This is a genomic window from Phocaeicola oris, from assembly GCF_021295095.1.
Classification (GTDB): Bacteria; Bacteroidota; Bacteroidia; order Bacteroidales; family Bacteroidaceae; genus Phocaeicola; species Phocaeicola oris.
Map to the genome: position 1 here is coordinate 115,343 of NZ_JAJLQX010000003.1, position 57,671 is coordinate 173,013.

41 protein-coding genes and 1 tRNA gene (2 of these 42 running past the window's edge) are annotated in these 57,671 nt (G+C 39.1%); 21 read left to right on the top strand and 21 right to left on the bottom strand.

The annotated features are described in order from the left end of the window. Window positions 1–203: the 5' end (the start) of a UDP-N-acetylmuramoyl-tripeptide--D-alanyl-D-alanine ligase gene (locus LO761_RS03025; protein WP_272816845.1), read on the bottom strand. 1,096 nt of this gene lie to the left of the window's left edge; only the first 203 of its 1,299 coding nucleotides appear in the window; its start codon is at window positions 201–203; its stop codon lies beyond the left edge, outside the window. A gap of 126 nt (window positions 204–329) precedes the next feature. On the opposite strand from LO761_RS03025, the gene folP reads away from it, so the two are divergent. Further along, a complete protein-coding gene (gene folP / locus LO761_RS03030; RefSeq protein ID WP_272816846.1) occupies window positions 330–1,169 on the top strand; it encodes a dihydropteroate synthase in 840 nt (279 codons plus the stop codon). Window positions 1,170–1,174: 5 nt separating this feature from the next. Continuing rightward, window positions 1,175–1,936, top strand: coding sequence for a diadenylate cyclase CdaA (gene cdaA, locus LO761_RS03035; RefSeq protein WP_272816847.1), 762 nt, complete (start codon window positions 1,175–1,177; stop codon window positions 1,934–1,936). Here cdaA and LO761_RS03040 read toward each other — a convergent pair. After that, window positions 1,933–2,961 (bottom strand): GNAT family N-acetyltransferase, encoded by a 1,029-nt coding sequence (locus LO761_RS03040; protein WP_272816848.1) that lies wholly within the window; start codon window positions 2,959–2,961, stop codon window positions 1,933–1,935. The genes cdaA and LO761_RS03040 overlap by 4 nt on opposite strands. Next, window positions 2,945–3,847, bottom strand: a complete 903-nt coding sequence (locus LO761_RS03045; RefSeq protein WP_272816849.1) for a DUF2156 domain-containing protein — start codon at window positions 3,845–3,847, stop codon at window positions 2,945–2,947. Before LO761_RS03045 ends, LO761_RS03040 begins: the two co-directional genes overlap by 17 nt. A 162-nt stretch (window positions 3,848–4,009) precedes the next feature. Between LO761_RS03045 and pta the strand changes: the two genes are divergently transcribed. Next, the gene (gene pta, locus LO761_RS03050) at window positions 4,010–5,023 is read left to right on the top strand and encodes a phosphate acetyltransferase (protein WP_272816850.1); all 1,014 of its coding nucleotides are present in this window, start codon (window positions 4,010–4,012) and stop codon (window positions 5,021–5,023) included. 62 nt (window positions 5,024–5,085) lie between these two features. After that, a complete protein-coding gene (locus tag LO761_RS03055; RefSeq protein WP_272816851.1) occupies window positions 5,086–6,297 on the top strand; it encodes an acetate kinase in 1,212 nt (403 codons plus the stop codon). A 1,047-nt stretch (window positions 6,298–7,344) separates the two neighbouring features. On the opposite strand, the gene LO761_RS03060 is transcribed toward LO761_RS03055, so the two are convergent. Continuing rightward, window positions 7,345–7,851, bottom strand: a complete 507-nt coding sequence (locus tag LO761_RS03060; protein ID WP_272816852.1) for a flavodoxin — start codon at window positions 7,849–7,851, stop codon at window positions 7,345–7,347. Window positions 7,852–8,016: 165 nt separating this feature from the next. Further along, window positions 8,017–10,809, bottom strand: a complete 2,793-nt coding sequence (locus tag LO761_RS03065) for a family 78 glycoside hydrolase catalytic domain (protein WP_272816853.1) — start codon at window positions 10,807–10,809, stop codon at window positions 8,017–8,019. A 485-nt stretch (window positions 10,810–11,294) separates the two neighbouring features. Here LO761_RS03065 and LO761_RS03070 point away from each other — a divergent pair, with 485 nt between their 5' ends. From LO761_RS03070 to LO761_RS03095, 6 genes are read left to right on the top strand one after another with little or no spacing between them, the layout of a single operon-like run. Continuing rightward, window positions 11,295–11,945, top strand: coding sequence for an HmuY family protein (locus LO761_RS03070; protein WP_272816854.1), 651 nt, complete (start codon window positions 11,295–11,297; stop codon window positions 11,943–11,945). Between the two features lie 11 nt (window positions 11,946–11,956). After that, the gene (locus LO761_RS03075; protein WP_272816855.1) at window positions 11,957–14,170 is read left to right on the top strand and encodes a TonB-dependent receptor; all 2,214 of its coding nucleotides are present in this window, start codon (window positions 11,957–11,959) and stop codon (window positions 14,168–14,170) included. A gap of 20 nt (window positions 14,171–14,190) precedes the next feature. Further along, window positions 14,191–18,522: a cobaltochelatase subunit CobN gene (locus LO761_RS03080; RefSeq protein WP_272816856.1), complete on the top strand. Its 4,332-nt coding sequence runs from the start codon at window positions 14,191–14,193 to the stop codon at window positions 18,520–18,522. Continuing rightward, window positions 18,522–19,223, top strand: a complete 702-nt coding sequence (locus LO761_RS03085) for a hypothetical protein (protein WP_272816857.1) — start codon at window positions 18,522–18,524, stop codon at window positions 19,221–19,223. The genes LO761_RS03080 and LO761_RS03085 overlap by 1 nt, the downstream gene beginning before the upstream one ends. After that, window positions 19,220–19,837, top strand: coding sequence for a MotA/TolQ/ExbB proton channel family protein (locus LO761_RS03090; RefSeq protein WP_272816858.1), 618 nt, complete (start codon window positions 19,220–19,222; stop codon window positions 19,835–19,837). The genes LO761_RS03085 and LO761_RS03090 overlap by 4 nt, the downstream gene beginning before the upstream one ends. After that, window positions 19,815–20,141: a DUF2149 domain-containing protein gene (locus LO761_RS03095; protein ID WP_272816859.1), complete on the top strand. Its 327-nt coding sequence runs from the start codon at window positions 19,815–19,817 to the stop codon at window positions 20,139–20,141. Before LO761_RS03090 ends, LO761_RS03095 begins: the two co-directional genes overlap by 23 nt. Window positions 20,142–20,464: 323 nt before the next feature. Here LO761_RS03095 and LO761_RS03100 read toward each other — a convergent pair whose 3' ends face one another. The 7 genes from LO761_RS03100 to LO761_RS03130 form a co-directional block, all read right to left on the bottom strand. Further along, window positions 20,465–21,565, bottom strand: coding sequence for an Mrp/NBP35 family ATP-binding protein (locus LO761_RS03100; RefSeq protein WP_272816860.1), 1,101 nt, complete (start codon window positions 21,563–21,565; stop codon window positions 20,465–20,467). A 10-nt stretch (window positions 21,566–21,575) separates the two neighbouring features. After that, complete coding sequence (locus tag LO761_RS03105; RefSeq protein ID WP_272816861.1) at window positions 21,576–23,279, bottom strand: leucine-rich repeat domain-containing protein; 1,704 nt, start codon at window positions 23,277–23,279, stop codon at window positions 21,576–21,578. A 20-nt stretch (window positions 23,280–23,299) separates the two neighbouring features. After that, window positions 23,300–24,058, bottom strand: coding sequence for a tRNA (guanosine(46)-N7)-methyltransferase TrmB (trmB, locus tag LO761_RS03110; protein WP_272816862.1), 759 nt, complete (start codon window positions 24,056–24,058; stop codon window positions 23,300–23,302). A 156-nt stretch (window positions 24,059–24,214) separates the two neighbouring features. Further along, complete coding sequence (locus LO761_RS03115) at window positions 24,215–25,279, bottom strand: branched-chain amino acid aminotransferase (RefSeq protein WP_272816895.1); 1,065 nt, start codon at window positions 25,277–25,279, stop codon at window positions 24,215–24,217. 37 nt (window positions 25,280–25,316) lie between these two features. Then, window positions 25,317–25,529 carry an exodeoxyribonuclease VII small subunit gene (gene xseB / locus LO761_RS03120; RefSeq protein ID WP_272816863.1) on the bottom strand — a complete coding sequence of 71 codons (213 nt, stop codon included), beginning with the start codon at window positions 25,527–25,529 and terminating at the stop codon, window positions 25,317–25,319. Beyond that, window positions 25,507–26,823 carry an exodeoxyribonuclease VII large subunit gene (xseA, locus tag LO761_RS03125; RefSeq protein WP_272816864.1) on the bottom strand — a complete coding sequence of 439 codons (1,317 nt, stop codon included), beginning with the start codon at window positions 26,821–26,823 and terminating at the stop codon, window positions 25,507–25,509. The genes xseB and xseA overlap by 23 nt, the downstream gene beginning before the upstream one ends. A 1-nt stretch (window position 26,824) precedes the next feature. Continuing rightward, window positions 26,825–28,186: a S8 family peptidase gene (locus tag LO761_RS03130; RefSeq protein WP_407951537.1), complete on the bottom strand. Its 1,362-nt coding sequence runs from the start codon at window positions 28,184–28,186 to the stop codon at window positions 26,825–26,827. Window positions 28,187–28,286: 100 nt separating this feature from the next. Between LO761_RS03130 and LO761_RS03135 the strand changes: the two genes are divergently transcribed. The 5 genes from LO761_RS03135 to LO761_RS03155 all read left to right on the top strand — a co-directional run bounded on the left by LO761_RS03135 (window position 28,287) and on the right by LO761_RS03155 (window position 35,319). Next, a complete protein-coding gene (locus LO761_RS03135) occupies window positions 28,287–29,663 on the top strand; it encodes an MATE family efflux transporter (protein ID WP_272816865.1) in 1,377 nt (458 codons plus the stop codon). A gap of 738 nt (window positions 29,664–30,401) precedes the next feature. Then, a complete protein-coding gene (locus LO761_RS03140) occupies window positions 30,402–30,806 on the top strand; it encodes a DUF2141 domain-containing protein (RefSeq protein ID WP_272816866.1) in 405 nt (134 codons plus the stop codon). Between the two features lie 9 nt (window positions 30,807–30,815). Continuing rightward, entirely contained in the window at window positions 30,816–33,209 is a 2,394-nt protein-coding gene (locus LO761_RS03145; protein ID WP_272816867.1) for an outer membrane beta-barrel family protein, read from the top strand. 85 nt (window positions 33,210–33,294) lie between these two features. Then, a complete protein-coding gene (locus LO761_RS03150) occupies window positions 33,295–33,930 on the top strand; it encodes a cytidylate kinase-like family protein (protein ID WP_272816868.1) in 636 nt (211 codons plus the stop codon). Window positions 33,931–33,942: 12 nt separating this feature from the next. Continuing rightward, entirely contained in the window at window positions 33,943–35,319 is a 1,377-nt protein-coding gene (locus LO761_RS03155) for an aminopeptidase P family protein (protein WP_272816869.1), read from the top strand. A gap of 181 nt (window positions 35,320–35,500) precedes the next feature. Here LO761_RS03155 and LO761_RS03160 read toward each other — a convergent pair whose 3' ends face one another. Beyond that, a complete protein-coding gene (locus LO761_RS03160; protein WP_272816870.1) occupies window positions 35,501–38,341 on the bottom strand; it encodes a bifunctional fucokinase/fucose-1-phosphate guanylyltransferase in 2,841 nt (946 codons plus the stop codon). Between the two features lie 155 nt (window positions 38,342–38,496). Here LO761_RS03160 and sppA point away from each other — a divergent pair, with 155 nt between their 5' ends. Genes sppA through thiL form a run of 4 tightly spaced genes read left to right on the top strand, consistent with a single transcriptional unit; the run spans window position 38,497 to window position 43,193 of the window. Continuing rightward, entirely contained in the window at window positions 38,497–40,272 is a 1,776-nt protein-coding gene (gene sppA, locus LO761_RS03165) for a signal peptide peptidase SppA (RefSeq protein WP_272816871.1), read from the top strand. Window positions 40,273–40,275: 3 nt separating this feature from the next. Next, window positions 40,276–41,391, top strand: a complete 1,116-nt coding sequence (lpxK, locus tag LO761_RS03170) for a tetraacyldisaccharide 4'-kinase (protein WP_272816872.1) — start codon at window positions 40,276–40,278, stop codon at window positions 41,389–41,391. After that, a complete protein-coding gene (locus tag LO761_RS03175) occupies window positions 41,336–42,145 on the top strand; it encodes a purine-nucleoside phosphorylase (RefSeq protein ID WP_272816873.1) in 810 nt (269 codons plus the stop codon). The genes lpxK and LO761_RS03175 overlap by 56 nt, the downstream gene beginning before the upstream one ends. A 1-nt stretch (window position 42,146) precedes the next feature. Beyond that, a complete protein-coding gene (thiL, locus tag LO761_RS03180; protein ID WP_272816874.1) occupies window positions 42,147–43,193 on the top strand; it encodes a thiamine-phosphate kinase in 1,047 nt (348 codons plus the stop codon). A gap of 314 nt (window positions 43,194–43,507) precedes the next feature. On the opposite strand, the gene LO761_RS03185 is transcribed toward thiL, so the two are convergent. The 8 genes from LO761_RS03185 to LO761_RS03220 form a co-directional block, all read right to left on the bottom strand. Then, complete coding sequence (locus LO761_RS03185; RefSeq protein WP_272816875.1) at window positions 43,508–45,484, bottom strand: hypothetical protein; 1,977 nt, start codon at window positions 45,482–45,484, stop codon at window positions 43,508–43,510. Between the two features lie 397 nt (window positions 45,485–45,881). Then, window positions 45,882–47,150, bottom strand: coding sequence for a 3-keto-disaccharide hydrolase (locus LO761_RS03190; protein ID WP_407951538.1), 1,269 nt, complete (start codon window positions 47,148–47,150; stop codon window positions 45,882–45,884). A 61-nt stretch (window positions 47,151–47,211) separates the two neighbouring features. Continuing rightward, window positions 47,212–48,132 carry a sugar phosphate isomerase/epimerase family protein gene (locus LO761_RS03195; RefSeq protein WP_272816876.1) on the bottom strand — a complete coding sequence of 307 codons (921 nt, stop codon included), beginning with the start codon at window positions 48,130–48,132 and terminating at the stop codon, window positions 47,212–47,214. Window positions 48,133–48,139: 7 nt separating this feature from the next. Then, window positions 48,140–49,459 carry a Gfo/Idh/MocA family protein gene (locus tag LO761_RS03200; RefSeq protein ID WP_272816877.1) on the bottom strand — a complete coding sequence of 440 codons (1,320 nt, stop codon included), beginning with the start codon at window positions 49,457–49,459 and terminating at the stop codon, window positions 48,140–48,142. A 79-nt stretch (window positions 49,460–49,538) separates the two neighbouring features. Then, a complete protein-coding gene (locus tag LO761_RS03205; protein WP_272816878.1) occupies window positions 49,539–51,458 on the bottom strand; it encodes a RagB/SusD family nutrient uptake outer membrane protein in 1,920 nt (639 codons plus the stop codon). Window positions 51,459–51,486: 28 nt separating this feature from the next. Then, on the bottom strand, window positions 51,487–54,834 hold the full coding sequence (locus LO761_RS03210) for a TonB-dependent receptor (protein ID WP_272816879.1): 3,348 nt from the start codon (window positions 54,832–54,834) through the stop codon (window positions 51,487–51,489). Window positions 54,835–55,021: 187 nt separating this feature from the next. Further along, window positions 55,022–55,984 (bottom strand): FecR family protein, encoded by a 963-nt coding sequence (locus tag LO761_RS03215; protein ID WP_272816880.1) that lies wholly within the window; start codon window positions 55,982–55,984, stop codon window positions 55,022–55,024. Window positions 55,985–56,058: 74 nt separating this feature from the next. After that, entirely contained in the window at window positions 56,059–56,631 is a 573-nt protein-coding gene (locus tag LO761_RS03220; RefSeq protein WP_272816898.1) for an RNA polymerase sigma-70 factor, read from the bottom strand. 469 nt (window positions 56,632–57,100) lie between these two features. Between LO761_RS03220 and LO761_RS03225 the strand changes: the two genes are divergently transcribed. Together LO761_RS03225 and menA are read left to right on the top strand one after the other, a co-directional pair. Next, a tRNA-Phe gene (locus LO761_RS03225) sits at window positions 57,101–57,173 on the top strand. Between the two features lie 64 nt (window positions 57,174–57,237). Beyond that, on the top strand, window positions 57,238–57,671 hold the 5' end (the start) of the coding sequence (menA, locus tag LO761_RS03230; RefSeq protein ID WP_272816881.1) for a 1,4-dihydroxy-2-naphthoate octaprenyltransferase. The gene runs 472 nt beyond the window's last position; 434 of the gene's 906 nt are visible here — the first part of the coding sequence; it begins with the start codon at window positions 57,238–57,240; its stop codon lies beyond the right edge, outside the window.

Consider the following 57,671-nt stretch of genomic DNA (forward strand, 5'->3'; position numbering starts at 1 on the left):
CGAGGATTACCACCTTCCGCGTATTTAACCTCATCAACCACTGCATATTGGCAGCCCTTCTCCAGAGCCAGATCCGCGAATTCATTGCCATTAAAGGTACTTCCTTTTAAAGCGAAGAACATAGATCCATACGGACAGTTGCGTGTATCAGTCGTAACTCGTCTGCATTCTTCAAAGCACTTGTATAACGCTGAAATATCCATAATTAACTTTTATATTCTTTTAAAAAGAGAATTCTATGACAAATATACTCCAAACTATTAAAATTGAGTCGAGAAATAAAAGAAAAAACAATTATTATCGTAATTTTGCGCTATAATAAAAAGATTATGGAAAAATACATCAATGTAAACGGCAAACTAATGGACATGAATACCCCACAGGTAATGGGTATTCTGAATGTGACACCTGACTCTTTCTACGCGGAAAGCCGTAAACAAACTGAAGAAGGAATTATAAATCGGGTAAATCAAATTATATCTGAAGGTGCTTCTATTATTGACATTGGGGCTTATTCATCCCGTCCGTTTGCCGATGATGTATCACCGGAAGAAGAGATGTCCCGTCTGCGAAAAGGGCTGAATATTATCCGTAAAGAAGTGCCGGAAGCAATCGTTTCGGTCGATACCTTCCGTAGTGATATTGCAAAAATGTGTGTTGAAGAATATGGAGTAGCGATCATCAATGATATCTCGGCCGGCGAACTGGATAAAGGAATGTTTCCTACGGTTGCCAAACTTGGCGTTCCTTATATACTAATGCACATGAAAGGGACTCCACAGGATATGCAAACAAATCCTCTGTATGACAATCTTTTAAAAGAAGTTTTCTATTATTTTTCAGAAAAGTTGGCTGCATTGCGCGACTTAGGGACAAAGGATATTATACTTGATCCCGGGTTTGGATTTGGAAAAACAATAGAAGATAATTATAAGTTGCTGAATAATTTACAGGAATTTAGTATCTTTGACTTGCCCATTTTAGTTGGGGTATCACGCAAGTCGATGATTTATAAGTTGCTCGGCACTACTCCACAAGAGGCTTTAAACGGAACAACAGTAATCGACACCATCTCACTTATGAAAGGGGCGAATATCTTACGAGTCCACGATGTACGTGAGGCTGTAGAGTCCGTAAATATATTCCGCGAAATGAAAGAACAAAATTAAAAAAGATGTTTGAATTTGGCATAAAAGACCTCATTGATATTTTGCTGGTAGCCTATATTCTGTACCAGACCTACCGATTAATGAAAGATTCCGGTTCTATCAATATCTTTACCGGTATTATGATATTGCTTGGAGTGTGGGTCATTGTGTCGCAAGTTCTGAACATGCGTCTGGTGGGTGCTATTTTAGACAAAGTAATCAGCGTCGGTGCTTTGGCACTTATTGTTCTCTTTCAGGAAGATATACGTCGGTTTCTTGTTCATTTGGGTTCTCATAAACGTATGGGCAGTCTGTTCCGCTATTTTTCCGGTAACAAAGGAGACAAAACCGACCGCTCAGCCATCATGCCTATTGTCATGGCCTGTCTGAGTATGAGCAAAGGTAAAGTAGGTGCCCTGATAGTTATAGAAAAAACGATGCCTTTGAATGACATTATCCGTACCGGCGATATTATCAATGCCAATATTAACCAACGTCTGATAGAGAACATCTTTTTTAAGAACAGTCCGTTGCATGATGGAGCCATGATTATCCGAAATAAACGAATAGAAGCTGCCGGCTGTATTCTACCGGTATCACACGATATGGACATTCCAAAAGAGTTAGGCTTGCGTCATCGTGCTGCAATGGGAATTTCTCAAGAGACAGACGCATTGGCTGTCATCGTTTCGGAAGAAACAGGTGGTATATCAGTAGCATACAAAGGACAATTCCATTTACGCCTCACCGCAGAGGAATTAGAACGTATGCTGACTAAAGAGAATTAATCCATCATCAAACTCATATAAGGCATATTCTTTCGGAACAGATATGCTGTCGCTTTTTCTATGGTAAACGGGAAACCAATCGGTTTATCCTGATGGCTATGCTTTACTTCCCCCGCACTTATTATATATATACCTTCATTCACAGGAATATCTTTATCCTCCGTAATATAAAACGAAAAGTTTTCTTTCGGATTGGCTTTCGCGTAAATTGCATAGGCTTTCTCTACATCAAGCAGCCGAGCCATTCCATACACTCCATCCGCATTTGCACTTGGTCTAATCCATAAGGCATTGAATATACGGAAGTGCATTGCAACACCTGCCAATAATGTGATCTTCACTTCTTCATTATCAAAAAGTAATTCTTTTATTAGTAAATCATTACCTTTATACACAGTCATAACCAATCCAACCGTTTCACTCTGTTGTTTTACTGTCAGAAGTAAACCTTTATCTAAAAATAAATCGGATATAATATCTTGAAAATCATTATATGAGTGTTGGATACAGCAAGGCCTACTCCGAAGAGCCCTATTCAAATAATTAAAAACATCCGGATTACATTTCGAACAAATCAAATGATATTTTTTGTTCCATTGATTCCGTTCATAATCAAACAGAAAAGAATCTAAACTCAATTTTTCTGTAGCAAACTTGAACACAGAAGCATACCCCGAAACCTGATAATAATGAAAAAGCCAGTCTTCTGCAGGAATCAATGTGGAGAAAAGCGCGTCATTCGCTCTTATCTTCCGGTGAGCCTCTGTAAGCAACCGACGCATGAACCCTTGCTTTCGATAATCCGGATGAGTACAAGCTCCGGAGACATAAGCTACTTTTATGGTCGCATTAAAAAAAGTCATATCATAAGGTATCATCTGCAAAGCGGAAACTACTCTCCCGTCCTTACGTATATCCACATTGATATCATCGGAATAACGACGACTGAAATACAAATCAATGAATTCCTCAGGATCGTTAAAGCACGTCTTCCAGAGCTCCCTTATTTCACTTTTTGTGGTCATTATACTCAGCAATAAATTTCTCTAAAAGAATAGTTGGTTGATACGATAGTTTAGCTTTTCGCAAACCATCTATTCCTAAATCCTCTTCCCTATTAATATAGGTATACTGTTCGGCTATATGATTAGCATATTCATAATTAATCATCGCATAAGAACCTTCTATATCGGTATCCGCCTTTTCAACACATGTATCCCATGTATTATAATTAATAGCTGCCCCATAAGTGAAAGCGCAAATTTTGCCACCCACATGAAGTACTCCGCCCGTAATATCCAACTCTTTAATATGCTTCAAGGCATAAGTCATGGAACATCGTTCTTCTAATAACGCGTCCCGTTCTTTTCCAGAGCTTTCAGTATACCACTCCGATTCTAAACGGAGACATTCAGGAACCAGTTCCGGAGTCAGTTCTATATACTCATAATCCGGATACGTCCGTTTAAACTTATTCACATGATTACGTTTAGGCTGATATTTCTTCCCTTTCAGAGTCGCCAGATCTTCTCGTAAATATATATAATCAAAGAAATCTCTATCTTCTGTGAAAGTAAACTTATCCGGCATAGCTTCTTCCAAATCAGTTCTCATATTCTCACAAACACCATGTAAACGTAATGGAGCACCCAACGACTCGGAATCAGCAACCATTGCCTCTAATACAGGACGCAGATTACCATTACCTACCGGAAGCATATAAACAAGACGCTTTCCCGAATAGAAACGAAACAGGAGATAATCATTCATCACAGCATACTGAGTCTTATAAACAAAAATCCAACTGCAAAGATTCGCGAACAGAAGATCGCAGTTCCTACGTGTACTGTTTAAAGTAAAATGTTGGATTATATCTTTATCCGCAAGCGTTACAGCTTTAAAGTTTAACATGATACAAAGAGTTAAATATGGGCACAAAATTAATAAAAGTTTTTCGCTGTATCGAATACTCACATAAATAAAAAATAATATTCATTTTGCAAGGTCTATATGACAATTTTGACTATTTTTGTAGTCAATAAAAACGATTACATCAGTAAATATAATATTATCATGGATTTATTTACAAGACTTATTGATCGCGCAAAAGCAAACAAACAGCGCATTGTTCTTCCGGAAGGTACTGAAGAACGTACTTTGAAAGCAGCCGACCGTGCATTGGCTGATGGTATAGCAGACCTGATCATTATTGGTAATGAAGCTGAGATTAAAGGTTTGGCAAATGAATGGGGATTAAAAAACATTGATAAAGCAATCGTCCTTGATCCCGCTACCAATCCTAAGAAAGAAGAATACGCTCAACTGTTAGCCGAACTTCGTAAGAAAAAAGGTATGACCATGGAAGAAGCTCGCGAGAAGATGCTTGACCCGCTCTACTTAGGATGTATGATTATTAAAACCGGTGGTGCCGATGGACAATTGGCAGGTGCACGTAACACAACCGGTAATGTGCTTCGTCCTGCATTACAAATTATTAAGACTGCTCCCTGCATCACATGCGTTTCCGGAGGCATGATTTTGGTTACAGAAGCTACAGAATACGGTGATAATGGCGTCGTTGTTATAGGTGACGTAGCTGTTACCCCTGTTCCTGAAACAAACCAATTGGCTCAAATCGCTATATGTACAGCTCAAACGGCAAAGAATATCGCCGGTATTGAACCACGCGTAGCTATGTTGAGCTTCTCAACAAAAGGTTCTGCCAAACATGAAGTTGTAGATAAAGTGGTTGAAGCTTTAAGTATGGCCAAACAAATGGACCCTAATTTACTTATTGACGGTGAATTACAGGCCGACGCAGCTTTAGTTCCAAAAGTAGGCGCGACAAAAGCTCCGAATTCTCCTGTAGCCGGTAAAGCAAATGTTTTAATTGCGCCATGTCTGGAAGTTGGAAACATAGCTTATAAGCTGGTTGAACGTTTAGGTCATGCAACTGCCGTTGGTCCTATCCTTCAGGGTATTGCGCGTCCGGTAAACGACCTGTCTCGTGGTTGCTCTGTAGACGATATATATAAAATGATTGCCATTACAGCCAATCAAGCAATTGCTGCTAAAGAAAACAAATAATAACCATATAGATGAAAGAGCCGGATGTATCCGATTCCTATCATCTTTTTATAAAAAAGCGTATGAAAATTTTAGTTCTAAACTGCGGAAGCTCTTCTATCAAATATAAATTGTTTGATATGCCCGCAGGAAATGTAATTGCAAGTGGTGGCGTAGAAAAGCTTGGACTTCCGGGATCTTTCTTACAATTCAAGCTATCCAATGGAGAGAAGAAAACATTAGAGAAAGAGATGGCTGAACATACCGCCGGTATTGAATTCATTCTTGAAACTTTGGTCAATCCGGAATATGGCGCAATCAAATCATTAAATGAGATTGACGCTGTCGGTCATCGCATTGTCCATGGTGGCGAACATTTCAATCAATCTGTTTTGCTGACAGATGAGATATTGAAAGTCATTGAGTCGTGTAACGACTTAGCCCCGCTCCATAATCCGGCTAATCTGAAAGGTGTTGCCGCTGTAACGAAAGCATTACCAAAAGTTCCACAAGTAGGAGTCTTCGATACTGCATTCCATCAAACCATGCCTGATTATGCCTATCTCTATGCCATTCCTTATGATTTATATAAAAAGTATAGTATTCGCCGTTATGGATTCCATGGAACATCGCATCGTTACGTTTCACAACGTGCCTGTGAGTTCCTCGGTATCAAACCGGAAGGCACACGCATAATTACATGTCATATCGGTAATGGCGCTTCTATCGCTGCTATTAAGGATGGTAAATGTATAGATACTTCTATGGGACTTACCCCTTTGGAAGGTTGCGTGATGGGTACTCGTAGTGGAGACATCGACCCGGGAGCCGTTATTTATATGATGGAGAAACTTGGATTGGACGCAAAAGGCATCTCAAACTTACTGAACAAAGAATCCGGAATGTTGGGCATCACCGGCATCTCTTCTGATATGCGTGAAATTGAAGACGCTATTGCACAAGGCAATCAACGAGCTGTCTTAGCAGAACAAATCTATTTCTACCGTATACGTAAATACATTGGCGCGTATGCTGCTGCGTTAGGTGGTGTAGATGTCCTTGCTTTTGCCGGTGGTGTTGGTGAAAACCAGTGGGATTCTCGTGAATACAGTTGCGAAGGCATGGAATTCTTAGGCATTAAACTTGACAAAGAATTCAACCGGACCATTCATCGGGGAACTTTGAAAGAATGTATTGTTTCAACTCCCGATTCAAAAACCAAGATTGTTGTTATCCCTACCGACGAGGAACTGATGATTGCAACAGACACAAAGAATATCTTAGAGAACAAATAATTGTTCCTTAACAAAATAAGATGAGGGTGTATCTATGATGATATGCTCTCATTTTATTTTCGTCAAAAGATACGTCGCGACATATTTGAACGGTGCTTTATTATTTCCAGACAAGTTCTCAGGTCCATGAGTGTCTTTTTAGAATCCACTGCTTTCAGGACAGTATAATAATCAGTCTTTTTGTTGTTGACTATCTATCCTTTTCTATCTATTTTAACGTGAGTTCGACGAATTCAAAATAATGTAAGCCGCATATCTCCGCAGCTTCTTAAACAGACACGCAAATCTTTGAAGAAATCAATGGTACGCGGCTACTACCCCGATACGTAGGAACAAAGAAAGTGGCCATATATGTTGCCGTATTCATCAAAAGAATTTTTCGTTTCACAGATGTGATACATTCGTTTCACAGATGTGATACATTCGTTTCACAGATGTGATACACTTGTTTCACTGATGTGAGTCACTTGTTTCACCTATGTGAAACAAGTAGATTATACGTATGAGTTGAGTGATTCATACGGTTCTCTTTTACTAATCTCTTTATGACAATTTTAAAGAACCTGATAAAAAGAGAAAAACATCGTTTTAAACATACTATAAGGTCGTATTCCATCTTTGTAGATTTCTACATAGGCTTCCTGTTATTTCATCGAATTCACGTAATTTTAAAATGCCACAACGCAATTTGCTCCTTTTACTCCCTATCATAGCTTGGGATTTATCATATTGCTACAATAATTTACTGTTGACATGATTCTAAATACAGAAATCTGTCGGGTAATATAATATTATGAAATAATGTACATAGTACCATGAGTCAATATTTTATATCAGACACATCGAAAAGACCGCTTTGGAAAGAAGCCATAGTGAACCTCTCACATTTATTTAATTTACCATCAAGAGATAAAAAAAGTGACGCGCACGAATCGATTGACTCATACGCATCACCGGATAAATACTTCTGATATATTTTCATAAATTCATGGGCATCATCCTGTCATTTAGTTTTGACACCTTCTATTTTGTGTTTAAATAACGAACTTATGATAATTGAGACTTAATTGTATTTAACCAAGCGTCTATTCGAGCACCTGTTTTATCCGGCTCATTCACTTCATCCAGTGCCAAACCGACAAACATATCATCAACTACAGCTTCAGAATCATCGTATGTATATCCGGCAGTCGGGACTTGACCAATAACTTTTGCTCCACTCTCCTTTATTATATTATAAAGCTCACCCATTCCGCCACAGAAAGTGTCAGAATAATCACTTGAATCCCCACAACCAAAAAGAGCTACGGTTTTATCTTTCAAATCAGCAGACGCTAATATTTTAACTCCATCATACCAATCATCCTGTAGTTCCCCAACACCCCATGTGGAAGTACCGAGAAGTAAATTCTGATAACCATTTAGTTGTTCAGCGTTAAGTTTGGCTACATCAATTATATCAGAAGAATCCAAACCCAACTCTTTACCAATCCGAGCAGCAAGTTCCTGACAAGTACCCGTTGAAGAACCATAAATAATACATGTTTTATTCATACTTTCTATTCCTTTAATATTAGTCTGTTTATTGATTACAAAATTAGATGAAAACCGAAAGCCACTCAATACCTAAAAATAATGATTTAAATAAAACGTATTGCTCTCTAATGAAAACAAGGAACTACGCCGGTTACATTAGCAATATTTTTACATAACCAATTATTAATAGGCAGCATCTGATGAATAATCCTTAACTACAAATCGGTAGGTGCCTGAACCAACAGTCAATCGTAGTTTTGAATCGAATTGATCTACATTTATATCTTTCTTTTGAGAAACAGGCTCACCAAAATCAGTAACATTTGTTATATCTTTCGTTGGAAGAACAATCTTTGCGTTAGAATTTGCAGGGATTGTTACATCCAAAATATAATCAGCCCCTTTCAACTCCCATTTACACAAAATTGTTCCATAGGATGATTCGTATGATGTTGTAACAGTTGTGACATCTCCTACTACTGACGGATTAATTAACACTTCGCTAAATGCCACCGACTCATCCGACTGTTTGATACCACCTAATCCGCTAAACAGCCATTCCATTAAATGCCCTAACATAAAGTGGTTATTGGATACAAATCCATAAGCCTGCCACGATTCTGTCAATGCCGTAGCTCCATGTGCCAACTGCCAACCATATCCCGGAACATCGTATTTGCAGTTCATATCATAGATAACATCCGATCGACCATATTTTTGCAATATTTGAAGAACATAGCGATAACCTACATCCCCTGCGGTCAGTGCGTTGTTTCTTCCTTGAATATCCTCAACCAGATTATGAAGTATATTACCGGCATATTCTTTATCCACAAGTCCGACAAATAAAGGCATCGCATTAGCGGTCTGACTATTTCGATCTATTTTCTTTGTTTGTTGATCAAAATAATGATTATTGAACGACTGCTTAATTTTTACAGCCAAAGCAGCATACTCAGAAGCATCGCTTGCATTACCCAGTACTGTTGCTATCTTCTGCATGATAGTTACATCATAATAATATACTGCCGTAGCTGTAACACCATTCGATGTCAACTGAGAATATCCCGGGTCTTTCGGTCCAATATCAAACCAATCACCTAATCCATAAGCAATGATATGATCATTTGCTTTTGAGGAAAGATAATCTATATAACGCTTCATTGAAGGATAAAAATTCTCAAAATTACTTTTATCCCCGTAGAACTTATAGGCATACCATGCAGAAATAATAAACGCGCTGCCCCATTCCGGAGTATCCTCGAATCCATTGGCAAAACGAACATACTCGGGAGCAATGGTAGGAATACAACCATCTGCACGCTGTGATGTATTCATATCGTTCTCCAACTTCTCATATAAACGAGACATATTATACCTATATAATAAGGAATACATCATTAAATGATCTTGCTCCAGCCAACCCAATTTCTCTCTATGAGGGCAATCAGTCAGAACACTTGACATGTTACTTCGCATCGCCCAATCAATTAAAGTATAAATCCGGTTGAACAAAGGCTTGGAACAATAGAATGAACCCGCTTCCGGAGCAGAATTACAAGTATGCAAACTTGCTAAAGCTATTATCTCCGGCTGGTTACATGTATTTTCTTTTCCTACGGGAACAGCACCCTCCACCTGAACATACCTAAATCCATAATACGTAAACTGAGGTTGCCAAGTCTCTTCTTTTCCACCCTTCGTCTTATAAAGGAAATAGTACGGCTGTCCTGTTGCGCTCTGATTAACGGTACTATCCGGATTCAGAAGTTCGGCCGGACGAAGCAATATGTTTTTTGAATCAGCCGACTTTACTGTCAATCTCACAATTCCTGACAGGTTCTGACCAAAATCATAAACCCAGCCTTTTGTATTCTTGAATACTCTCACCGGTTGAAGAACAGAATGAATAGTAATAGGATTATCTTTTTCTGATTGCATCTTCGGATTATAATCTGTAATAACAACCGACTGCCACTTACTATCATCATAATTCACATCTTTCCAACCGGCTAACTCTTTCGTCGCGTCATAATCTTCACCTCCATAAATACTGGAGAAAGTAATCGGACTGTCGGTAGCTTTCCAAGACTTATCTGTTACAATATATGCAGTCGTACCATCGGAATATTCCAAGCGAAGCATCATCTTTAACTTAGGAGCTCCATAAGAAGTAATCAACTTATAATAACGATCGTTGGGTATGTTATAAAATCCATTACCCAACATCACTCCTAAAACATTCTCTCCATCCTTTAAGTTCTCAGTTACATTAAAAGGAACATATAAGACTTCCTTGTCAAACTTTGTCCATCCCGGATCCAAGAAATGATTTCCTACTTTCTTGCCATTGATAAAGAAATCAAACTGGCCTACTCCCGATACATAAGCAATGGCCTTAGCTAAAGACTTCTTCAAAGAGAACGTCCTCCGGAACTGAGGCAACTTATAATTCCCAAACTGTTGGCCGCCAAAACGCTTTTGGGCTTCACCGTTATCGTTTACCGGCGGAAGGAACTCGAAAGCCTTATTATCTTTCTGCAATGCAATCCATTTTGCATTTTGCCAGTCCGACTCTGAAAGGACACCCATTGAGAAAGAATAGATCTCACTCCAATTTGAAACCTTTCCGTTCTTATCCCATGTCCTAACCCTCCAATAATAAGTAATCATAGCATTCAACTTGTTTCCGGAATAAGGAACCAAAACAGACTGACGGCTAATCACCTTTCCACTATCCCACATATTAGCCATATCTATTTTCGAAGCATCATCAGCAACTTCTATCTGATAGGCTGACTGTACAAAGTTCCGCTCTTCAGAGAAATGTTTCCAACTAAAACGAGGATTCGAAGTTTCAACTCCAAGCGGAGCTTTATCTAATTCGCATGTCAAATCGTACACAGAAAATGACGACAAAACAAAAAACAAAAGTAAACAACAAGGAATACTCAAAAGGTAGTTCAATTTTATCATATAGTATTATATTTAATTGTATTCATCCAAAGATTACGTTTTAGCAAACTGCCAACCACCAACTTTCATTTGCAGTAACAGAAAACTCTCTTTCGTTGATTGAATTGCAAATTTAAAATAAGTCACGGGAAATACAAACACTCTCTTCGTCGATTTAATCTACTTGAACCATCTTCTTTTGCTTGTTTATTATATGAAGACTCTTCCCTGCACAACAGGAAACTACCTAAAAGTTGGTACAGTGCTCCTACACACAAGAAATAGGTACTTAAAAAACAAAAGAATACCTTTTCAAACGATATTCCATAAACAGATACCTATAAATCTGTATTCTCTATAATAGCACATTACTCCTTTTAGGTTAAATTATCAAATTACTTTAGGCTTTTTACTGCTGTTTTTACTTGTTTTTAGGTATTGATGCTATTTCTATTTCACCATACTTTTGCAATCGAAAATATAAACTATAAAAACAACAAAAAATTATGAATGCAAAGAAATACATGTCTATACTCGCTGTCGCACTGTGTTTGACAGCATGTAGTAAAAAAGATGATCCGGTTATCCCTGTAAAAAACAGCACAACAATTGATGCTTCTAAGTATGACCAGTGGACTTATATTAATCTTGAAACCGGTCAGACACAAACGTTACGCGATTTCAATAAATGGAATTACCTGACTAAAGGAAATGTTGTAGAAACAGCCGAGGCACAAGGTAGTGAATCGGATATTAAAATAAAATGGCACATTGCCATTCACCGTTACGATATAAAGACCAATAACGGACAAGCCGTTGCGACTACAGAGACAGAGATGGATAAAGTAACAACTATTCCTACAAGCGGGTATAAAGGTGATGAAACTTTTGAGAATAAGATAATCACTGATAGGTCAGGAATGTTCCAAGGGAAAATGGGCTATGCCGCTACTACCAAATTAAACGCCGTACTTTGTAGTTGGTTAACTGCAACTCCTACCCACACCATGCCTCCTTATACCTATTCGCCAACAAACTTAATCTATATTGTTAAGTTTATGGACGGCAGTTACGCCAAACTTAAATTTACCAATTACCAAAATGCGGAAGGAAAAGACGGACACGTTACATTCACTTCTGTTTATATGAGTAAGTAAGGAGGATTCAGATGAGAAAAATTCTTCGCATTCTATTTCTCATGCTGACAGTTGCTTCTACCTCTTTGTATGCCGTAGAAGACGATGGATATATAAAATATCAGCTTAAAGGTACGATTACAGATAACGAAGGTAATCCACTGCCGGGAGCATCTGTAGTTGTCGTCGGGACAACTATCGGCGCAGGAACAAATTCCTCCGGGGAATTCTCTATTCTATTGAAAGAGATCAAGAGTGTTGTATTGCGTATCTCGTTTATGGGATATGAGCCCGTTACACTCTCTGCCACCCCGGGAAATCCTGTTACCGTAAATATGGTTCCTGCCGAAAATCAGCTGAACGATGTTGTAGTCACAGGTAGCCGGATAGAGAAACCATTAAAAGAAGTCCCGGTACTGACTCGAGTCATCTCCCAAACCGATATTGAAGCATTGAATCCTCTAAATATTGAATCACTACTACAATATGAACTGCCAGGCTTGCAAATTGTTTATAACTCCATGAGTCAACTCCCTGAGATTAAATATCAGGGAGTTGATGGAGAATATATGCTGTTCCTTGTTGACGGAGAACGAGTTAGTGGTGAAGGAGCAGACCATAACGTTGATTTCTCCCGTTTCAACATTGATGACATCGAACGCATAGAAGTTATCAAAGGAGCACAATCAACGGTATATGGTTCAAATGCTTTGGGCGGAGTAATCAATATCATTACGAAAAGCGCCAAACGCCCGTTCACGGGAAACATCAGTACCCGATACGCAGGCAATAACGGGCAGAAGTATTCTGTATCAGCCGGTACAAAACAGAATAGATTCAGTTCTTTGTCAAGTATCACATACCGAATGAAAGATACCTATACGATTGGTGACAAAAAAGGAAAGACAATGAAAACGGTTTCTCCTGATGGCACAAAAGAAACCATAACAGACCCTTCCTCTACAACCATTTATGGATATCATATCTGGGATGCTTCACAGAAATTAGGATACGCTTTTACCGATAAGTTGAGCGGTGAAATAAAAGGAACATACTATCACAATAAACGAGATATCAGGGTAGGGAAAGTATTCCAAGATTACTTCATTGACTATACGCTAAACGGGAAATTGAAATATCTGATTGGAGAAAAACAGGTATTGACCGGTTCGTATGTCTTCGATAATTATAAAAAAGATAAAAACTATTTTGAAGCAGGTTTTACTCGCACCGACTACCGAAACAGACAACACATAGCCCGTTTAGATTATTCCGGAACCTTTGGGAAGCATACCATCAGTGCCGGTGGCGAAGGTAATTGGGAATACTTGAAACATTATATGCTAAAAGATAGTGCAAATGCCAGCATAAATACCTATGCCATGTATTTGCAAGAAGATTGGAAGATAACAGATCAGTTAAATCTGATTGCCGGTATCCGTTCCGATTATCACGAAAAGTATCATTGGCATGTAACTCCTAAAGTCTCTATGATGTATCGTCCTATTGAGATTCTGACATTACGTGCCGGCTACTCTCAGGGATTCCGTTCTCCTACCATCAAAGAGCTCTATGAGTATTATGATATGGGCGGAATGGGCTATTTCATGATTTATGGAAACAAAGATTTAAAACCGGAAACAAGTAATCAGTACTCTTTATCAGCCGAGGCAACTATTGGAGGATTCAATTTCTCTGTATCTGCCTCACATAACCGCTTTAAGAATAAAATCACCTTGGAAAATGTTGGTGACGGAACAAATGATTTACGATATATCAACGCAGATAATGCTAAAGCCACCTCTTTAGAAACTATTATTCGATATAAAATACCTATGGGATTGATTTTTACCGGTTCTTATGCTTATGTGGATGATCATGAAGAAGTTAATGGTAAAAATACATCATCTGTCCGGCCACATACCATCACATTTAATGCGATGTATTCACATAAATATGGGAAAATCGGTGCCAATTGCTCCTTGAACGGACAATGGGCTTCAGCATTAGACCACTACACTTTTACGAATAACCAAACATATCGTATGGTGCATTATAATGCAAGAACGATGTGCACCTTGAATATAGGCGCAACTTTCCCTCGTGGCATTGCTCTGAATGTTGGAGTTGATAACTTGTTCAATTACAAAGACAAAGCATCCGATAGTTCGCTGCAGTTGCCACAGAAAGGAATCAGTTTTATAGGAACTCTAAATATCAATATAGCAGATTTTTTAGGAATTTAATTTTTTATTGATTTAAAAAGATGAAGAAGAAACAAATCATCATCGGGAGCACCATATTAGTGCTCCTATTTGTACTTTTAGGAATATGGCATTTCTTTCTGAGCCCCACAAAAATAGCTTTTATGAATTTTCAAGTTATCAATCTTGAAGAAATATATAAGGCTAATAACAATTCATTTATAAAAGTTACCGAACTAAGTACGGATGAACTAAATAAGCTGACAAACTACGACATGGTGTTCATTAATGCCATGGGCATGCGTATCACTGCAGACCAGAGAGAAAAAATAAAAAAGGCAGGGGAAAAGATCCCAATCCTATCATCATTCGCAACCAATCCTGAGAACAGAATTGTTACGATTGATTCTATTCAAGGTGATACTATCAGAAAATATTTGGTTAATGGCGGACGAAAGAATTATAAGAACATGCTGAATTATGTTCGCAAGTATGTAGATAAGAAATTAATTTATGCTCCTACTCCCGAAGCCGTTATAGCAAAAGCAAATGATATGATTTACCATAAGGATCCTAAAAAGCCTGATGATGAAGAATTAGGATTCAACAGCATAAAAGAGTATAACAAGTTTCTTCAGAAGAACAATTTATTAAAAGAAGATGCTCCACAAATTGTACTAACCGGCATGATGGGCGAACCAACCGAATTGATTAAGAAGTTAGAAGAATTGGGAAACGTTGTCTACCCTGTCAGATTAGCAAAGAAATTTATTGAGAATCATCACATAGACTCTATTCACCCATCAGCAATCATTAATATGGCACACGGGCGTATGGGGGACTATATAGTTAATTATTTAAGTCAACAGAATATTCCACTGTTTGCTCCTCTGAATATCAATAGGTTGGTTGAAGATTGGGAGAGCGATAAGATGGGTATGAGTGGTGGATTTTTATCACAAAGCGTAGTTACTCCGGAGATAGACGGTTCCATCCGCCCTTACGTTCTATTTGGTCAATACTTAGATAAAGAAGGCATGCATCATGCTTTTGCTATTCCGGAAAGATTAGAAACTTTTGTTGAAACAATCAATCATTATATTCAATTACAACACAAGCCAAATAGCGAGAAGCGTATAGCAATCTATTATTATAAAGGTCCAGGACAAAATGCCATGACCGCTGCAGGAATGGAAGTTACTCCTTCGCTATATAATTTATTAGTCCGACTGAAGAATAATGGATATAATGTCAGTGGTTTGCCGGCATCAGCAAAAGAATTAGAAAAAATGATTCAAGAGCAGGGAGCCGTATTTGGTACTTATGCAGAAGGAGCAATGGACAAATTCATGAAGAATGCACATCCGGAATTGATTAACAAGGAACAATATAAAGGATGGGTGAAGAAAGTACTACGCCCCGATAAATACGCTGAAGTTGTCGCCACCTATGGAGAATTCCCCGGAGAATCAATGACTACTGACAATGGAGAATTAGGCATTGCGCGTTTGCAATTCGGCAATGTGGTATTACTTCCTCAAAATGCAGCAGCTAAAGGAGATAACGAATTTAAAGTAGTACATGGCGTTGACGCCGCATCACCTCATAATTATATAGCATCTTACTTATGGACACAATTTGGTTTCAAAGCAGACGCGCTGATTCACTTCGGTACCCATGGAAGTTTAGAATTTACTCCGAGGAAACAAGTTGCGTTAAGCAATGAAGACTGGCCTGACAGACTTGTTGGAACCATTCCTCATTATTATATTTACACAATTAGTAATGTTGGTGAGGGAATGATTGCCAAACGACGTTCTTATGCCGGATTACAATCATATCTCACTCCTCCATTCTTAGAGAGCAGTGTCAGAGGTATCTATCGGGAACTGATGGAAAAAATCAAGATCTATAATCATCTGATTGGTGTGAAGGCCGCAGATGAGGTTGACAACAAAGGGGCTAAAAAAGAAAAGATTGAAAACGATCTGAACAAAGCTTCTTTAGAAGTTAAAACTTACACTGTAAAATTAGGTATACATCGTGAATTGGAATTAGACAGTGTCATGTCAAAGCCGTACACGGAAGACGAAATCCTCAGAATAGAAAACTTTGCAGAAGAGCTGGCAACAGAGAAAATCACAGGTCAACTTTATACAATGGGTGTTCCGTACGAAGATATTCGCATTACAAGCAGTGTATACGCAATGGCTACGGAACCAATTGCATACAGTTTGATGGCACTGGATAAGATGCGCCACCGTGCAGATGAACAGACATTGAAACATAAAGCCGTATTCACACAGAAATATTTGAATCCGGCCCATGACTTAGTAACAAAGCTATTAACTAATCCGGCTTTAGGAAATGATGAGTTTATTTGTAAAGTTGCCGACATATCAATAGAAGAATTGGTAAAAGCCCATAAAGTTGAAAAAGCTCATAATATGACTCAAAATATGATGTCAGGAGGTATTATGAACGAAATGATGACAGGCAGTACAAAAATGCCGGATTCCATTAAACGAAAAATGAGCACTGCGCAAACTGAAAACAAACAGATGCCAAGTTCAATGAAGAAAATGGACGTCAATCAACAGAAGGGGAACATGCCTATAGATTCTTCCAAACAAATGCCTGACAATGCAAAAAGCAAAGGCATGGAAAGAATGATGGGAGATATGCCAAAGAAAAAGAAATATACTAAAGAAGAAACAGATCTTGCGTTAGCCATTGTTGAAATTGATCGTACCATTAAGAATGTTGGTAATTACAAAAGATTACTTCAAGAAAGTCCGGAAGATGAATTAGCATCTATGATCAATGCTTTAAATGGCGGATACACAAAACCTTCTCCAGGCGGCGATCCGATAGTCAATCCGAATACGCTTCCTACAGGAAGAAACTTATATGGCATAAACGCCGAAGCTACTCCAAGCGAATCGGCTTGGGAGAAAGGGAAACAATTAGCTGACAATACCATAGAGATATATAAGCGGAGACATAACGATAGTATCCCTCGTAAAGTAAGTTATACCCTTTGGAGTGGAGAATTCATAGAAACCGAAGGAGCAACAATTGCTCAAATACTCTATATGTTAGGTGTTGAACCTATTCGTGATGCTTTTGGGAGAGTAACTGATTTAAAACTCATTCCTTCAAAAGAATTAGGACGTCCACGTATTGATGTTGTCGTTCAAACAAGCGGGCAGTTGAGAGATTTAGCCGCATCTCGTTTATTTCTCATTAACCGAGCTGTGGAAATGGCAGCCAACGCAAAAGAAGATATATTCACCAACCAAGTTGCCGAAGGTGTTGTTGAATCAGAAAAGAAACTGATAGAGAATGGATTGACACCCAAAGATGCCCGCGAAATTTCAACTTATCGAGTATTCGGAGCTGCTAATGGTGGCTACGGAACGGGTATACAGGGTATGGTGATGAGCGGAGACCGTTGGGAAAATGAAAAAGAAATTGCCGATACCTATATTAATAATATGGGAGCATACTACGGGAGTGAAAAAAACTGGGAAGTATTCAGGAAATTTGCTTTCGAAGCGGCTCTTACCAGAACGGATGCTGTTATTCAACCGCGTCAAAGTAATACTTGGGGAGCTCTTAGTCTGGATCATGTTTATGAATTCATGGGAGGAATAAACTTAGCTGTCAGAAATGTGACAGGCAAAGATCCGGATGCCTACTTAAGTGACTATCGAAACAGAAATAACTTCAGAATGCAAGAAGTAAAAGAAGCTATTGGAGTAGAAAGTAGAACAACCATCTTCAACCCAACTTATATCAAAGAAAAGATGAAAGGCGATGCCGGTGGAGCAAGCACATTTGCGGAAATTATCCAAAACACTTATGGATGGAATGTGATGAAGCCAAAAGCAATTGATAAGGAAATGTGGGATGAAATTTATAATGTCTATGTAAAAGATAAATTTAATCTTGACGTTCAAAAATATTTCGAAGAAAAGAATCCGGCCGCATTAGAAGAAATGACAGCAGTAATGATGGAAACAATCAGAAAAGGCATGTGGAAAGCCAATGACCAACAAATAGCAGACATTGCAAAACTACATACCGACTTAGTTAACAAATATAAACCATCATGCTCAGGCTTTGTATGCGATAATGCAAAACTAAGAGAGTTCATCGCTTCAAAAACAAACGAGAATGTTGCTTCGGAATATAAAAAGAATATCCATGACATTCGTCAAGCGACAGCTAATGACAAAAAAGGTGTCGTAATGAAAAAAGAAGAACTTGCCGCATCATCCGACGAACAGGCAAACAATATCAATAGTACAATAGTCAGCATAGCTTTCATCGTTGTTGTCATCGGATTGATACTATTCGTTAAATATCGCCGTAGAAAAATGATGAAATAATGGAGACACTTGTGCTCATATTAATGACTATCGTTTGTTTCAACTTTTTGTTGAAACAAACTTATCGAAAGAAAAGGTCGGTCATAACAATCTCAATAGTTTCTGCCTTATTTGTCGGACTGATGTGGCCTTATGCCATTGAACAATCTAAGACACAAATTGCCGATTGGCTGGCCAACCAGTCTCTTATGCTTGATATCTCGGTCATACTTTGCATAGAAGTCATACTGCAAATATCGTTCTGCATACTGGCAATTCAGGTTCTGACAACCTATCCGATAAAGAAACGCATCTTCAACATTTATAGGTTTTTAAGATGGTTCCCGGGAATACTCATTTTCCCAATACTATTTAGCATACTTGTTGCTCTGATTTTCTCTTTCCCGGGAACTTCTTTCTCGCTTATTGCTTGGGGCTTAGCGGGTGTGATTTTAATACTCATACCGGTTGGAACATTATTTTTGAGATGGCTGCTTCCGGAAAAAGAAGTCCGATTAGAATTATTTTTCCTAACCAATACCCTGATAGCTATCTTAGGAATTGTAGCCACTGTTAATGGAAGAACAGCAGCAAAAGGTGTTAGTGAAATCAACTGGAAAGCATTCATCGGAATAATAATCATTTTAATCGTAGGAGCTCTACTGGGAATAATCTTTCGAAAAATAAAAATAAAGAAACTTTTAAATAAAGAAAAAATATGAACTATATTTCTAACGTATTATACTGGATTTCGACAGGCTTACTCGTTCCGGTTGTGGTGTTACTTATCATCTTTTTCATCCGGTCTATCCTATTGATAGGCAGTTTCTTTGGCCAATATATAACAGTCAAGAGAACAAATTCTATATTGAAAACGGCAATCAATAACATCAACGCAGACAATATTGAAAACCTAAAAGAACAGTTACCACAGAAAAATTCTTCTTTAGTAATTGAATACATTTCCAGAATATTAGAAGCGAAAAACAGCCGGACACACATCAACCGTTTATTATCAGAATATGAAATAGCGGCTGATAAGGACTTGTCTACTTCTAAAACCCTAATAAAGATGGGGCCTATGTTAGGACTTATGGGAACTTTAATCCCGATGGGACCTGCTTTGGTCGGATTGTCTACAGGTGATATTTCTTCTATGGCCTATAACATGCAGGTGGCATTTGCCACAACAGTCGTCGGATTGTTCTCCAGCGGTATAGGTTTTATGACCCAACAAGTAAAACAACGTTGGTATGTTCAAGATTTGTCAAATTTAGAATTCATTTCTGAACTTTTAAAAGAAAGGAATAACAATGAGAAAACACCTGTTGAATAAAGAAGAGGATAATGATCCGATGAGTGTGGTTAGCAATCTGTTTGATGTTGCCATGGTCTTTGCCGTTGCCTTAATGGTTGCGTTAGTCAGCCGGTACAATATGACTGAAATGTTCAGTAAAGAAGACTTTACTATGATTAAGAACCCGGGGAAAGAGAATATGGAGATTATCACCAAAGAAGGACAAAAAATCAATAAGTATACTCCATCTGAAGATCAAAACTCAAAAGAGGGAAAAAGAGGGAAAAAAATTGGTATTGCCTACGAACTGGATAACGGAGAAATCATCTATATCCCTGAATAAAAAACACTTTTCAGGTTTCTACGCATTACTATAAAAAGTCATACGCATGAACTGTTCAACTCATGCGGATGAATCAACCAACTCATGCGGATGACTTGAGCAATTGATGCGGATGAACCGAGCAACTCATACGCATGAACCATTCAACTCATACACATGAACTGATTTAATGCTTCTGATGATTAAAGAAACTCATACATATACCATCGCCGGATAATACACTTCAATTATAAAACTCATCAAATATCCTTTTCCTTCTGACATCATAAAAAGAGCGAGGATCAGCATTTCTGTTCCCCGCTTTCTATTCTGAAATAAATAAATCACTTGTTTATCTCTACAATGTGTGTCGGAGGCTCCGTCGCATTACGGATTTCTGTCTGCCTGACCACATTCTTAGCTAAATCGAAGAAAGCCATTCCCGTAATGCTATTCTCTTCGAGCGTGGCCGGAATACCTTCATCACCGCTCTCACATATACTTTGAACAATAGGAATCTGCCCCAACAAAGGAACATTCATCTGTTCGGCCAACTTCTTAACTCCTTCTTTTCCAAAGATATAATACTTATTCTGTGGTAATTCTGCCGGAGTAAACCATGCCATATTCTCTACCAAACCAAGTATAGGCACATTCACCTTATCTGTGGTGTACATGTGAATACCTTTCCGAGCATCGGCCAAAGCAACCTCTTGAGGGGTACTTACTATGACGGCTCCGGTTATGGCAAGTGTCTGAACTAATGTCAGATGAATATCACTTGTACCCGGAGGCGTGTCGATAACAAAGTAATCCAAATCACCCCAATCAGCATCACCAATGAGTTGTTTCAACGCATTACTTGCCATTCCGCCACGCCAGAGCGTAGGCTGATCTGGATCAACAAAGAACCCAATGGAAAGCATCTTTAGTCCATATTTCTCGATAGGAATAATCAAATCTCTACCGTCAATTTTCTCGGCATAAGGACGAGCATCCTCTACCTGAAACATCTTCGGCATAGAAGGACCGAAGATATCAGCGTCAAGCAAGCCAACTTTATAGCCCAACTTAGACAAAGCAACGGCCAAGTTAGCTGCGACAGTCGACTTTCCTACTCCGCCTTTACCGGAAGAAACTGCAATGATATTCTTTACTTGAGGAAGCATTTTACCGGGCTCCGGACGAGCAGCCTGCTTACTCTCAACGGTAATATCCACTTTTACGTCAGGCGAGATATAAGTATGAATAGCTGTCTCGGCAGACTTCAACATGGAAGCTTTAAAGGGATCTGTCATCTTCTCAAAAACCAAGGAGAAACTGACAGACATTCCATCAATACGCATATTATCAGCTATCATCTCGTTTTCCACCAACGTTTTACCATTGCCCGGATAACGGACGGTATTCAACGCGTCAAGAATTAATTTCGGATATAATGTCATTATATAAGTATTAATAAATAGATTCAACTAATGTGTATTCTACAATAACAGGAAATGATTTCCAAACCTTCTCCATGCTATAAACCGGTTTACAAGCAGTAGGAACAGTCAGTTTGCATGAATATAGAGGAACATCTTTAAAAACATTATCGCCGGCACACTTAGGAGGAAGAGCAGCATGTAAACGAATATTCGTGAGAGCAATACACTTGGAGAATGCTCTCCCCCCAATCTTCTTTAAAGAAGTAGGTAATTCAACTGTCTGCAAAGAAGAACAATCTCTGAAAGCCGAGCTGCCAATCTCTTTTACCGTAACGGGCAATGTAATAGAAGTTAGTGCTTTACACCCTTGAAAAGCATTATCTTGTACTTCCTCCAACGTATTGGGCAATGTAACTTGATTCAGACTGACGCAATCCTCGAAAGTGGAATCCCCCAATTTCTTAATAAAGGCACTCACTTTAGCCGTTGTCAAAGCTGCGCATTTCTCGAACACATGGCTCCCCATCTTCTTAACGGTGATAGGAATCTCTACTGAAATCAGCGCACTGCAATCCTTAAATGCATAGCTCGCAATATCATTTAAGGTATTAGGCAACGTAAACGAACTCAAACTCTTGCATCCTTCAAATGCACTTGTCCCTATAGATTGCAAAGAAGCCGACATTTCTATGGAAGCCATATTCTTACAGTTTTCGAATACACGATTTCCAATCTTTTTCACTCCCTTAGGAAGAGCGATGGCTTTCAAACTGGTACATCCCTTGAATGTAGAATTCTCCAATTCAGATAATGATGAGTTCAATGAAATCCCTTCTAAGCTGACACAATCGGAGAAAGCCTGACTGCCCAACTTCTTAACACCTGTAGGTAACTCAACAGCTTTCAAATTCTGACACTTATCGAACGCATGATTGCCAATCTCAGTCAAATTTTTAGGCAAATAGATGAATGGCAAACTTTTGCAACCTTCGAAAGCACTCTTATCAATCACTTTTGTAGCATCATGAAGTGTAACACTGCTTAGCTGCTCACAATCTTTGAACGCAGAGCTTTCGATAGTAGCCACCGGGCCATCAACCACTACGTGCTCTAATCTCTTACAGCCTTCGAACGCGCTTCTTCCAACTTTCGTTACCGAACTTGGAAGAAATACTTCTTTCAACTCTTCGCAATCATTAAAAGCATGGTCACCCACCATTAAGAATCCGTCAGGGAAAGTAACTTGTTCCAGTGCTCCACAATTGTTGAACGCACGTACACGAACCTCCTTAACGTTACTTGGTAAACTGACAGTCTTCAGTTGCTTGCAGCCATCGAACGCAGCCTCACCTATGGCGGTAATAGTATTAGGCAATACCACTGACTCCAGATTCTTAGCTCCGGAGAACAACTTATCAGGAAGAACATTCCGTTCTGTTTTGATAGCTTTATTTATCTTACTCTCAACAATAGACGCATCGGACAAATCAATATGACTCAACAGTACCTCTCCGGGATTCTTAGCCTTACCGCGAGTTGCAATATCTTTAATCAATGCTAAATCCACGCCATTTAACTCGCCGGAGATCTTCAAAGAAGAATAATGATACTTCGTGCTATCAGTTAAAGTTTTCGACAATATTCCAACAGAATCGACTTTAACAGCCAATTCCTGAGCAAATCCATAGAATGGCATCAAAGTCAAAAGCATAAATAAAAAACTCTTTCCCATAACTTGAATTAATTAAAATACTACTTACTTGTTCCCAAACTGCTTCTTTTATTTCTATTGTAACTACGATACTCATCCAATGGAATCTCCACATCCGGCTCTTTCAACACTCCCTCTTTCGGAAGGTGGAACTTAATATACTTGATATTCAATCCACGGTCAAGCCATTGTTGTTCATAATAAGTCCGAATACCCAAAATCTCATCCACCAAACCGGAGTGATACAAATCATCCGTGCAGACATCCACCTTCAGTTTATTCACCTCCATCATATATTTAGTATAGGTAAACATAAAGTTACTGTCTGTCTTCAAATGAATAATTCCATCGGGAACAAGAAATTTCCTATACCGTTCCATGAAATACGTAGAAGTGAGCCTTTTGGTCGCTCGTTTCATCTGTGGGTCAGAAAAGGTCAGCCACACCTCGCTAACCTCGTTCTCCCCGAAAAAGCGATCGATAATCTCAATATTTGTTCGGAGAAAAGCCACATTCTTCAATCCATCTTTCAGAGAATCCGTTGCTCCCGTCCACATACGAGCACCTTTTATATCCACACCTATGAAATTCTTATCGGGATACATTTCGGCCAAGCCTACCGAATACTCCCCCCTTCCACATCCCAGCTCTAACACAATAGGATGATCATTATGAAAGAACAAATCATTCCATTTTCCTTTCATCCGGAACGGCACATCATCCATTACGGAATAGGGGTATTCGAAGACGTGGGGATACGTCTTCATATCAGCAAATTTGGCAAGTTTTCCTTTTCCCATGTCGTGAATACAAAGTTATCAGAGCAAAGGTAAAGAATTTATTATAATAAGGACAAAAAATACACGGATTTTACACCTGACTTACGGCACATGTGATAAAGCAGTAGTGCCATCCGGTATGTAAAATCCGTGTAAACGGTCAATTATATATCCTAATTACTCCACAAAAGTTACCCAATGATGTATATCAGGTTCATCACCATACTGAATGCCACGCAACATATTATAAAGTTTCGTGCAGATAGGTCCCGGTTTACCATCCTTAGAGATTACAAACGATTGCTTCGTTTCCAAATCATCAATCTTACTGATTGGACTGATGACAGCTGCTGTACCACAAGCACCGGCTTCCTCGAATGTAGCCAACTCCTCTTCCGGAATCTGACGACGCTCAACTTTCATGCCTAAATCTTCAGCCAACTGCATTAAACTCTTATTCGTAATAGAAGGAAGAATAGACGTTGACTTTGGAGTAACATACGTATTGTTCTTAATACCGAAGAAGTTAGCCGCGCCGCACTCATCCATATATTTCTTCTCCTTTGCATCCAAATAGAACTCACAACTGTAGCCCAGCTCATGAGCAATGCTGTTGGCTTTCAAACTGGCAGCATAGTTACCACCGACTTTATAAATACCTGTTCCTAAAGGAGCAGAACGATCATAGTCACGAATAATGACATAAGGATTGGTTGCAAAACCACCCTTGAAATATGGACCTACCGGAGTAACAAAGATAACAAACATATAATCTGTTGACGGATGCACGCCAACCTGCGGACTGATACCAATCAGCAACGGACGAATATATAATGTAGCGCCACTCTCGTATGGAGGGATGAAACGTTCATTTGCCTTAACTACCATCTTGACTGCATCGACAAACATCTCTGTAGGAACCTCAGGCATTAATATGCCGCGACATGTACTCTGCAGACGAGCTGCATTCTCTTCCGGACGAAAGACACGAATCTTACCGTCTTTGCCACGATAAGCTTTTAATCCTTCGAAAGCTTCCTGACCATAGTGTAAACAAACGGCAGCCATGTGCAAATTAATGGTTTCTTCTGAACAGATTTCCAATTTGCCCCACTGCCCATTACGATAATAACAACGAACATTATAATCCGTTCTCATGTAACCAAAAGACAGATTTTTCCAATCAATTTCTTCCATTTTATTTATTATATTGTTTTTGTTTCGTCTTACTACAAAAGTAATGCTTTTATTTCTAAAACAAACATTCTGCTATTATTTTTTAATCTTTACTTTCTATTATCTCGTTTTCTTTCAACATCTTTTTTATTTCGTCATCAGTCTTATAGAGTCTGTCGCGACAAAACTTAATCAATTCCTGTGCTTCTTTCAAGTTAGTACTCAAATTGTCAATATCCAACTCACCATTATCAATTCTCGAAACGATCTCTTCCAACCGTTTCATCGCCTGTTCATAAGTTTGTTTCTTCTCCATATACTTTACTTTTTATTTTTCCATTCATAACAAGGGTTTCCAGTATATCTCCATCTTTCACTTCCGATGCATCTTTTACAACCTTCCCGTTCAATAAAGTAATACTATATCCCCGCTTCAGCATATATTCGGGTGATGCTGCCCTGATTTGTTGTTCTATCAGTTTTAACCGATGATCTTCCTTCTCCATGCAAGAATAGACGGACAATATCAACCGTTGTTTCAACAAATCCAACATATTCTTCTCTTTCATGAAACGTAACCGTACCACACCTTGCATCTGCTGAATCAATTCCTTCTGACGGAAAAGTTCATGCTCCAACCGTTTTGATATCTGATAAGGGATACGCTCAACCAGTCTGTTAAGCCGTTCTTTCTCATTACTCATCCTTTCAGCAACTAATTCTGTCAAAGATTGAACTTTGCTTTCCAGCTCTTCTGCCGTATCATGCAAATGATTGATAAGAAACTCAGCTGCTGCTGTCGGAGTTTTCACACGAGTATGCGACACACTGTCAAGCACTGTATCGTCACGTTCATGCCCGATACCGGTAATAATAGGCAAAGGGAACTGTGCCACATTCGCAGCCAAATCATAGGTATCGAATCCACTCAAGTCGGATGTAGCCCCTCCTCCACGAATAATGACCACTGCATCCCATTTCTCCATCTCATGATAGACTGCATTCAACGCAGCTATAATGGAACTTTCTACCTTATTACCCTGCATTACCGCCGGAAATAATTCGGGATAAAAGACATACCCGTAAGAGTTATTTTTTAACTGATTACAGAAATCTTCATATCCGGCTGCCGTAGCCGATGAGATAACTGCAATACGCTGAGCGAATAGTGGCAATTCCAATTCCTTATTCAAATTCAAAACCCCTTCTTCCTCCAGTTTCTTGAGAATCTCTCTTCGTCGTCGGGCCATGTCACCCAACGTATAAGTTGGATCAATATTCAATACCGTCAGCGAATAACCATATAATTCATGGAACTCCACCTGAACCTGAACAAGCACTTTTATTCCGGCACAAAACTTCTGCCCTGTCTCTTCTTCAAAATACGGCTTAAGCATATTATAGGTGTTCTTCCATATATTCCCTCGAGCCTTAGCCACTAACGCGGAACTCTTTTCATCCTTTTGAACGAATTCAACATAGCAGTGCCCCGTGTAATTGACACGCGCCTCACTCAGCTCCGCCTGAACCCAATAAGCATTCGGCAGACTTAACTCCAACGTCTGCTTTACCAAATTGTTCAATTCAAAGAGAGAGAGAACCTGTTCCATGTTATTTCTTATTCTTCAAATAGGCTTTCCAAATATCAGGAACGCCGTACCCGTAAATATTATCCGGAAAATCCACTCTGTCACTACACTGACGGACAGCCTCAATTACCTGCTTGGCTGTAAGATGAGGACAGGCTTGCCAGAAACAAGCAACCAACCCGCAGAAAGTCGGAGACGCAAATGAGGTACCATTCCCATGAGAAGGCTGACCATCTGTACCTAACACGCTTGAGAACACACCTATCGCCATCACGTCCGGTTTAACACGCCCGTCAGCTGTATTTCCAACAGAAGAAAAGTTGGCATTCACGCCATCACGATCAATAGCTCCTACCGTTATCACATCTTCAGCGTCACCCGGAGGTGTAATCTTTTTCCAATGTTGCGACCCTGAATTACCGGCACTGCAAACCAAAATCATTCCTTTCTTCGCGACCAGTGAAGCTGAGTTGGACATCAACGAATAATGTCCGTCCAACTGTTTATATTCATATCCCCCGAAAGGTTCGTCAAATGAGTCATATCCCAAAGATGTATTAATCACATCCACGCCTACACTATCGGCAAACTCAACAGCTGCTGCCCAATAATCCTCTTCCACCGGCTGTTCCGTATCATAGTCCTCACTGCGAAGCAACCAGTACGATGCTTCAGGAGCTGTTCCCACCATCACCTTCGGAGTATTGGCAGCCATACACGAAAGAACCATCATGCCATGATAATGCTCTGCGTAGATGTCCGACCGCGGATTAACAAAATCCTTCGTACCAAGCAGATTCAAATGTTTCAATACCGGTATGGCATCGGCATTAAAGAAACCGGCATCTATCACACCAATAGTCATACCTTCCCCTTTAAATCCGGCCAGATGCAAACTATCACCATGATGCACTGCAATCTGAATAGACGCGTCACCATAGTAACTGTCCGTCTTTTCCAAATGTTTCTTTATTTGATCCTTACGCGTCTTATCACGTTCCGGAACACTATCCGGAGCTATCCAAACCTTTTTTATATGAGAAACAAATGGCAATTGAACAATACGGTTAATCAAAACAGAATCAGTGGTCTGAATCAATACGGTATTATTCCACTTACTCTGTGAGACCAGCTGCACTCCAACCTGTTGAATCCGATCTATATACTGTCTGCTAACAGGCAAGTCTGTACTATCTATCGGTAAATCCTGCTTCACCCTACGCTCCAATGCTTTTGGCGAAAGATACTCCTCCGGTTTGTCAAAGGTATATAGGGTTCCAAGCTTATCTTTTAAATAGATACGGTATTTAGTTGCTTTCTGGGCTTGTATAGAACAAATACCCATCAACAATGTAACAACGAAAATAAACTTTTTTAAACTCATCGTTTTTTAAATTAATTTGGCAAAGATAGCTAAAAGATATTCTATTCTCCTTTTTAATTACATAAATTATGTAACTTTGCGGACTATTTTAATGAAATTCATGGAAAAAACAGGATTAAGCAGAGCACAGGAATTGGGCACTAAACCGATTGGCAAATTATTATTGCAATACGCTCTTCCTTCCATTGTTGCTATGACTGCCTCATCGCTTTACAATACAGTCGACAGCATTTTTATTGGACATGGGGTGGGTTCTTTGGCTATTTCAGCCATCGCCGTCTGCTTTCCGTTCATGAATCTTTCTACTGCTTTTGGAACATTGGTAGGAGTAGGTGCCGCCGCTCTTATTTCTGTTCAGCTCGGACAGAAGAACTACGATTTGGCAAAACATGTCTTTGGAAATGTCTTTACATTAAATATCATCATCGGTGTGGTATTCACCATCCTTTCACTTGTATTCCTCGATCCTATCCTTTATTTCTTCGGAGCCAGTGAAGATACGTTGCCGTACGCACATCAATATATGTCTATCAACCTTTATGGTAACTTAATAACTCACATGTACTTCGGTATGAATGGAGTGCTTCGTGCGTCAGGTCACCCCAAAGAAGCAATGATAGCCACTATCAATACGGTAGTTATCAATACTATTCTTGATCCGATATTTATATTTTTATTCGACTGGGGTATTCAGGGAGCTGCTTGTGCCACCGTTCTGGCACAAATCATCTCGCTTTGTTGGCAGATTAAGATTTTTACAAATAAGAATGAAATATTGCACTTCGCTCATGGCATTTACAAACTCAACGCTCACATTATCAAACGAATCTTTGCCATTGGCATGTCCCCATTCTTAATGAATCTGGCCAGCTGTCTCATCGTTATCTTTATTAATAAAGGATTAAAACTGTATGGTGGCGACTTAGCTATTGGGGCATACGGCATCGTTAATCGCATCGCGTTCATCTTCGCCATGTTTGTTATGGGAATGAATCAAGGTATGCAACCTATTGCCGGATATAACTTCGGATCCCAACAGTACCAACGGGTAACTCAAGTATTGAAACTCACCATATACTATGCCACGGCAATCATGATTATAGGATTTACGGTAGGTGAACTAATACCGGAACTGGCTTCACGTATGTTCACCAGCGACGAAGAACTGATAAGTAAATCGATTAAGGGAATGCGCATCACCTTTATTTTCTTCCCTGTTATCGGATTCCAAATGGTAACAGCCAACTTTTTCCAAAGCATAGGTATGGCAGGCAAAGCCATCTTCCTTTCTCTCACTCGTCAACTAATCTTTCTGCTGCCATGTCTTATCATTCTTCCTATATTCTTGAATGGTGACGGCATCTGGTGGAGTATGCCTGTATCAGATTTATTTGCCAGCATTATTGCGGCTGTAATGCTCTATCGTCAATTTATGTCATTCAAGAAACAGCAGCATAACGAAGAACATACACGTTAATTTGGCATACTGTTAACCTAAAATATATATAATAAGGCTTATTATGTAGTAATATATAGTAATTCCTCAAGACTAACAATATTTTAAGCTCTATTAACAGAGACGAGGTTCAGAACTTGTTTTCCTGATAAAACGGCCTTACAACCTATTTAATAGTTGTTTTTATTTTTTCGTCAGGCATATTCAGTACACCATAAAGAAATTACAAAAAATGATACACATAATTTTCCATCTTCATCAAAAGATTTATTCGTTTCACATAAGTGAAACAAGTGAATCACATGAGTGAAACAAGCGAATCACATGAGTGAAACAAGCGAATCACATGAGTGAAACAAGCGAATCACATAAGTGAAACAAGCGAATCACATAAGTGAAACAAGTAAATGATACACATGAGTTTTGTAGATGATACGTATGAACAAACAAATACTTCTGATGAATACGGAAGCTCATCCACATTACTTTTCACATTCCTATACATCGAAACAAAAACTAAACTTTATTGCTTTCAAAAAAGCTGTATACCTATTTAAAAAGGAATGGGATACACAACACACATTACTTTAAGTAACATCTGACACACATTAAATAGTCATCCGCAATTTATTTTACGATTTGCATAAAATATTTTATTGAATAATTTTATTTATATTATAAACTAATTTATATTTGCAGAAAATATTAAGTAATGACAAGAAAGAATTATAAAAACGAACAATTAAAAAACAAAACATTATGAAAAAATTAATTCGTTTATTCACCGTAGTTTTATTATCAGCTTGCACCCATACGATGGCTCAAACTACAGATGTAAAGGTTTGCGTCAAGGGAATAAAAGAAGCAAAAGGTAAAGTATTAGTTGCCATCGTTACCTCAGATGAACCCGCAAAGACTTTCACCGGATTTGCGGAGGTTACTGACATCAATGATGTATCGTGTATCATTAAAGATGTCCCTACGAACAAAAAAATTACAATCAGCGCATTCCAAGACATGAACGATGATTTTAAATTAAATCTGAACGAAAACAACATTCCTATCGAGCCTTGCAACAAGCAAGAGACAAAGATAAAAGAAGGACAAACCAATTTGAATATCAAACTGCTGAATATCCTATCTATGATGTCCAACCAAAACTAACTATGTGTCATGAAAAAGATGGCAATGCTATTTGTCGCGTCACTGATAATGGGGCACATTCAAGCCCAACAGAGACAAGGAATTGTTGCCAATAGCAAAGGTGAGCCTGTTGAGTTTGCCACTATAGCATTGGTATCCGATTCCATTTATATAAACACTGCCGTTTCTGACTCCTGTGGAATATTTCGTTTAAACATCGCTGACGGTACATACCATGTTATCATCCGGCATATCGCATATCAGCCAATAAGGGAAAAAGTCACGTTAATCAAAGGAAACCAAGACATGGGAAAGTTCATTATAAATGAATCGAAGGTCAGTCTTGATGATGTAGTTGTCACTGCACAGCCCATCACTCGGGAAACCGACCGATTTATCATGCACATGAACACGCCATCGCTCTTTCTTAACAAAAACGCATCGGAAATCTTGCCACTCGCTCCGGGAGTATTTGTTAATGATAACGGTATATCTATTAACGGAGCACAAGGAGCAAAAGTATATATCAATGAGAAAGAAGTAAAACTAAAAGGCAGTGAACTGATAAACTACCTGAAGAATTTTAAGTCAAGTGATATAGCAAGGGTAGAGATTATTCCCATTGCAGGAGCCGAATACAGCGCAGAATCCAATTCCGGCGTTATAAAAATCATTCTGAAGAAACAACAAGAGAAAGGTATCAGCGGAAACATACAGTCTAATACCTCACAAGGAGAATATATAAACAACTACTCCGCTTCTGTTTCCATGAATATCCATTCAGGAAGATGGTCGTTCAATATTTTAAGCACCGGACTCATTACCGCGAAAGGTAAAGAAGTAATGACCGGTTACCGCGATTACGCTGATAACGACAATTGGAATTTTTCTTCTGACTCGCGCACAGACAGCAAACCTAATTCCTTGTTTGGACAAGCAGGCGCTATCTACGACCTCGACAGTCGGAATAGTATAGGATTAGAATTGGAAATGACAAAAAACAATCATAAAAAGTCTTCCAAAGGTATAGCGGATATTATTAATAACAGTTTAAACATCCATTCTGTCGGCAACTACTATCAGAAAGAGAATAATAGAAATATCTCCGCGACATTCAATTATATTCATAAGATTGACAGCGCAGGCTCTATACTGAAGTTCATTGCTGACTATACCCATCAAGAGGTAAAGGGAAACAACGATTACCACTCTATCTTTGAATTAAAGCATACGGGTAGCATAGACTCTATTTATCAAAGCAAGTCTTTATCTGCTTATAAGATTTTTACTGCTGATATCGCTTTCAACAAAAGTGCAAAAAAGAGTCTGAAATATACATTAGGAATGAAATATACAAGAAATAAAATGGACGATTGGGTAAACTATCAGAGTTATTATCAAAAGGAATGGATACCCATACCGCAATATCACTATACACAGAATTACAACGAAAATATTCATGCCATATACGGAACTGCATCGATGAGGCTCAAGCGAATAGATTTTGCTATAGGCATGAGAGGAGAATATACATATACCAAAGGTCAACAAAAAGAAATACAAAAATCATACTTCGACTTATTTCCGAACGCAAGCCTCACCTACTCTTTCAATGAGATGAAAACCATGATGCTGATTGCACAATTCTCAAGAAGTATACAACGTCCTAACTTTTGGTATCTGAACCCTAACAGGGTGCAATACAACGATTACTCCTATTATGTGGGCAATCCTAATCTGAAACCTACTTACATCAACAAGATAGGCTTAACAGCTGTCTATCACTATCGTTATATACTGTCTATAGGCGGGAACTTACATCACAACTTAATAAGAGAATTGGGAAAAACAGACAATGAGAACCCTACCGTATCATATATTACACCGGTGAATAACGATAAGGAGAACCACTGGTATATGGTAGTATCGGCTCCCATACAGGTTACTAACCGGTGGACATTGCACATCAATGCCATTGGAGTAAAACAAAACATCACCAGTTTGGATACAAATAGCAGCCTGTCGCATTATCTGTATTTCGTCAATGCAAATACGGGATTCACGCTGCCTCACAAATTTTATATCGAACTTGCATATCAAGGCACCAGCAGACTCTACTCCGCAAATGCCGGTATAAACTCTTTACATCTGTTTCACGTGAATGTCAAAAAACAGTTGATGAAAGATAAACTCAGCATGACAATAGGAATGAAGAACATATTCAACGCCAAGACATCTTACTTCACAAATATGAGTAACTATACTGCTTATTCAACATTCTGTGGAAGCAATTCTTCGAGATTTATCCATATCAGCCTGCAATACAACTTCAACTCCGGAAAATCCTTCAAAAAGAATCAAGTGGAGAGTGCTATGGAAATAGAAAAGCAACGCTTAAACAACAGCATTAGCAACAGAAATTAAGCAATGTCTCTTTAACAAATAAGATTTTTAAACCATAATCAATTGATTTTTTTTATCTTTGTTCCAAGAATAAAAAGAAATGACTATGAATGAACATTTTGTCATCAATTTAGGACGTCAGTTAGGCAGTGGAGGACGTGAAATCGGGCAGAAGCTGTCAAAGCGTTTCAATATAGCTTACTACGACAGGGAACTGATTCTGTTGGCTTCGAAAGAAAGCGGACTATGTAAAGAATTCTTCGAGAAAGCAGACGAAAAAGCTCAGCAACACGTTTTAGGAGGTATGCTTGGCACACGTTTCCCATTCATCGGCGAAACAACAGCTTCATTCAACAATTATTTAAGCAATGACTCGCTGTTTAAGATTCAAAGTGATGTGATTCGTAAGCTGGCCGACGAAAAATCTTGTCTCTTTGTCGGGCGTTGTGCCGACTATGTGTTACGCGATTATCCTCAATGTGTAAATGTGTTCGTATCGGCATCAAAAGAAGCTCGTATAGAAAGGCTACGAAATATTCATAACATTACGGAAGAAGAAGAAGCCGTAAAACTGATAGAAGAAGCAGACAAAAAGCGTTCGTCCTTCTACAATTATTATAGTAATAAAATATGGGGAGCTGCTGCCACCTATCATCTGTGTATTGACTCATCGGTTTTGGGTATTGACAAGACGGTAGACTTTATCGCGGCGTTTGTGGAAGCGAAATTAACTTTACAATAAAATCATCATACCATGTTTTCAAAAGAGACTTATATCAATCGCCGTGCACAGTTGAAAAAGACTGTTGGGAACGGCTTATTACTTTTCTTGGGGAATGAAGAGAGTGGGATGAACTACACGGATAACACATACCGTTTCCGTCAAGACTCTTCTTTTTTATATTATTTCGGCTTAAGTTTTGTCAATCTGTACGCGGTTATCGACATTGACGAGGATAAAGAAATCATCTTCGGCAACGAGCTGACTATTGACGACATTGTTTGGATGGGAACAGAGCCAACCTTGAGTGAGAGAGCCTCGACAGTAGGTATTACAGAAGTCCGTCCCGTATCCTCCCTAAAGAAATATCTGAGTCAAGCAACAGCTAAAGGACAACAGATACATTATCTGCCTTCATACCGTCCGGAACATCAAGTGAAACTATTCCATTTGTTGGGCATTGCTCCGGGGGCAGAAGAGCCTTCTATTCCTATGATACGTACCATTGTGGATATGCGTAACCATAAAACCGAAGAGGAGATAATGGAAATTGACAAGGCTTGCACGGTTACTGCCAAGATGCACATTGCCGCCATGAAAGAACTTCGCGTAGGAATGAAGGAATATGAAGTAGCTGCCATCATTGAAGCCACAGCCAAGTCGAACGGATGTCCGTTGTCGTTCCCCACTATTGCCACTGTATGTGGGCAGACACTACACAACCACATCCACACGAATGTGGTAAAAGAAGGAGATATGCTGTTGGTTGACGCCGGTTGTGAAACTCAGATGGGTTATGCCGGTGATATGTCATCAACGATTCCTGCAGGAAAGAAATTCTCATCACGTCAGAAAGAGATTTATGATATTCAAGTAGCCGCTCATATAAATGCCGTTCATGCCTTAAAACCGGGAGTTCCGTTCAAAGATATTCATAAGTTGGCCTGCCGAACTATATTCGAAGGATTGAAAGGCTTAGGTCTGACAAAAAACGACCCTGACGAGGCTGTTGAGTTAGGGGTACATGCCATGTTTTTCCCTTGTGGATTAGGTCACATGATGGGCTTAGACGTTCACGACATGGAAAACTTAGGTGAAGTATGGGTGGGGTACAACGGTCAACCTAAGAGCACCATGTTCGGTTACAAATCATTACGTTTAGCTCGTTCGTTAGAACCCGGATTCGTTCTCACCATCGAACCCGGTATCTACTTTATCCCTGAACTGATAGATTATTGGAGAGCGGAGCATAAGTTCTTGGATTTTATCAATTACGATAAGTTGGAGACTTATAAAGATTTCACCGGTCTGCGTAACGAAGAGGATTATGTCATCACCAAAGATGGAGCAAGAAGGTTGGGCAATCTGTATGTCCCTGTCTATGCCAATGAAGTGGAAGCTCTGAGATAAAGCAATTAATTAGAGGACTTCAGTATATCATTAAGGTTTATGCGGATGAGTTAACAAAGTGATGCGGATGAGTTGACAAAGTGATGCGGATGAGTTGACAAGTTCATGCGTACGAGTTATTCAACTCATCCGTATTATTTTTATGGTTTATATATACGACATTATCTATTGATAAAGACTCCTAACTCCTACTGACTTGAAAACCTTTGTCTGATAAGGCCATCTTAACAAAACGAGCTTTGTCGTTTATCCGTTCTTTGGTAAGAATCTGATGGATTCGGGCAGCAGCTTCAGCATCTTTAGCAATCATGTAGAGGAAGCCTCCACCTCCTGCGCCGGGAAGTTTATATCCAAGGCAATAATCCTTTATCTTCGCAATCAGTTCCTCCACCTGAGGTGGATTCGTTCCGGAATCCAATTTCTTATTTTGTTCCCATGTCTTCTTTACCAGACGTCCCATTTCATCAAAATTCTCCCGTTGTACAGCCTCGTATAAATCCATGGCATGATGCTTCATCTTTGCCAACAAATCTAAATGTTCTGTAGAGTTAAGAAACATATTACGGACAATTTCAGCCAAAATCCCCTTTGCCGTACGAGTAATTCCCGTGTAATACAAAAGCTGACAAGCCTGATACTCAGGAGCTGTAAACAAATAGTCGGGCAACCAGCGGACTTGCGGATTCTGATCCATGCCCTGAGTCGTTTCTAACAGCTTTACTCCACGAAGCACACCGCCATACTGATCCTGCCAGCCGCCACCGGTAGTAAGCAACTGTTCTAAAACCAACGTACGATTACATATTTCATTCTTATCCCAATTCAGCCCACAGAAATCGGATATAGCTCCAAGCACAGTAGAGGCTAAAATAGAACTTGTCCCTAAGCCGGAACCTGCGGGAATAGCAGAGAATAAGGTTACCTCAAAACCTCCCCCAAATGCTTTAAGCTGTTCTTCTAATGTATTATAAGACTCCATACTGAAAACCGGATAAAATCCGGCCAGAGCTAAAGCTACCTTCGGGATAGAGAACGGAGAGCCTACATGTTTAAAATCGTACAACTCTTCATACGTATTAACCACTTCCACGGCACCTAAATCAATAGAACGAAGAATAATCTTATTCTCTTTACCGGGTTTCACATAAACCTGAAGCGGTTGTTGACCGTTCAATTCAATGGCAATATTCACCACACTGCCACCTTCCGCCAAGCAATAAGGAGGAGTATCTGTCCATCCACCGGCCAAATCAATACGGACAGGACTACGTCCCCAGACTATCTGATCAGCATATACCGAGAGCTTGGGATGTTGTTTCTTTTGTAGAACAGATTCCGTCAAACCTTCACGCATAATACTGAATGCACGCTCTTCATCCGTTTTATAAGGAAGTCCTTCCAACTGATTAACACGAGCACGGAACATGCTATCACTTATCTTTGTCATTAATGGAGCAAACTCGGGCAGTGCTGCAGGAAGTGCCATCTTCTTATTTGCGAACACCTGAGCCGCTTCTTCCAGATTCACTTGATAGAACACGCTATGTTCATAATTCTCGGCAAGCAACGGCCAATTATCATCACGGAATACTTCACGCTGCTTAACTAAACGACGGAGGTTGGCAAAAGAGGAAATCTCATCAGCAGAAAGTTTTTTGCTGTTCTTCCATATTCCGGCACCTTCGGAAAGCTCAGGCTCTGACACCATCCAACGCATGACTATCCCTAATTGTTCAATATCTGTCACTTCAGGGAAGATACGAGCCGATTGCAGATCTTCTTTTCCTTCCACAGACTTTATGTCAACGTTTCTAACATTTGCCCACTCCACAAAGGGATTCCCAAGAAACATCGTATCCGGATTATCGACAGCACCTTTAAACTTATCCATAAAGCCGTAAGGACGAGCTACATAAGCATCATTACCCATGGGAACCACATCGACGCATACACCGGCCGGAAGGTTAAGAGTCCAATTATTTTGAGGAATTCCCGTAATAATATGCTGATGATGTAAAGTCCAATGCGCTCCTATCCAACTGTTTTCTACCCAGAGTTCAGAGTTTTCACCTTCCAACTTTTTCAAAATCCTTGCATTCTGAGTGAACATAGCAGGATGCGGCTTCACTTTATGATGCATTATCTTTGTCTGATCATTGACCAGATTCTGAATTGCAACGGTAGAAGCAATAAGTTCCCTACTTGTTCCATAGTGATAGAACTCTCCTCCCGGTAAAGGCAAAATGGAAACAGACAATTGATTCAGTTCTTCATCTTGAATCCGAGGATGGGCACCTAAAGCCAACCCAAACTCTGAATACATATCATAATAAGATATTTTATCACCTCTCTTAGAATGTTTAATAAGAAGCTCAACAGCTTTGTCACTCAACAGCCAAATACCTATATCCATCAGGAAGAGATGAGTTTGAGACAACTTTCCAAGTTCCTCTACAGAAGGTTTTTGAAGCATAAAATCGAGTACATCGGGATTCTTTCGGGAAGATAAAAATACGCCATGATTTTTTGCCAGATTCGGATTCACCCACAAACCATAACATACCACATCAGCCTCAGGTATCGGTTGAAGATTCTGTTCAGCACGGATATATACATCACCACTGGCAATGAGCGTATGGAGAGATACAGGAGCTTTTTCCATTATCTGTTCATACAAAGGCAATTGCAAAGAGAGAAGATTTTGGGTGAGACGCTGTCCTCTGGCCCAACGGAAAACAGGAATCGGAGTAAGTATCTTCCCTGACGGAGCGTACCCCGGCAGACGGCGGCTCTGTCCTCCGGCATGAAGAAGAATTCGCTTCTCACTGCCCAACCAAGAGACGAATTCCTCTGAAGGGGCCCAATGCTTCTGGCAAGCTTCTAACAACCAAGTTGTACCACCTCCGGAACCTAATTTACAACCAACAGGATCAGAAGTACAAAACCATTCTTTCGGATCAACATGTTCTATATCATAAAAACAATCTACCAAATTAGGCGGGATGGAAAGTAATTTTTTCATTTTCTAAAGATTAATACTACAAATATACTTGAAAAATCACATTCCTAACTAAACTTATATATAAAATCAAGCACAATCTTTGCTTTTTTGGATACAATATTTTATTTTTGTTTGATTTTTAGTGCCATGTATACAATTACCAATTTATAAATGAAATGAAAGATTTTCTGAAATATGTGTTAGCCACACTTGTCGCCATTGTTCTTGCCGGTATCGTTTTTATTATCATAGGAATCGTATCTATTGTTGGAATGTTCGCTTCATCGGATTCTGAAACAAAGGTTTGGGACAATTCCATCTTTGAATTAAAACTCGATGGCAACATTGTGGAACGATATAAAGACAGTCCTTTTGACCAAATTTTTGGTGAGGATTATAGTACATACGGACTGGATGATATCTTGTCATCCATAAAAAAAGCGAAAGAAAATGAGAAGATTAAAGGAATTTATTTAGAATCTTCGCTATTGGCATCTTCCTCGTTTGCTACCAATGAAGAAATCCGTCGTGCATTACTCGACTTTAAAGAAAGTGGTAAGTTTATAGTTGCCTACGCTGACCAATATACCCAAGGGACTTATTACATCGCCAGTGTTGCCGATAAGGTGATAAGCAATCCACAAGGATCTTTAAGTTGGCATGGATTAGCATCGGAGCCGGTATTCTATAAAGAACTTCTGGACAAATTAGGAGTTCAGATGCAAGTTTTCAAAGTAGGAACGTATAAGTCGGCTGTAGAACCATTCACTTCAACACAAATGAGCGATGCTAATCGTGAACAGGTCAGCGTATTCATCAATGATATATGGGAAAAAATGATTCAGGAGATATCCGAAAGCAGAAATATCCCTGTCGATTCACTCAATGCTTACGCCGATAAGCTGATGGACTTAGTTCCTGCTGAAGAATATCTAAAATGTGGAATGGTAGATACACTAATCTATAAAAGCGATGTGAGTAACTACTTAAAACAATTGACCGGTACTCCGGAAGATGAAAATCTGAACACGTTACTGTTGGAAGATATGATTAACGTCAAACGCAGCGTTCCCAAAGATAAAAGTGGTAATGCTCTTGCTGTCTACTATGCTTATGGCGAAATCGATCCCAACGGAGGCTTAGCTTCTACAGGAAGTGATAATATTGATTCTAAGAAAGTAGCCAAAGACTTAGCGAAATTAAGCAAAGATAAAGATATAAAAGCTATTGTTCTGCGGGTAAATTCACCCGGCGGAAGTGCTTATGGTTCGGAACAAATATGGAACGAAGTACAGAAAATCAAAGGAAAAAAGCCTATCATCGTCTCCATGGGAGACTATGCCGCTTCGGGAGGCTACTATATTTCATGTGCTGCCGATACCATCGTAGCAGAAGCAACAACATTGACCGGTTCTATCGGTATCTTTGGTATGTTTCCTGACGCAAGTAACTTGCTGACAAATAAGCTTGGTATTCATTTCGATGTTGTCAAGTCGAATAAAATGAGCGACTTTGGGGCATTATCTCGTCCGTTAAACGAAGAAGAAAAAGCTGTAATGCAAAACTATATCAACCATGGCTACGCTACTTTCATCAAACGATGTGCCGATGGTCGTCACATGACACCGGAAGCTGTTGAGAAAATCGCAGAAGGTCGAGTGTGGACAGGTGAAAGAGCAAAAGACTTAGGACTTGTTGACGTGATAGGTGGTCTGGATACCGCTATCGACATTGCTGCCAAAGCTGCCGGTATAGAGAATTACAGCGTTTTAAATTACCCTGCTAAAGAAAATGTTCTCAGTTCTTTAATAAATACAGAAAAAGACAGAATGGTTAAAGATAAACTCCAAAACGAATTAGGAGAGTATTTCACTAAATTCCAATTCCTTAGAAATCTGAGGAACACAGATCCTATTCAAGCTCGTTTACCATTCGATCTGAATATAAAATAATGAATGGAAGACAACTCTGTAGATATTAAAAAGTGGCTTTTGCCTGCTTCGTGGATCTATGGCTTAGGTGTCAGTCTGCGGAATAAACTCTTCGATGCCGGTGTACTCGAAGAACGCAGCTACCCTATTCCTATTATCTCAATAGGAAACCTAACGGTTGGCGGAACAGGAAAGACTCCCCACACAGAATATCTAATAAAGTTGTTGAGCCGTCAATGGAAAGTTGCTGTCCTCAGCAGAGGCTACAAACGTAAATCACAAGGATTCATCTTAGCTAAGCCGGAAACTCCAAGTTCAGTAATTGGAGATGAGCCTTATCAGATGAAAGAGAAATTCCCCAATGCATATATTGCTGTTGACGCCAACCGACGCGAAGGTATAGAAACACTGATGAAAGAATCAATAGCCCCCGGTTTGGATGTCATCCTGTTAGACGATGCATTCCAACATCGCTATGTAAAGCCCGGATTAAATATTCTACTGGTCGATTATCATCGGATGATTTCAGAAGACAAATTACTTCCCGCGGGTAAATTACGAGAGCACCAGTCAGGAAAGACAAGAGCCAATATTGTTATCATCACAAAATGTCCGAAAGAAATGAATCCGATGGAGTATCGCATATTAACTAAACAAATGGATTTATTCCGTTATCAGCAATTGTATTTCACCACTTTGAATTATGGCAATCTGTATCCATTAAAGAAAACAGGCAAGACCTATCCGTTAAGCTGTATAAACAAGGATGTGCATATTCTTTTATTAACAGGAATCGCTTCACCCAAGAAATTAATTCATGATTTAAGACCATACAATAAACATGTTTCCCCCCTGACATTTGGAGATCATCATAACTTTACAGCAACAGATTTGAACTTGCTGAAGGAACGGTTCCTAAAATTACCTGAGAAAAAAAGAATGATTATCACCACCGAGAAAGACGCATCCCGTTTAGAACATCATCCGTTACTTGACGAAGCGTTAAAACCATACATCTATATTCTTCCGGTTGAAATTTCATTCCTACAAGATCAACAATCATTTAATTTAAATATAACAGACTATGTTAGAAAAAATCAGAGAAACAGCCGCTTTTCTCAAACAGAAAATGCACACTAATCCTAAGACAGCTATTATTTTAGGCACAGGTCTGGGACGTTTAGCAAATGATATTAGTGATTCATATTGCATCTCATACAAAGATATTCCAAACTTTCCGGTTTCAACAGTTGAGGGACATGCCGGACAACTTATCTTCGGCAAATTAGGGGGTAAAGATATTGTAGCGATGGAAGGTCGTTTCCATTTCTATGAGGGGTATAACATGAAACAAGTTACCTTCCCTGTTCGAGTAATGAATGAATTGGAAATAAAGACACTATTCGTTTCCAACGCTTCAGGTGGAACAAACCCTGCTTTCAATGTAGGGGACTTAATGATTATCACCGACCATATCAACTTCTTCCCCGAACATCCATTGAATGGTCCGAATATCGGAGACGGACCTCGTTTCCCTGATATGAGCGAAGCATACGATAAAGGCTTGATAAAGCTTGCGTTGGAGATAGCAAAAGATAAAAATATAGCCGTTCAGCAAGGTGTTTATTTGGGGACTCAAGGCCCTACTTACGAGACTCCTGCCGAATACAAAATGTTCCGTTTACTTGGAGCTGACGCTGTCGGCATGTCCACCGTCCCCGAAGTAATTGTAGCTAATCACTGTGGCATTAAAGTATTCGGTGTCTCAGTCATTACCGATATGGGAGTAGAAGGGCGTATTCAGAAAATCTCTCATGAAGATGTTCAGAAAGCAGCCAATGCTTCTGAGGAAAAGATGACCGTTATTATGAGTGAAATGATCAAACGAAGCTGAAATGCAAGAACACAATAGGACAGAAATTGCGACATTAGGCGAATTCGGACTGATTAAACATTTAACAGAAGGAATACAATTCGTCCATGAAGAAACAAAATACGGAATAGGAGATGATGCTGCAGTCCTCTCCTATCCCGATCCTGACCAACAAGTTTTAGTAACAACAGACTTATTAATGGAAGGAGTACATTTCGATTTGGAATACACCCCGTTAAAACACTTGGGATATAAGTCGGCTGTAGTTAACTTCTCGGATATCTATGCCATGAATGGAACGCCCAAACAAATTACAGTATCTTTAGCCATCTCAAAACGTTTCTGCGTAGAAGATATGGAAGAGCTATACGCGGGAATACGCTTGGCATGCAATACTTACCACGTCGACTTGGTGGGAGGTGATACAACTCCTTCTATGACAGGTCTGGCTATCAGCGTCACTTGTATCGGCACGGCCGATAAAGATCAAATCGTTTACCGTAATGGGGCTAAAGAAAATGATATTATTTGTGTAAGTGGCGACTTAGGTTCCGCTTATATGGGATTACAACTTCTGGAAAGAGAGAAAGCTATTTTCCAAGGAAAGGAAGAAGTGAACCCTGATTTCTCAGGAAAAGAATATATTCTCGAACGCCAGCTAAAGCCGGAAGCCCGCAAAGATATCATTGCTGAATTGAAATCAAGAGGTATCAAACCGACATCAATGATGGATATCTCGGATGGACTTTCTTCCGAACTGATGCATATCTGTTCACAGAGTAATGTTGGATGCCGTATTTATGAAGATCGCATTCCTATTGATTATCAAACGGCTGTAATGGCTGAAGAACTGAATATGAATGTAACAACTTGCGCACTTAACGGAGGTGAAGATTATGAACTGCTCTTTACTGTCCCACTGACCATGCACGGCAGAATAGACGATTGGGAAGGAGTAAAAGAAATCGGTTATATCACGAAACCTGAACTTGGCACGATGCTTATCTCACGCGACAATCAGGAATTTACATTAAAGGCTCAAGGTTGGAATCCATTAAAAGAAAAGTAATCGATTCTATCTTCAACAACACCCAAAGTCGTACAGATAAGCTATAAAAGTGATACGTATGAATCAACCAACTCATGCGGATGAACCGGTCAACTCATACGCATCAATTGAGTAACTCATACGCATCAGTTTTCATCTTCATACGCATCAGAAATGTAGTTTATATTATTGATATCTCTAAAAGCAGTGTTTCTCCATTTAAGAAGAAGCAACGATACACTGTCCGTATTATTTCAGATTCGCCGGACTCATATTAGAATATTGAGATTCAGCCAAACAACCCTATCTTTTGTATTGGTGTCCCGCTGATTTTCTCACTCTATCGAAATCCATCCAACCATCCAATCATCCACTCCGGGAACAGTAACCAATATATCTTGCCCATCTTTCTTCAAAGTCAATGTAACATCCGACTTCCCGTGCTCATGATAAATAAATTTCGTTTTATCTGAACAGCCGCGTAAACGGATTGTTGTCTCTCCCTGATCGGAAATACTGCAGTTCAATAACAAAACACTCCGCAAATGGTTATCTTTATCGATACGTGGAATTGCAACCATCTGAGCTTGAGTCTCAATTATAGCAGGCAGCTTTCCAAATGATACCCAATCGGCAACAGCCAAGAGTTCTGAACGACGTTTAATATTCACATTAGCGGCACTGTAAGTAGGAAGAACAGCCAAACGCCCGCCTTTATCTGTTACATAGAATCTTGCGTTCCCGATATTACTTGGAGCATCGACCAATTTCCATTCTTTATCTCCTCCTAACAATTGGTAGATTTTCCATCCATCTTCATCCAATATCAGCCCCTTAGCGCAAAATCTCTCCATCTCTTCTTGAGATAAAGTTTCAACAGCTTCTTTATCAAGAATATAACCTGACGCATAATGACCTTCGGGAGAAAAAGGAATTCCTAATACAGCTAAATCATTAACCATATTTCCTGAGTTATTCAATGTCCATGTGTAATATTCCCAGTCTGCTTTTCCGGTATTCTTATATTTTAAACGGTCTAAAATGCTAGGACTGATATAGGAATCCAATCCTCCCGGCTCGGTTCCGTAATTAAAGTCGGCATACCTCTTAAAATCATTACGCCAATCCAACAAATATTTAAAGTAATGACTTGCGTACCAATCCATTGGTTCATCTGCCGAACCTATTATCGCATACGATAGCTGATTTCCGCCCATTGCCATATAAAGCATGGACTCCAAACAAATTCCTCTTGGGCTTTTTCCGGAGGAAGTATGATGATAGCACTCTATCTCCGGTGGAATCTCCAGTACATTTGAGTTCAGCCGACGGATCTGTCGAGCCAGTTCATACGCTTTTGCTATCATTCCTCTCGGTTCATGATCATCATAGAAGCCGGCACCCGGACGACAAGCGGCTGGATATCCCGTTTCTTCCTTAATAACATCAAACGACAAATTATTTGATGGTCCTGTCACAGGCAAAGTCCTGTTGAATGCATTCTCTATTCCAATATGGGTTTCAGGGGATACCTTGTGGACAGATCGCCCGATGGAACGAACTATTCCGGACAGACTTTCCTGACCGAATTTCCGCCATTGCTCACGTAATAATCCGTTATCTTTATTATCCTCCAAACCTTTTGTCAAGGTTTCTAATGTGTAGTCCCCGCCTACTTCCTTATTAAACTGATTGATACAGGTATCACAGAAACAAATCAAGGTAGCGGGCTGATGATTGTTCAGGCGAAAGTCATCATCCAACCAAATATAATCGGGATGAATCTTTTCTGCGTATAACGCATAATATTTTCCAATGAAATCAAGAAAGTCGGATTGACGGGGACAACTTTGTATCATAGTCTGCTCACCTAAGAATCCCACTGCCGATTTCCATGGCGGAGCAATTCCCCTATAATCGGTCTTTCCATAAGATATCTTATTAATACTGTTCGGATTATCAAAATGGCCTATGGTTAGTCCTTCTATACCAACTTGGAGTCCCAGTTGACGCAACTCGTTGACCAATATATTCATGGAATCGGCACAACCAACATGAGATTCCAATCTATAATCCAGGCAATCATCTCCTTTAGGAGCCAACCATACAACATCAAATGCCGGGTACTTTTTTAAAGAGCCGACCAATTGTTCACGCAATAACGTATCCAGATAATAATGATCCCATGTACGGAGAATCATTTTAAACGGAGACCCTACCATCGACTGATTTGCAACGACTTGTTGATGGGTACATGATGCAAAGCCAAGAACCCACATACTTATTAATAATGTTTTTAAACTAAATTTCATTCTTTATTATTATTATCTATTCCTTTCAATACTCCTTCTATCATCAATTTCTCATACAAAAAATCATCTCGTATCATTCTTTTTCATCTTTGATCTTTTTACATGTCAAACAAATAGGTCATAGATAAGAACAAATAGGAGATGAATACGAATTACTTTAACAAAAAACTCATTTTACAAAATTGATTGTTGATTAACGAATTGCAAAAGTACACATTCAAAAGCATATAAGCGAAAAATCAAATAAAAAATTAAAAAGGTGGCAACGTTCACACGCAGCCACCTCAACCTTAAAAAATATTACCTATGAGAGAAAATTAGAAAAATAGTTTATATGCACTTCTCTATATTGAATGATTAAGTTCACATTCAAGTATAAATCTCGGCTTTACTATTTTTATAAGGTTGTCAATTTCAGATTACGCCAAAGCACTTTTATTCCACCACCATCATGAATCTGAAGAGCGATTCGACCATGTCCCTTCCCAATCAGCTCGTCTGTTATGTTTACCATTTCCTGACCATTCAACCATGTAGTCACATGATCTCCTTGCATTTTAATACGCATCGTATTCCACTCCCCTTCTTTTAAGATATTCTCTTTCTCGTCAGGAATTTGAACAAGCCAACCTCGTCCGTACGACTCGTATATTCCACCGGTGTCATTACCCTTTGGAGCAACCTCAACCTGCCAGCCCTCAACCACTGCCTCCTTATCTACAATAGAACGAATAAACACTCCGGAATTTCCATTCGCCTCCTGTTTGAAGTCCAGTGTCAAGTCAAAGTCATCATAATACTTGGTGGTCGCAAGATAACCATACTTCTTTTCAGGTCCGCTCTCACAAACCAAAAGTCCATCCTGCACATACCATTGTTCTTTTCCGAATGCTTCCCAGCCTTTCAGGTCCAAACCGTTAAACAATTCTACCGTTTCATTCTTACGTGGTAACTCTTTCAGTTTTATATTACGGAAAGACGCAGGATAACCATGGTCTTGCAAGCAGATAAGTCCTTTACGAGACAAGCCATATTCCGGAGCGTCTGCCCATTTGCCACTGTTCTTCCGTTGAAACCAATCATCCGTCCAAGCCTCAAACTCAAGAATCTTCTCTCCGTTAAGCCAATGCTCCACATGACCATTGTCGAACACAATTTTAGAAGTATTCCATTCGCCGGCAGGATGAACTTTCATCTTAGACTTATCCGGCAGATACATCGCGTAATCAACCCCAAGTTTCTGCCATTCCTCCAATTTGTCCGGAAAATTCGGCTCATCAATCAGTTGATATTCCAGTCCTGTCACGTATGGAACTTTAAATTGGGGACGCTCTACTACGTGATAAAGCATCCCGCTGTTACCACCCTTCGAGAGTTTCCAATCCCAAACAAGTTCAAAGTTCTCATATTCCCTGTCCGTAACAATATACCCACTCCCGTCACTACCATCTCCTTTGGCTTGTATACAGCCATCAACCACATGCCAGGGTTCCGTGAGGGTCGTGCCATTATAGTCTCTCCAGCCATTCATTGTCTGACCGTCAAATAAAAGCACCCACCCGTCCGCCTGTTCTTTCGAAGTCAACTTATTTTGCTGACCGCCTCCACAGGAGAATAATGTAAGCACCATTAGAAATGGCAAAACATTTATCAATATCTTTTTCATAACTAATCTTTTCATTCTATGTTTTCCTAATATTATTTATTAGAACATCATTATAATTTATTTATAAAGCCAAGATCTGGTCCATCTGTTCTGAAATCTTCTTCAGGTGATTGCGGTCACCACCTTTTACCTCGGCAGTAATCCATCCTCCTTCGTACTTGATGTCACGGAGAGCTTTCATTACAACCGGCCAGTTATTATCACCCATAAGCAACTCAACATTGAAGCCTTCCCTCAATCCTTTATTGTTCATTTTTTCACGACTGAATTCTTTGAGGTGTAACTTCACAATGCGCTTATTCAATGTTGAAATCCAATGTTCCGGCCAACCATAGCGTAAAATGTTTCCGATATCAAAATACCATCCTATCAATGGATGATTAATTTCATCAACAAAGCGACGAGCTTCGATAGGACTAAGAATAAAGTTATTCCACACATTCTCAAGTCCTATTCGCACTCCAGTGCGCTCTACAACCGGAATCAATTTACGAATAGACTCCAGAGCAGTGTTATATGCTTGTTCATAAGGAACTTTTTCATTAACTACTCCGGGAACAACAAGAACAGTATCGCCACCCAGTTCCTGTGTCTCTTCCAAAGATTTTGTTACAGACTGAATAATTGCTTCACGTACACTATTGTCAGGGTCAGAAAGAGGTTTTGACCAATGATCTTTATTTACAGTACTCGGTAATTCTATGCCTGTCTTTTCTTTGGCTTTTAACAATGTTGCAACAGAAAACTCCAATGGGCTGTTGAATTCAATACCATCGAAACCAAGATCTTTCACCAATCTACACTTATCTTCAAGGGAAAGTGCCTCATCTATCATTCCATAACCTAAACTCTTCCTGATTTTAAGTGCACTTTGAGAGGATACATTTTTTGTTGATGAAGAAAAGTTAGCGGCAGAAACACCAGAAACTGCCGACATGCCAGCTAATATGGCAGCTGATTTAATAAAATTTCTTCTTTCCATATCTTAACTATTTAAAAGAGGTTTCTCCCGGAATTGCAATGGGCAAATCATACTTAGTGTCAAATGTAATATCATCAGGGAAAAATTTCTCAGTTGAGCAAAGAGCCTGTTCAAGAGAAATTGCTTGTCCAGAATATGCAGACATACGCCCTGCCAAAGCGAGGAGATTGGAACGAGTTGCCCACTCCCCGTCATTAATGGGGGAGTTATTACGGATAGAAGCAAACAGTTCATCATGTTCAGCCTGATACATGCCTCTTGACACTGTTTTAGATTTATAAGCTTGATCATCCGTAAATTTTGTTTCATCTGAATACTTCCATGGATTCTTTCCTATTATTGAATGCTCACCGGTACGGCAATCCACAAGGCATCTCCCTTCATTTCCTACAAATTCAACACCATAAGCCGGAGTTGTATTGTTCTGCTGACGACAACGCATATAAGCTTTGGCTCCGCTCGCATACTCATATACAACAGAGAAATGATCATATACATTACCATATTTCGGATCAGTTCTCTTTTGACGACCACCCGTGCCAACAACTCTAACAGGCAATACATCTCCCATACCCCACTGAAGCATGTCTATGCTATGAATAGCCTGTTCTACAATATGATCACCTGAAAGCCAATTATAATACAACCAATTTCTCAATTTAAATTCCATGTCAGTCCAAGAATTCTTACGTTCTTTAAACCAAAGTTCTCCCGTATCATAGGTAGCTTCCGCAGAAAGAATTGTTCCTATCTGACCGTCAAGCACACGATTGAATGTTTCTCTTTTTGGTTGATGATATCTCCAACAAAAGCCACATACCAATGAGATACTCTTTTCACGAGCTTTTTGAGCTGCCATAATTACACGGCGCAATCCAGGCCCATCCACCGCAAAAGGCTTCTCACAGAAAATATGCTTTCCAGCATTTACTGCAGCCTCAAGGTGTGAAGGGCGAAAAGCAGGAGGAGCTGCAAGCAATACTACATCAACATCTGAATCAACAAGTTTCTGATATGCATCAAACCCTACGAACTTATTGGCAATTTTAACTTTTTGAGGAAATTTCTCTTTAATAGTCTTCAGCGACGATTCTATCTGGTCAGCAAAAGCGTCTGCCATAGCGACGAGCACAACATTTTCATCTGCATTCAATGCTTCCATAGCCGCGCCCGTCCCGCGACCACCGCAACCGATAAGACCAATTTTGAGTGTATTACTATTGGCTACCCACGGACTTTCTGCCGATAAAATATTTGTTGTTGGAATTACACTTGCAAGTGTAGCTGCACCTGCTGTCTTAATGAAACTTCTTCTTGTAAAATTCATATTTCAATATTTTAAAAATGTGAATACTGTCATACAACTCAAATCGGTTATTAACCAATTTGAGTTGTATGAAAAATTATTAATATTCCGGATTCTGTTCAAGTTGAGGAGCTTTATTCACCTCATCAACAGATAAAGGCAACCAGTATTGACGGTCTTTCCAAGATCTCTCATCAGCAAATGTTGTAGTGTTGTAAATGAAAAAAGAAACACCATCAGCAAAATGATAAACTAAAGTTGGACTGAAGCTCTTGATAACCTTATCACAAATCATCCATTTACGTATACAATACCATCTGTCACCTTCGCCCATCATTTCTATAAGACGTTCATGCCTATACCATTCACGTGCTTGTTCTTGTGATACATTTACATCACGGCTTGGCAATCCCGCACGGTTACGAATCATATTAACAGCTTTCAAGCCTTCTGCTACTTCTCCTAACTCAATACAAGCTTCTGCATAGTCAAGTACAACTTCTGCATAACGCATCTCAATCCATGCATTTTCATTTGCATGAGTTTCGCCATCAATGGAGATATCAAGCATCTTACGAATATAGTAACCCGTCTTCGTTCCATTCCATGCTTGTTTTGCTGCCTGTCTAGAATCGCTTCCTCCTGTAGTTTGAGGCTCAAGAGCTGCAATATCTGACATTAACGCATCAACACTCTTCCCTATTAAGGCCTTACCTGATGTTGCTATTTTAGAGCCTATCTCTATTTTGTTATTTGTAGCAGCTCTTTCCCTCCAAGGAGCTCCATCATATAACACAGAAGCATAAAAACGAGGTTCGCGGCCTACGTATGGATTAACTTTAGGATCTGAAGCATATTCCTCTTTTGTATAAGCTCGAATATTTTCTTCTCCAGGATTATACTTATCCCAAACAAATGGAGTACCATCACTCATTTCGTACTGTCGAACAAGATCTTCTGTAGGCTCATTATTCCCCCAGCAACTATAACCATTGGGGCCCCAATAAAGATTATTATAAGCTTGATTTCCTTGTTTATTCACATACTGAACACCAAAGATAACTTCATCATCCCAAGCTCCTTTCTGCAAAAAGATTCCGGCATAATTATCAGCATAAGCTTGGACCTGATCCTGAGTTAAATTTGCAGGAGGTTCACCATTATACCCCGTAAGGCTATAATGACCATATTTCCCATCCATGATATCTTTTGCAGCGCTCTTTGCTGCTTCAAGATGAGCCTTACGATCACCATCTGTAAATGATACGATTGCATTCGTGCTAAAGCCGCCATTGGTTAATTCTCCTGTGACAAAACTTAATAATCTGGATTTTAACGCAGCTGCTGCACCTTTTGTCGCACGCCCTTGCTCAATAGCCGTTTTGTCCGGTAAGCCTGCAATAGCACGGTCAATATCTGCAAGTATAAAATCTACGGTTTCCTGCAATGTTGAACGCTTATAAGTACTGAAATCCTCATGAATATCAAGAGTCTTATCAAGTAAAACGACTCCGCCATACGATCTCAATAAATTTGTATAATCAAATGCCCGAATAAAATATGCCTCAGCTTTAATTTGAGCGATCATTTGTTCATCTGAAGAAGAAAGAACAGGAACATTATCAATTCCACCAAGAAGAGTATTGACGTTCGTGATGTTCTTATAAAGGTCTTCCCATACTATCCATCGATAAAACTGTTTAAATCCAAAATGTCCTAAATAACTCGGAGAAAGTGTCCCCTTGGTAAATGTTACATTTCCTGCGCGATGAATATTAAGAGTCTCATCGGTTGACGAAGAAAGTAAGTCTTCCCTCATTCCCAATACATTCTCTTGATCACCACCTATCTGATCATAGCACTGATAAAGATATGCTTTTACAAGATTAACATCCTGAAACAAAGATTCTTGATTAAAAGAATCCACAGGATCTTGACTTAGAACATCTGTGCAAGATCCAAGCGTAATCACAGAGACTACCGCGATTAATACGCCACATTTATATATAATTTTCATCATACAACTTCACTTATTACGTTAATTAGAACTAAAAAGTAACATTCACGCCAACAGATAAAGATCTCATGGTAGGATAACCCTGTGGATTAGCCGTTTCAGGATCATAATTCTTCTGTGAAGAATAAAGTAAACACAAATTGTTACCAGTAAAAAATACGCTTGCGCTCTTACAATAAAACTTATTCAAAATACGTTGAGGTATTGAATATGACAGCGTTACATTTTTAAGTCTGAAATACGCCATATTATCATACCAATAAGTACTATTGTTTGTCTGATAAGACCAATATTGATCTGCTCTATGGAAAGGTCTGGCTATAGTTGAATTTGCGTTTTCCGGTGTCCAATAGCCTTTCCCGTACCATAAAGGTATGTTTTGCCCAATACCTCTATTTCCACTAATCGTACTTCTATAATAAGTTCCTTGGCCTTGTCCTAACAAACTAAGTCTCCAATTTTTATATTGAAGGTCCAATTTAACACCATAAAAAATCTCAGGAGCGTCAGATTTATCTAATAAAATACGATCGTCGGCATTAATTTTTCCATCACCACTAACATCTTCAAAAATAACATCACCCGGTCTTGCTCCATCCCAATGCGGATAAGCATCGACTGCAGCCTGATCCTTGAAAATACCTATCGCTTTATAAACAAGTTGAGCCCCATAAGGATGGCCTGTTTGAACTTGCCAAGCAACTGCTCTTTCAGGCTCGTCCATATATTTAACTTTATTACGCGCCCAACTAATATTCCCTGAAAAATCAACAGAAAAATCTCCCCATTTCTTGGTGTAACCAGCTTCAAGTTCTATTCCTTTATTATCAACCTTTCCAACATTTTCGTCAGGGAGAGCAAGACCTGAGAATCCCGGAACAGACGCATTTCTTGTAATTAGAATATCAGAACGTTTGTTGTAGAAAAATTCAAAGTTCATATAAAGCATGTTTTTCCAAAAGCGAGAATCAAAACCTATATTATAAGAAGTTTGCTTTTCCCAAGTAATATTCGGATTAGCAACAACAGACTGATAGATTTTTGTCACAACGTCCTTGCTTTGCCCAAGTGTTATGCCAGATTCAAGAGCATACTTATTAATATATTGGAAAGCATCACCGGGATCCATACCCATCTTACCTATAGTTCCTCTAAGCTTAAAATAATCTATGAATGAAAGATGTTCTTTCCAGAAAGGTTCCTCAGAGGCACGCCAAGCAAGCAATAAAGCAGGGAAGTTTCCCCAACGTCCGGAAGGAGGGAATTTAAGAGAACCATCTCGACGATAAATAAACTCAAGAAGATATCTGTTCTTAAAGTTATAATTCAAACGAGCTATCCACGATTTTCTGGCATAAATACTGACTTTTCCGCTATTAGTTTTATCTTTTGCGCCTCCGGCATCAAGAGCTTGAACGAGGTCTGAAATAAAATACTTACGATAGGCGTCAAAAAAATCATAACTCTCATCATATTGCTCAAAGGAAGCAAAGAGATTAAATGTATGATCTCCGAATGTACGTCCATAACTTGCACTTAGATTGAACATTGTTCTTCGTTCTTTCGTATATGACTCCGTTAGTTCCGGTGAATCAAGGCCACGTTTCATTGGAGTAAGTTCCATACTCGTAATAAAACCATTAGCATCACGCACAGCCTTGTCATAATTAGCAAAATATAAAGTCCATGGCTTCTTAAACAATTTTCCACGCGACTGATCTACGTCAAAATTAAAGAATCCATCCAAAGAAAGCCCTTTAATCATAGGAGGTTTGATAGAGACTTTGACGTTAGCTTCGTGTTTGTACGTATCAGTCTGATCATAGCCGGCAATGAAACTAGCATTTACGGCAGGATTAACTCCTCCTTCGAAATCAGGTCCGGGATCTCCTGTAGGCCAATATGCATTTTGTGTAGGAACCACCATTGTCCCCCAACCAAACAATTGCGCAATAGATGCTGTGGGATATTTCTTTTTTGTAACATATCCCGTATAAGATACAGAAGTCTCTATCCAATCAATAATGGGCACATCTATCTTAAGCCTATAATTATATTGTTTATAGTTTGCGGACTTTTCTTCGTAAATAGCATCATTCTTCTTATAACCAAATGAAGCATAATAACGAACTTTATCTTTAGTTCCACCACTGATAGAAACATTATGACGTTGTTCTGTCGTCCATTTTCTTGTCATTACATCCAGCCAATTCGTATTAGGATGTTCCCATGGATCTATTCCACTTCCGAACAGTTCAATATCACGATCAGAATAAAGACGACTAAGCCCCATATAATCCTGATAATCGCTTACATATTTGGCATATCCTGCGGCATCCAGCATTTTAGGCAAAATGGTCGGAGTATTAAACCCTACTTGATATTGATAATTTAATACAGGTTTTTCACTCTCACCACTTTTTGTTGTAACAAGAATAACACCATTTGCGGCCTGAGAACCATAAATAGCCGCAGAAGCATCCTTTAGAACCGAAATATTTTTAATATCATTAGGGTCTATTTCATAAAGACTCCTTCCGGGGATACCATCCACTACAATCAATGGATCAATATCTTTTTTGTCACCCAAAGTACTACGTCCTCGAATAAGAATCTTTGCTTGATCTTTACCCGGCTCGCCTGATCCCTGGGTAACAAAAGTTCCGGGTAAACGACCGGAAATTGCATTGGTAACATCAAAGCTGGCAGACGATGCTATTTCGTCTCCTTTAATAGCAGAAACTGCTCCTGCCAGATTTTCTTTCTTTTGAACGCCATATCCTACGACAACCACTTCTTCAAGGCTTTTTGAATCTTCTTGTAAAACAATAGAATAACTTGTCTTATCCGTTACCTTAATGGTCTGAGAAAGATAACCTATGTAGGTTATTTCCAATGTGGCATCTTTAGACACATCTAAAACAAACGCACCATCCACATCGGTAATAGTGCCACGCGTCGTTCCTTTCTCCAAAACATTCGCGCCAATTATCGGATCGCCATTACTATCGACAACCTTTCCACTTATTCGAAAAGATTGCTGTTGAGAAGCCTCCGTTTTTGCAATCTCGTTTCTATCTTTAATGTATAAAGAAATGTAATTATTGGAAAAACTATATCCTATATTACTGTTACTCAAAGCACTGGAAAGTACTTCGTTCACCGTTTTGCTGTCGGAAGAGACTTTTACTACTTGTTTGGTATCAATGTCACTCTTACTATAGATAAACAAATAATCTGTCTGCTTTTCTATTTCAGAAATCAACCTGCTTACTGTCAGCGTTTTTGTTTTAAGGTCAACAGGCGCATTTTGAGAATAGATATTTTCTGCATTTAGCTGAAACACAAACAGAAAACAAAAAAATAGTGTTATTTTCATGATGCGCAGTATTTTTTTCATATTTTTGCAAAATAAAAGGTTAATACTAAAGTTGCGATTTTTATATTAGTAAGAACTTTTTGAAGGAGGGTATGCCACTACTCTCCTTTTTGTTTCTATACTAATAGTTTAAACTCTTTTTAAACTGTTCTCATAGGCATTATAAATTTAAGGGTTAATACTATTATTAGTAAATTTCAATTACATATTCTGATACAATTTTATAATTAAACTTGCCGACATCCCTGATAGCATTCATAATCGTCTCAATATCATCACTCTGACGGAACTTTCCTTGATATATCTGATTCAATACTTCAGGGCGGTCAACTTGGAAGCGGACATGATACCAAAGTCCCAAACGGGTTAACAAATTCTTAAATGGGACATCGCTAAAATCATAAATTCCTGTTTCCACTAACTGATATTGTCTATATATTGAACTTACTTTACATAATTTGCCTTCTTTAAGAGCAACTTTCTCATTCGCTTTCATATAAATGCCATTGGCATCATTATCTTTATCGTATACATAGACAGAACCTTGAACCAATTCCGTTTCAAACTCTCCGCTTTGAGGATAGGCAAACACATTAAATTCTGTCCCCAATACCCGGACGTTGTACTTTTCAGTAGCAACAATAAAAGGTTTACTCGGATTCTTCGCAACCTTGAAAAAGCCTTCGCCTTCTAACAGAACTTCTCGCTGTTTACTTTCAAAAGCATTCGGAACACGTAATCTTGAAGAAGGGTTCAGAATAACAGAACTGCCATCGGCAAGCTTAACGGAAACTCTTTGACCTTTAGGAGCTTCAATCCAAGTGTACTCTTTATTATAAGTCTTAACAGTCTGATGCTGTGAAAGAAACCATGAGCCAATAATCAACAAAACGACAGCTGCGTATTTCATAAAGTTGAAGATGAAACGACGTTCTTTATTTTTAGCAGACATACGCTTCAATTCTCTCAAGCGTCTCTCCGACCAAAAACCATCACCTTGATATTTTAACATACTCGAAAGAGCAAGTGTATTTTGCAAATCCGCAAATTCTTTCTTCAATTCAGAGTCAGCATCTATCTGCCGAAAAAGAACTCTTTCCTCTTCTTCGGAAAGAGATCCTTCAAAATATCGATATAATTCTTCTGTCATTCGAGTCTCATCTTTATTTTAAAACGAAAAAATCACCTCATACCACCCCAAACCATCCACGGATTTAAATCTATTTAACAAATAAAAAGAAATAAATAGAGATAATCTTTCAAAACAGACCGCAATTTTCTTAAAGCAACCGACATTTGTCCTTCCACCGTATTGATTGACACATCAAGTTGTTCTGCAATTTCTTTATAGGTTAATCCTTCCATCCTACTCAGCAGAAATATTCTCCGACAGCTTTCTGGAAGTGAAGCTATCGCATCTGTTATTGCTTTTTCAAGTTCATCAAGGGTAAATCCCTGTTCATCGAACATTTCTAAAGAATACAGTTTCAAATCAAGTTCTTTCTGTTCTACATCAGAAAGATGACTTGTTTCCCTCTTTTTTAGTGAGCGCAAAAAATCAATACACCTATTTTTTACCGCGGTAAACAAATAAGCATGTATATGGTTACCATAAGGGATATTGCCATGGGCTTCCCACACTTGAAGAAAAATATCCTGCACTATGTTTTCTGAATCGGATATACTTAACAAATAGGTATTAGCAAATCTGACCAACTTGGGATAATAGATTTTATAAATCTTATCAAAGTCGGCTTCTGTATTCCATAGTTTATCAAAATTCTGACCTTTGCGCATAGTACAAGGGTTATTTTTTACAAATATAATCATTATTAAAGGTATTTATAAATTTAATAAAAAAAATAATTTATAAGTCATTTTTTAAATAAAAATAATGTGAGTCCGATGAAATAATAGATGGTTCACGCAGAAACCTACGAAGATAGAATATGGCCTTATAGCATATTGGGGAGGTGTTTTATCCTTTTTGCTTGATCCATTAAAAAGGTCATAAAGAGATGGGGGAAAAGTTATGCGTATGAACCGGTCAATTCATGCGGATGAACTTGCCAACTCATCCGCATGAACCGGACAACTCATCCGCGTCAGTTGAGCAACTCATCCGCGTCACTTTATTCGTTCGTCTTGATATCTGTTATTCTTTATTCGTCAAGACCGGCAATTTATACTTATTCCAATAAATTTCTTCATTCAAAATTTGTGAGATAAAAAAGTTTGCCTATCTTTGCACCGCAATAAAGCAAATGGTGCCTTAGCTCAGGTGGTAGAGCAATGGACTGAAAATCCATGTGTCCCCGGTTCAACTCCTGGAGGCACCACTTCAAAGGGAGTAACTTCGGTGAGGCTGCTCCTTTTTTTATTTATACGCTTAACAACAATACAATGGAAAAAAGAACATTAAAAGATTGGATTATCGCTACACGCCCGTGGTCATTCCCTGCCTCATTCATACCTGTGCTTGCCATTGGAGCCTATCTTTATTACAGATACGGAACTACTTCCGATGCGTTTCATGGATGGAATTTAATGCTCGCGTTACCCATGATGATGCTTTTCCAAGCCGGCGGGAATCTGCTTAGTGACTATTCTGATTATAAAAAAGGAGTCGACCTTCCCGGCAGTCTCAATGGAGTGCGACACATACAGTCGGGCAAATTTACACCGAAAGAGATCCGTATCTTCGGAATCATATTACTCAGTCTTGCCGTATTCATAGGCATTACACTTCTTTTTATTGCCGGATTCTACCTTATTTGGATTGGTCTGGCCGGAATGATCATGGCCTTTTTCTACGCATATATCAAATATCATGCATT

Bases quoted from the DNA above. Each gene is read 5' to 3' on its own strand.
- folP (WP_272816846.1), top strand. From the start codon at position 330: ATGGAAAAATACATCAATGTAAACGGCAAACTAATGGACATGAATACC.
- cdaA (WP_272816847.1), top strand. From the start codon at position 1,175: ATGTTTGAATTTGGCATAAAAGACCTCATTGATATTTTGCTGGTAGCC.
- LO761_RS03040 (WP_272816848.1), bottom strand. From the start codon at position 2,961: ATGACCACAAAAAGTGAAATAAGGGAGCTCTGGAAGACGTGCTTTAAC.
- LO761_RS03045 (WP_272816849.1), bottom strand. From the start codon at position 3,847: ATGTTAAACTTTAAAGCTGTAACGCTTGCGGATAAAGATATAATCCAA.
- pta (WP_272816850.1), top strand. From the start codon at position 4,010: ATGGATTTATTTACAAGACTTATTGATCGCGCAAAAGCAAACAAACAG.
- LO761_RS03055 (WP_272816851.1), top strand. From the start codon at position 5,086: ATGAAAATTTTAGTTCTAAACTGCGGAAGCTCTTCTATCAAATATAAA.
- LO761_RS03060 (WP_272816852.1), bottom strand. From the start codon at position 7,851: ATGAATAAAACATGTATTATTTATGGTTCTTCAACGGGTACTTGTCAG.
- LO761_RS03065 (WP_272816853.1), bottom strand. From the start codon at position 10,809: ATGATAAAATTGAACTACCTTTTGAGTATTCCTTGTTGTTTACTTTTG.
- LO761_RS03070 (WP_272816854.1), top strand. From the start codon at position 11,295: ATGAATGCAAAGAAATACATGTCTATACTCGCTGTCGCACTGTGTTTG.
- LO761_RS03075 (WP_272816855.1), top strand. From the start codon at position 11,957: ATGAGAAAAATTCTTCGCATTCTATTTCTCATGCTGACAGTTGCTTCT.
- LO761_RS03080 (WP_272816856.1), top strand. From the start codon at position 14,191: ATGAAGAAGAAACAAATCATCATCGGGAGCACCATATTAGTGCTCCTA.
- LO761_RS03085 (WP_272816857.1), top strand. From the start codon at position 18,522: ATGGAGACACTTGTGCTCATATTAATGACTATCGTTTGTTTCAACTTT.
- LO761_RS03090 (WP_272816858.1), top strand. From the start codon at position 19,220: ATGAACTATATTTCTAACGTATTATACTGGATTTCGACAGGCTTACTC.
- LO761_RS03095 (WP_272816859.1), top strand. From the start codon at position 19,815: ATGAGAAAACACCTGTTGAATAAAGAAGAGGATAATGATCCGATGAGT.
- LO761_RS03100 (WP_272816860.1), bottom strand. From the start codon at position 21,565: ATGACATTATATCCGAAATTAATTCTTGACGCGTTGAATACCGTCCGT.
- LO761_RS03105 (WP_272816861.1), bottom strand. From the start codon at position 23,279: ATGGGAAAGAGTTTTTTATTTATGCTTTTGACTTTGATGCCATTCTAT.
- trmB (WP_272816862.1), bottom strand. From the start codon at position 24,058: ATGGGAAAAGGAAAACTTGCCAAATTTGCTGATATGAAGACGTATCCC.
- xseB (WP_272816863.1), bottom strand. From the start codon at position 25,529: ATGGAGAAGAAACAAACTTATGAACAGGCGATGAAACGGTTGGAAGAG.
- xseA (WP_272816864.1), bottom strand. From the start codon at position 26,823: ATGGAACAGGTTCTCTCTCTCTTTGAATTGAACAATTTGGTAAAGCAG.
- LO761_RS03130 (WP_407951537.1), bottom strand. From the start codon at position 28,186: ATGAGTTTAAAAAAGTTTATTTTCGTTGTTACATTGTTGATGGGTATT.
- LO761_RS03135 (WP_272816865.1), top strand. From the start codon at position 28,287: ATGGAAAAAACAGGATTAAGCAGAGCACAGGAATTGGGCACTAAACCG.
- LO761_RS03140 (WP_272816866.1), top strand. From the start codon at position 30,402: ATGAAAAAATTAATTCGTTTATTCACCGTAGTTTTATTATCAGCTTGC.
- LO761_RS03145 (WP_272816867.1), top strand. From the start codon at position 30,816: ATGAAAAAGATGGCAATGCTATTTGTCGCGTCACTGATAATGGGGCAC.
- LO761_RS03150 (WP_272816868.1), top strand. From the start codon at position 33,295: ATGAATGAACATTTTGTCATCAATTTAGGACGTCAGTTAGGCAGTGGA.
- LO761_RS03155 (WP_272816869.1), top strand. From the start codon at position 33,943: ATGTTTTCAAAAGAGACTTATATCAATCGCCGTGCACAGTTGAAAAAG.
- LO761_RS03160 (WP_272816870.1), bottom strand. From the start codon at position 38,341: ATGAAAAAATTACTTTCCATCCCGCCTAATTTGGTAGATTGTTTTTAT.
- sppA (WP_272816871.1), top strand. From the start codon at position 38,497: ATGAAAGATTTTCTGAAATATGTGTTAGCCACACTTGTCGCCATTGTT.
- lpxK (WP_272816872.1), top strand. From the start codon at position 40,276: ATGGAAGACAACTCTGTAGATATTAAAAAGTGGCTTTTGCCTGCTTCG.
- LO761_RS03175 (WP_272816873.1), top strand. From the start codon at position 41,336: ATGTTAGAAAAAATCAGAGAAACAGCCGCTTTTCTCAAACAGAAAATG.
- thiL (WP_272816874.1), top strand. From the start codon at position 42,147: ATGCAAGAACACAATAGGACAGAAATTGCGACATTAGGCGAATTCGGA.
- LO761_RS03185 (WP_272816875.1), bottom strand. From the start codon at position 45,484: ATGAAATTTAGTTTAAAAACATTATTAATAAGTATGTGGGTTCTTGGC.
- LO761_RS03190 (WP_407951538.1), bottom strand. From the start codon at position 47,150: ATGAAAAAGATATTGATAAATGTTTTGCCATTTCTAATGGTGCTTACA.
- LO761_RS03195 (WP_272816876.1), bottom strand. From the start codon at position 48,132: ATGGAAAGAAGAAATTTTATTAAATCAGCTGCCATATTAGCTGGCATG.
- LO761_RS03200 (WP_272816877.1), bottom strand. From the start codon at position 49,459: ATGAATTTTACAAGAAGAAGTTTCATTAAGACAGCAGGTGCAGCTACA.
- LO761_RS03205 (WP_272816878.1), bottom strand. From the start codon at position 51,458: ATGATGAAAATTATATATAAATGTGGCGTATTAATCGCGGTAGTCTCT.
- LO761_RS03210 (WP_272816879.1), bottom strand. From the start codon at position 54,834: ATGAAAATAACACTATTTTTTTGTTTTCTGTTTGTGTTTCAGCTAAAT.
- LO761_RS03215 (WP_272816880.1), bottom strand. From the start codon at position 55,984: ATGACAGAAGAATTATATCGATATTTTGAAGGATCTCTTTCCGAAGAA.
- LO761_RS03220 (WP_272816898.1), bottom strand. From the start codon at position 56,631: ATGCGCAAAGGTCAGAATTTTGATAAACTATGGAATACAGAAGCCGAC.